General features: G+C 46.9%; 70 protein-coding genes (2 of these 70 running past the window's edge). 55 read left to right on the forward strand and 15 right to left on the reverse strand.

Annotated elements, in window-relative coordinates:
• From prfA to ACWJJX_RS06970, 3 genes are all read left to right on the forward strand, one after another.
• Positions 1-330: the 3' end of a peptide chain release factor 1 gene (prfA, locus tag ACWJJX_RS06960; protein ID WP_003151139.1), read on the forward strand. The gene continues 741 nt to the left of window position 1, outside the view; 330 of the gene's 1071 nt are visible here — the last part of the coding sequence; the start codon falls outside the window, past its left edge; its stop codon occupies positions 328-330.
• Between the two features lies 1 nt (position 331).
• The gene (gene prmC, locus ACWJJX_RS06965; RefSeq protein ID WP_454022846.1) at positions 332-1192 is read left to right on the forward strand and encodes a peptide chain release factor N(5)-glutamine methyltransferase; all 861 of its coding nucleotides are present in this window, start codon (positions 332-334) and stop codon (positions 1190-1192) included.
• A gap of 70 nt (positions 1193-1262) precedes the next feature.
• Positions 1263-1541 (forward strand): DUF5316 family protein, encoded by a 279-nt coding sequence (locus ACWJJX_RS06970; RefSeq protein WP_069449066.1) that lies wholly within the window; start codon positions 1263-1265, stop codon positions 1539-1541.
• On the opposite strand, the gene ACWJJX_RS06975 is transcribed toward ACWJJX_RS06970, so the two are convergent.
• A complete protein-coding gene (locus tag ACWJJX_RS06975) occupies positions 1528-1902 on the reverse strand; it encodes a UPF0715 family protein (protein ID WP_003151143.1) in 375 nt (124 codons plus the stop codon). The genes ACWJJX_RS06970 and ACWJJX_RS06975 overlap by 14 nt on opposite strands.
• A gap of 160 nt (positions 1903-2062) precedes the next feature.
• Here ACWJJX_RS06975 and spoIIR point away from each other — a divergent pair, with 160 nt between their 5' ends.
• The 18 genes from spoIIR to ACWJJX_RS07065 all read left to right on the forward strand — a co-directional run bounded on the left by spoIIR (position 2063) and on the right by ACWJJX_RS07065 (position 16239).
• Complete coding sequence (gene spoIIR, locus ACWJJX_RS06980; protein WP_077722976.1) at positions 2063-2743, forward strand: stage II sporulation protein R; 681 nt, start codon at positions 2063-2065, stop codon at positions 2741-2743.
• 70 nt (positions 2744-2813) lie between these two features.
• A complete protein-coding gene (locus ACWJJX_RS06985; RefSeq protein ID WP_454022847.1) occupies positions 2814-3257 on the forward strand; it encodes a hypothetical protein in 444 nt (147 codons plus the stop codon).
• Positions 3258-3413: 156 nt separating this feature from the next.
• The gene (locus tag ACWJJX_RS06990; protein ID WP_454022848.1) at positions 3414-4454 is read left to right on the forward strand and encodes an L-threonylcarbamoyladenylate synthase; all 1041 of its coding nucleotides are present in this window, start codon (positions 3414-3416) and stop codon (positions 4452-4454) included.
• A 67-nt stretch (positions 4455-4521) separates the two neighbouring features.
• Positions 4522-5079: a manganese efflux pump MntP gene (locus ACWJJX_RS06995; protein WP_003151147.1), complete on the forward strand. Its 558-nt coding sequence runs from the start codon at positions 4522-4524 to the stop codon at positions 5077-5079.
• A 73-nt stretch (positions 5080-5152) separates the two neighbouring features.
• Positions 5153-5608: a low molecular weight protein arginine phosphatase gene (locus ACWJJX_RS07000; protein WP_003151148.1), complete on the forward strand. Its 456-nt coding sequence runs from the start codon at positions 5153-5155 to the stop codon at positions 5606-5608.
• 133 nt (positions 5609-5741) lie between these two features.
• A complete protein-coding gene (gene rpiB / locus ACWJJX_RS07005) occupies positions 5742-6191 on the forward strand; it encodes a ribose 5-phosphate isomerase B (RefSeq protein ID WP_003151149.1) in 450 nt (149 codons plus the stop codon).
• A 13-nt stretch (positions 6192-6204) separates the two neighbouring features.
• Complete coding sequence (locus ACWJJX_RS07010) at positions 6205-6747, forward strand: TIGR01440 family protein (protein ID WP_070082509.1); 543 nt, start codon at positions 6205-6207, stop codon at positions 6745-6747.
• Positions 6748-6894: 147 nt separating this feature from the next.
• A complete protein-coding gene (glyA, locus tag ACWJJX_RS07015) occupies positions 6895-8142 on the forward strand; it encodes a serine hydroxymethyltransferase (protein ID WP_003151153.1) in 1248 nt (415 codons plus the stop codon).
• Positions 8143-8276: 134 nt separating this feature from the next.
• On the forward strand, positions 8277-8906 hold the full coding sequence (gene upp / locus ACWJJX_RS07020) for a uracil phosphoribosyltransferase (protein ID WP_003151154.1): 630 nt from the start codon (positions 8277-8279) through the stop codon (positions 8904-8906).
• Between the two features lie 419 nt (positions 8907-9325).
• Positions 9326-9709 (forward strand): ATP synthase subunit I, encoded by a 384-nt coding sequence (gene atpI / locus ACWJJX_RS07025; RefSeq protein WP_003151155.1) that lies wholly within the window; start codon positions 9326-9328, stop codon positions 9707-9709.
• Positions 9710-9716: 7 nt separating this feature from the next.
• Entirely contained in the window at positions 9717-10451 is a 735-nt protein-coding gene (gene atpB, locus ACWJJX_RS07030; RefSeq protein ID WP_003151158.1) for a F0F1 ATP synthase subunit A, read from the forward strand.
• A 45-nt stretch (positions 10452-10496) separates the two neighbouring features.
• The gene (gene atpE, locus ACWJJX_RS07035; protein ID WP_003151167.1) at positions 10497-10709 is read left to right on the forward strand and encodes a F0F1 ATP synthase subunit C; all 213 of its coding nucleotides are present in this window, start codon (positions 10497-10499) and stop codon (positions 10707-10709) included.
• 142 nt (positions 10710-10851) lie between these two features.
• Positions 10852-11364, forward strand: coding sequence for a F0F1 ATP synthase subunit B (atpF, locus tag ACWJJX_RS07040; protein ID WP_003151168.1), 513 nt, complete (start codon positions 10852-10854; stop codon positions 11362-11364).
• Complete coding sequence (locus ACWJJX_RS07045) at positions 11361-11906, forward strand: F0F1 ATP synthase subunit delta (RefSeq protein WP_003151169.1); 546 nt, start codon at positions 11361-11363, stop codon at positions 11904-11906. The genes atpF and ACWJJX_RS07045 overlap by 4 nt, the downstream gene beginning before the upstream one ends.
• 16 nt (positions 11907-11922) lie before the next feature.
• Positions 11923-13431 carry a F0F1 ATP synthase subunit alpha gene (gene atpA / locus ACWJJX_RS07050; RefSeq protein ID WP_003151170.1) on the forward strand — a complete coding sequence of 503 codons (1509 nt, stop codon included), beginning with the start codon at positions 11923-11925 and terminating at the stop codon, positions 13429-13431.
• A 75-nt stretch (positions 13432-13506) separates the two neighbouring features.
• Positions 13507-14370, forward strand: a complete 864-nt coding sequence (gene atpG, locus ACWJJX_RS07055) for an ATP synthase F1 subunit gamma (protein ID WP_003151172.1) — start codon at positions 13507-13509, stop codon at positions 14368-14370.
• A gap of 25 nt (positions 14371-14395) precedes the next feature.
• Complete coding sequence (gene atpD, locus ACWJJX_RS07060; protein WP_003151173.1) at positions 14396-15817, forward strand: F0F1 ATP synthase subunit beta; 1422 nt, start codon at positions 14396-14398, stop codon at positions 15815-15817.
• A gap of 23 nt (positions 15818-15840) precedes the next feature.
• The gene (locus tag ACWJJX_RS07065) at positions 15841-16239 is read left to right on the forward strand and encodes a F0F1 ATP synthase subunit epsilon (RefSeq protein WP_003151176.1); all 399 of its coding nucleotides are present in this window, start codon (positions 15841-15843) and stop codon (positions 16237-16239) included.
• A 44-nt stretch (positions 16240-16283) separates the two neighbouring features.
• On the opposite strand, the gene ACWJJX_RS07070 is transcribed toward ACWJJX_RS07065, so the two are convergent.
• Positions 16284-16754, reverse strand: coding sequence for a hypothetical protein (locus tag ACWJJX_RS07070; protein WP_003151179.1), 471 nt, complete (start codon positions 16752-16754; stop codon positions 16284-16286).
• Positions 16755-16926: 172 nt separating this feature from the next.
• Here ACWJJX_RS07070 and ACWJJX_RS07075 point away from each other — a divergent pair, with 172 nt between their 5' ends.
• The 17 genes from ACWJJX_RS07075 to ACWJJX_RS07155 all read left to right on the forward strand — a co-directional run bounded on the left by ACWJJX_RS07075 (position 16927) and on the right by ACWJJX_RS07155 (position 30559).
• Entirely contained in the window at positions 16927-17157 is a 231-nt protein-coding gene (locus ACWJJX_RS07075) for a DUF1146 family protein (protein ID WP_003151181.1), read from the forward strand.
• A gap of 141 nt (positions 17158-17298) precedes the next feature.
• Positions 17299-18039 (forward strand): YwmB family TATA-box binding protein, encoded by a 741-nt coding sequence (locus ACWJJX_RS07080; protein ID WP_003151183.1) that lies wholly within the window; start codon positions 17299-17301, stop codon positions 18037-18039.
• A 33-nt stretch (positions 18040-18072) separates the two neighbouring features.
• Entirely contained in the window at positions 18073-19383 is a 1311-nt protein-coding gene (gene murA, locus ACWJJX_RS07085; RefSeq protein ID WP_007407592.1) for a UDP-N-acetylglucosamine 1-carboxyvinyltransferase, read from the forward strand.
• Between the two features lie 198 nt (positions 19384-19581).
• Positions 19582-20613: a stage II sporulation protein D gene (gene spoIID, locus ACWJJX_RS07090; RefSeq protein ID WP_454022849.1), complete on the forward strand. Its 1032-nt coding sequence runs from the start codon at positions 19582-19584 to the stop codon at positions 20611-20613.
• A gap of 264 nt (positions 20614-20877) precedes the next feature.
• Positions 20878-21564: a VWA domain-containing protein gene (locus tag ACWJJX_RS07095; RefSeq protein WP_003151188.1), complete on the forward strand. Its 687-nt coding sequence runs from the start codon at positions 20878-20880 to the stop codon at positions 21562-21564.
• A 310-nt stretch (positions 21565-21874) separates the two neighbouring features.
• Positions 21875-22555, forward strand: a complete 681-nt coding sequence (locus tag ACWJJX_RS07100; protein ID WP_015387578.1) for a VWA domain-containing protein — start codon at positions 21875-21877, stop codon at positions 22553-22555.
• An 86-nt stretch (positions 22556-22641) separates the two neighbouring features.
• Complete coding sequence (locus ACWJJX_RS07105) at positions 22642-22806, forward strand: hypothetical protein (RefSeq protein ID WP_007407587.1); 165 nt, start codon at positions 22642-22644, stop codon at positions 22804-22806.
• A 95-nt stretch (positions 22807-22901) separates the two neighbouring features.
• Complete coding sequence (gene fdhD / locus ACWJJX_RS07110; protein WP_454022850.1) at positions 22902-23690, forward strand: formate dehydrogenase accessory sulfurtransferase FdhD; 789 nt, start codon at positions 22902-22904, stop codon at positions 23688-23690.
• A gap of 17 nt (positions 23691-23707) precedes the next feature.
• Positions 23708-24733, forward strand: coding sequence for a GTP 3',8-cyclase MoaA (gene moaA / locus ACWJJX_RS07115; protein ID WP_454022851.1), 1026 nt, complete (start codon positions 23708-23710; stop codon positions 24731-24733).
• Positions 24734-24923: 190 nt separating this feature from the next.
• A complete protein-coding gene (locus tag ACWJJX_RS07120) occupies positions 24924-26054 on the forward strand; it encodes a response regulator aspartate phosphatase (RefSeq protein WP_053573977.1) in 1131 nt (376 codons plus the stop codon).
• Between the two features lie 121 nt (positions 26055-26175).
• On the forward strand, positions 26176-26655 hold the full coding sequence (locus tag ACWJJX_RS07125) for a hypothetical protein (protein WP_065982538.1): 480 nt from the start codon (positions 26176-26178) through the stop codon (positions 26653-26655).
• A 73-nt stretch (positions 26656-26728) separates the two neighbouring features.
• On the forward strand, positions 26729-26917 hold the full coding sequence (locus ACWJJX_RS07130) for a CsbD family protein (protein WP_326355066.1): 189 nt from the start codon (positions 26729-26731) through the stop codon (positions 26915-26917).
• 353 nt (positions 26918-27270) lie between these two features.
• Positions 27271-27588, forward strand: a complete 318-nt coding sequence (gene ureA, locus ACWJJX_RS07135; protein WP_003151198.1) for an urease subunit gamma — start codon at positions 27271-27273, stop codon at positions 27586-27588.
• Positions 27585-27959 carry an urease subunit beta gene (gene ureB, locus ACWJJX_RS07140; RefSeq protein WP_003151199.1) on the forward strand — a complete coding sequence of 125 codons (375 nt, stop codon included), beginning with the start codon at positions 27585-27587 and terminating at the stop codon, positions 27957-27959. Before ureA ends, ureB begins: the two co-directional genes overlap by 4 nt.
• On the forward strand, positions 27956-29665 hold the full coding sequence (ureC, locus tag ACWJJX_RS07145) for an urease subunit alpha (protein WP_014305996.1): 1710 nt from the start codon (positions 27956-27958) through the stop codon (positions 29663-29665). The genes ureB and ureC overlap by 4 nt, the downstream gene beginning before the upstream one ends.
• Positions 29666-29805: 140 nt before the next feature.
• A complete protein-coding gene (locus ACWJJX_RS07150; protein ID WP_003151203.1) occupies positions 29806-30210 on the forward strand; it encodes an Rrf2 family transcriptional regulator in 405 nt (134 codons plus the stop codon).
• A 37-nt stretch (positions 30211-30247) separates the two neighbouring features.
• Complete coding sequence (locus ACWJJX_RS07155; RefSeq protein ID WP_223609733.1) at positions 30248-30559, forward strand: hypothetical protein; 312 nt, start codon at positions 30248-30250, stop codon at positions 30557-30559.
• A 24-nt stretch (positions 30560-30583) separates the two neighbouring features.
• Here ACWJJX_RS07155 and xynA read toward each other — a convergent pair whose 3' ends face one another.
• The 3 genes from xynA to cls form a co-directional block, all read right to left on the reverse strand.
• Positions 30584-31225, reverse strand: coding sequence for an endo-1,4-beta-xylanase XynA (xynA, locus tag ACWJJX_RS07160; protein ID WP_007407578.1), 642 nt, complete (start codon positions 31223-31225; stop codon positions 30584-30586).
• A 472-nt stretch (positions 31226-31697) separates the two neighbouring features.
• Positions 31698-32084: a DUF5362 family protein gene (locus ACWJJX_RS07165; protein WP_003151208.1), complete on the reverse strand. Its 387-nt coding sequence runs from the start codon at positions 32082-32084 to the stop codon at positions 31698-31700.
• Between the two features lie 135 nt (positions 32085-32219).
• Complete coding sequence (gene cls / locus ACWJJX_RS07170) at positions 32220-33668, reverse strand: cardiolipin synthase (protein ID WP_070082503.1); 1449 nt, start codon at positions 33666-33668, stop codon at positions 32220-32222.
• Between the two features lie 220 nt (positions 33669-33888).
• Here cls and ACWJJX_RS07175 point away from each other — a divergent pair, with 220 nt between their 5' ends.
• Positions 33889-34326: a DUF5392 family protein gene (locus ACWJJX_RS07175; RefSeq protein ID WP_007614328.1), complete on the forward strand. Its 438-nt coding sequence runs from the start codon at positions 33889-33891 to the stop codon at positions 34324-34326.
• A gap of 31 nt (positions 34327-34357) precedes the next feature.
• Here the strand turns inward: ACWJJX_RS07175 and ACWJJX_RS07180 are convergent, their stop codons facing one another.
• Complete coding sequence (locus ACWJJX_RS07180; protein ID WP_003151216.1) at positions 34358-34807, reverse strand: DUF5362 family protein; 450 nt, start codon at positions 34805-34807, stop codon at positions 34358-34360.
• The gene (locus tag ACWJJX_RS07185) at positions 34804-35295 is read right to left on the reverse strand and encodes a GNAT family N-acetyltransferase (RefSeq protein ID WP_101563124.1); all 492 of its coding nucleotides are present in this window, start codon (positions 35293-35295) and stop codon (positions 34804-34806) included. Before ACWJJX_RS07185 ends, ACWJJX_RS07180 begins: the two co-directional genes overlap by 4 nt.
• A gap of 138 nt (positions 35296-35433) precedes the next feature.
• On the opposite strand from ACWJJX_RS07185, the gene ACWJJX_RS07190 reads away from it, so the two are divergent.
• Complete coding sequence (locus tag ACWJJX_RS07190) at positions 35434-36303, forward strand: M23 family metallopeptidase (RefSeq protein WP_017418752.1); 870 nt, start codon at positions 35434-35436, stop codon at positions 36301-36303.
• A 91-nt stretch (positions 36304-36394) separates the two neighbouring features.
• The gene (locus ACWJJX_RS07195) at positions 36395-36817 is read left to right on the forward strand and encodes a VanZ family protein (protein WP_070082500.1); all 423 of its coding nucleotides are present in this window, start codon (positions 36395-36397) and stop codon (positions 36815-36817) included.
• Positions 36818-36834: 17 nt separating this feature from the next.
• Here ACWJJX_RS07195 and ACWJJX_RS07200 read toward each other — a convergent pair whose 3' ends face one another.
• Positions 36835-37410, reverse strand: a complete 576-nt coding sequence (locus ACWJJX_RS07200) for an undecaprenyl-diphosphatase (protein ID WP_128574478.1) — start codon at positions 37408-37410, stop codon at positions 36835-36837.
• A 164-nt stretch (positions 37411-37574) separates the two neighbouring features.
• On the opposite strand from ACWJJX_RS07200, the gene ftsW reads away from it, so the two are divergent.
• Positions 37575-38729 carry a putative lipid II flippase FtsW gene (gene ftsW / locus ACWJJX_RS07205; protein ID WP_003151221.1) on the forward strand — a complete coding sequence of 385 codons (1155 nt, stop codon included), beginning with the start codon at positions 37575-37577 and terminating at the stop codon, positions 38727-38729.
• A gap of 52 nt (positions 38730-38781) precedes the next feature.
• Here the strand turns inward: ftsW and ACWJJX_RS07210 are convergent, their stop codons facing one another.
• Complete coding sequence (locus ACWJJX_RS07210) at positions 38782-39132, reverse strand: P-II family nitrogen regulator (protein ID WP_003151222.1); 351 nt, start codon at positions 39130-39132, stop codon at positions 38782-38784.
• A 17-nt stretch (positions 39133-39149) separates the two neighbouring features.
• Complete coding sequence (locus tag ACWJJX_RS07215; RefSeq protein WP_003151223.1) at positions 39150-40361, reverse strand: ammonium transporter; 1212 nt, start codon at positions 40359-40361, stop codon at positions 39150-39152.
• 252 nt (positions 40362-40613) lie between these two features.
• Between ACWJJX_RS07215 and ACWJJX_RS07220 the strand changes: the two genes are divergently transcribed.
• The 3 genes from ACWJJX_RS07220 to ACWJJX_RS07230 all read left to right on the forward strand — a co-directional run bounded on the left by ACWJJX_RS07220 (position 40614) and on the right by ACWJJX_RS07230 (position 44159).
• Positions 40614-41180, forward strand: coding sequence for an isochorismatase family protein (locus ACWJJX_RS07220; protein ID WP_406528878.1), 567 nt, complete (start codon positions 40614-40616; stop codon positions 41178-41180).
• Positions 41177-42541 (forward strand): MFS transporter, encoded by a 1365-nt coding sequence (locus ACWJJX_RS07225; protein WP_454022852.1) that lies wholly within the window; start codon positions 41177-41179, stop codon positions 42539-42541. The genes ACWJJX_RS07220 and ACWJJX_RS07225 overlap by 4 nt, the downstream gene beginning before the upstream one ends.
• 163 nt (positions 42542-42704) lie before the next feature.
• Positions 42705-44159, forward strand: a complete 1455-nt coding sequence (locus ACWJJX_RS07230; RefSeq protein WP_146275694.1) for an NCS1 family nucleobase:cation symporter-1 — start codon at positions 42705-42707, stop codon at positions 44157-44159.
• A gap of 35 nt (positions 44160-44194) precedes the next feature.
• Here ACWJJX_RS07230 and ACWJJX_RS07235 read toward each other — a convergent pair whose 3' ends face one another.
• Positions 44195-45391 (reverse strand): MFS transporter, encoded by a 1197-nt coding sequence (locus ACWJJX_RS07235; protein ID WP_014305989.1) that lies wholly within the window; start codon positions 45389-45391, stop codon positions 44195-44197.
• 24 nt (positions 45392-45415) lie between these two features.
• A complete protein-coding gene (locus ACWJJX_RS07240) occupies positions 45416-45829 on the reverse strand; it encodes a MarR family winged helix-turn-helix transcriptional regulator (RefSeq protein WP_007407562.1) in 414 nt (137 codons plus the stop codon).
• Positions 45830-46160: 331 nt separating this feature from the next.
• On the opposite strand from ACWJJX_RS07240, the gene spoIIID reads away from it, so the two are divergent.
• The 4 genes from spoIIID (at position 46161) to ACWJJX_RS07260 (ending at position 49426) form a co-directional block, all read left to right on the forward strand.
• Entirely contained in the window at positions 46161-46442 is a 282-nt protein-coding gene (gene spoIIID / locus ACWJJX_RS07245) for a sporulation transcriptional regulator SpoIIID (protein ID WP_003151236.1), read from the forward strand.
• 179 nt (positions 46443-46621) lie between these two features.
• A complete protein-coding gene (mbl, locus tag ACWJJX_RS07250; protein WP_003151237.1) occupies positions 46622-47623 on the forward strand; it encodes a cell shape-determining protein Mbl in 1002 nt (333 codons plus the stop codon).
• A gap of 159 nt (positions 47624-47782) precedes the next feature.
• Positions 47783-48580: a flagellar hook-basal body protein gene (locus tag ACWJJX_RS07255; RefSeq protein WP_007614310.1), complete on the forward strand. Its 798-nt coding sequence runs from the start codon at positions 47783-47785 to the stop codon at positions 48578-48580.
• 24 nt (positions 48581-48604) lie between these two features.
• Positions 48605-49426: a flagellar hook-basal body protein gene (locus tag ACWJJX_RS07260; RefSeq protein ID WP_031379247.1), complete on the forward strand. Its 822-nt coding sequence runs from the start codon at positions 48605-48607 to the stop codon at positions 49424-49426.
• Between the two features lie 17 nt (positions 49427-49443).
• Here ACWJJX_RS07260 and ACWJJX_RS07265 read toward each other — a convergent pair whose 3' ends face one another.
• Positions 49444-50508 carry a response regulator aspartate phosphatase gene (locus ACWJJX_RS07265; protein WP_060673909.1) on the reverse strand — a complete coding sequence of 355 codons (1065 nt, stop codon included), beginning with the start codon at positions 50506-50508 and terminating at the stop codon, positions 49444-49446.
• Positions 50509-50703: 195 nt separating this feature from the next.
• Here ACWJJX_RS07265 and fabZ point away from each other — a divergent pair, with 195 nt between their 5' ends.
• Together fabZ and mscL are read left to right on the forward strand one after the other, a co-directional pair.
• Complete coding sequence (gene fabZ, locus ACWJJX_RS07270) at positions 50704-51129, forward strand: 3-hydroxyacyl-ACP dehydratase FabZ (protein ID WP_003151242.1); 426 nt, start codon at positions 50704-50706, stop codon at positions 51127-51129.
• Positions 51130-51185: 56 nt separating this feature from the next.
• Entirely contained in the window at positions 51186-51581 is a 396-nt protein-coding gene (gene mscL, locus ACWJJX_RS07275; RefSeq protein ID WP_003151243.1) for a large conductance mechanosensitive channel protein MscL, read from the forward strand.
• 45 nt (positions 51582-51626) lie between these two features.
• Here mscL and ACWJJX_RS07280 read toward each other — a convergent pair whose 3' ends face one another.
• Positions 51627-52037 (reverse strand): YwpF-like family protein, encoded by a 411-nt coding sequence (locus ACWJJX_RS07280; protein ID WP_003151245.1) that lies wholly within the window; start codon positions 52035-52037, stop codon positions 51627-51629.
• A gap of 172 nt (positions 52038-52209) precedes the next feature.
• Between ACWJJX_RS07280 and ACWJJX_RS07285 the strand changes: the two genes are divergently transcribed.
• The 4 genes from ACWJJX_RS07285 (at position 52210) to ACWJJX_RS07300 (ending at position 54848) form a co-directional block, all read left to right on the forward strand.
• Entirely contained in the window at positions 52210-52563 is a 354-nt protein-coding gene (locus ACWJJX_RS07285; RefSeq protein WP_003151247.1) for a hypothetical protein, read from the forward strand.
• Between the two features lie 97 nt (positions 52564-52660).
• Positions 52661-53002: a single-stranded DNA-binding protein gene (locus ACWJJX_RS07290; RefSeq protein WP_007614303.1), complete on the forward strand. Its 342-nt coding sequence runs from the start codon at positions 52661-52663 to the stop codon at positions 53000-53002.
• A gap of 209 nt (positions 53003-53211) precedes the next feature.
• A complete protein-coding gene (locus ACWJJX_RS07295) occupies positions 53212-53994 on the forward strand; it encodes a DeoR/GlpR family DNA-binding transcription regulator (RefSeq protein ID WP_003151250.1) in 783 nt (260 codons plus the stop codon).
• A complete protein-coding gene (locus tag ACWJJX_RS07300; protein ID WP_024085903.1) occupies positions 53991-54848 on the forward strand; it encodes a Cof-type HAD-IIB family hydrolase in 858 nt (285 codons plus the stop codon). The genes ACWJJX_RS07295 and ACWJJX_RS07300 overlap by 4 nt, the downstream gene beginning before the upstream one ends.
• A 113-nt stretch (positions 54849-54961) precedes the next feature.
• On the opposite strand, the gene ACWJJX_RS07305 is transcribed toward ACWJJX_RS07300, so the two are convergent.
• Positions 54962-55789, reverse strand: partial view of a DEAD/DEAH box helicase gene (locus ACWJJX_RS07305; protein ID WP_448197491.1) — the final stretch only. Its footprint extends 1947 nt past the window's final position; 828 of the gene's 2775 nt are visible here — the last part of the coding sequence; the start codon falls outside the window, past its right edge; it ends in the stop codon at positions 54962-54964.

Consider the following 55789-nt stretch of genomic DNA (forward strand, 5'->3'; position numbering starts at 1 on the left):
CCGACCGGTGTCGTCGTATCCTGTCAGGATGAAAAATCTCAGATTAAAAATAAAGAAAAAGCGATGAAGGTGCTCCGCGCCAGAATCTATGACAAATTCCAGCAGGAAGCTCAGGCTGAATATGATCAGACCCGTAAATCAGCCGTCGGATCAGGCGACCGTTCCGAGCGTATCCGCACATACAATTTCCCGCAAAACCGTGTGACGGATCACCGCATCGGCCTGACGATTCAAAAGCTGGATCAAATCCTGGAAGGCAAGCTTGATGAAGTGGTTGAAGCGTTAATCGTAGAAGACCAGTCAAGCAAGCTCCAGCAGGCGGAAAATTAAGATGAAGACCGTTTTTGAAGCCCTAAGCTGGGCTTCTTCTTATTTAACCGAAGCGGGAAGAGAAAAAAACGCGGCCGAGCTGCTGCTGTTAAATGATATCGGAATGGATCGGAGCAAGCTTCTCGCAAGTCTGCAGGAGCCCGTCGGCGAGGACGAGCTTTACCGATTCAGACGGCATGTGGAAATGCATAAAGAAGGCGTTCCGATTCAATATATTATCGGGAAAGAACAGTTTTACGGCAGGGAATTTTTTGTGAATGACGATGTTCTCATTCCGCGTCCGGAAACGGAAGAAGTCGTCTTTCATCTGCTGGACAGACAGAAGCGGGTATTTTCCGGGGCGGAACGACTGAACGTCATTGATATCGGTACGGGGAGCGGAGCTATTGCGGTGACGCTCGCGCTTGAATGCGGACATTTTTCAGTATCGGCTTCGGATATTTCAAAAGAAGCGCTGCAGGTGGCGGAAAGAAATGCGCAAAACCTCGGAGCGGACGTGTGCTTTTTGCAGGGAGATCTGTTAACTCCTTTTATTTCATCAGGAAAAAAAGCGGATATTATTGTTTCCAATCCGCCGTATATTTCTGAAGAAGAAATGGCGGATTTGTCGGATATCGTCCGTTTCCATGAGCCGCTTCATGCTCTTACGGACGGCGGTGACGGTTTGAAATTCTACAAGCGGTTTATGGAGGAGCTGCCTCTTGTCATGAAAGATAAAGCGCTTGTCGTCTTTGAAATCGGATATAATCAGGGAAAAGCCGTGAAAGACCTGTTCCGTCATTCCTTTCCGAATGCGGAAGTGGAAGTCGTACAGGACATCAACGGAAAAGACAGAACCGTATCCGCGGTCATCACATCATGAAAAAAGCCCGCCGGTGACGCACACGGCGGGCTTTTGTTACAATGGAAAGAAAATGAAAGGGGCATCCGCCTTGAAAAAAGCGTTCGCCTTCGGATGTATACTCGCCGCCGCAGCTTATGCGGCTGGATTTGTCCTGCCGTTTGGCTTTGACATCATTTTCGGCGCCGTTACGGCTGTTCTTATCGTCGCAGCGGTCATCGTTTCCGGGCTGGCCGTAAGCGGAGCGGAGCAGCGGGCCAATTATCATTCTGAAACAGAAGAAGGACGGCACGCCCGTTTAAAGATGGCCGCCGTTTTCTTTTGCGCCGCTCTCCCTTCAGCCGGCTGTCTGCTGATTACGCTTCTGTAGCCGGATTTTGTCTTTGCAGCAATACGGAATCCCACACCCAATAGACGACGGCTGTTAAAACCGCAAAGATATAAAAGGCTGAATTAGAAAACAGAGATTGGCCTGACGGCTGCAAAAGACCGAAGATGATCCCGTTTGCAATGAACGACACCCCTAAATAATAAAGAAAATACAGCGGATGAAATCTCTTCGGCTTTTTATTCAGAAAGTATTGAAGCGGCAGCGCAAAAATCAAATAAGGAAACAAAAAATAAAACGCCATCGAAATGAAAGCCGCGATAATGAATTGATGAACATACAAAATAGAATAAATGACAGACATACATGCCGCCGACAGCAGCACGGTGTAATTATATTTCATCTGAAAACCTCCTATCAAAATAATATCGTACCATATTTTGAATCTGTCAATGCAGATTATCAGCTTGCTAGATTTTTTTCTTCCCGCCGGTTTAAACCTTTTCCGTCATGTCCATAATGGGACTAGATAAAAAAAGCACGGAGAGGAACGGTGGGGACCGATGAAACAGACAATGATGATCTGCATATATATTTTTCTTTTATTATCAGGAGCGCTTGCGGGTTTGACAAAAGAAGAAACGGCGCGGGCATCAGCCGATGAGCCCGTCGTCATACCGGATGAAGCGATCCGGCTCAGGATTTTGGCCAACAGTGATAACGATGAGGATCAAAAGCTCAAGCGCCAGATCAGAGATGCTGTAAACGAGCAAATCACGGACTGGGTGAAAGATATCACTTCCATTGAAGAAGCGCGGCGGCTCATTCGTTCGAAGCTTCCTGAAATTAAAGAAATCGCCAAACAAACGATGAAAGAAAAGGGTGCGCATCAATCCGTTTCAGTTCAATTCAATAAAATTTCGTTTCCGACAAAGCTGTACGGCAATATGGTCTATCCGGCCGGAAAATATGAAGCCATTTTAATTACACTCGGCAATGGCGAGGGCGCCAACTGGTGGTGCGTCTTGTTTCCGCCGCTGTGCTTCCTTGATTTCTCAAACGGCGAAGCGGTGAAAGATCAGGAAGACGGCGGACAGAAGCAGGAAGAAACGCAGAAACAGACAGAAAAAGTGCTGGATGACGTAAAAGCAAAGGCTGATAAAGCGAAGAAAGAAAATAAAGATGACGATGATACCGAAGTGAAGTTTTTCCTCGTCGATTGGATTTCAGATCTATTTTCCTGAAGCAAAAGGCATAAATCCGGATTCGATTCATAGATTGGAAGAAAGAGTTGATCGAAACGGAGGGAAATATATGTTTTATCAGCTGAGAGTGGCAAGAGATCAAGATACGGAGGCGCTGGAGGCCTTTTTGAAAAAGTCTGATACGGCACATGCGGAAATCGATCAGCAGATCAGCCGGTTTATCGTGCTGGAAGACAGCGAAAAAAAGATTGCCGCCTGTCTCGGGATCGAAAAATTCAGCGGCGGAAAAGGGCTTCTCCGTTCACTCGTCATGTCGGACAGGCTGAATCAAAGCCATATCGTTACACTGTTTCAAAGTATGGATGTGCTGTGCAAAAAACATGAGATTCAAGATGTCTACTTAGTCGCCAATCAGCCCTCATCTGCTGAGTTTCTGAATGTGATGGGATTTGAAGCGTGCGCCGATGCGCCTGATGAACTGTATACGTCCGAACATCTCCGCAACTCGTTATGCACAGAAGGTTCGTTTTTAATGGTGAAAACCTCTGCCTGATCTAACTTATACACAAGGTTATCCACTTATTAAAAAGTGTTGTCCACAGTTTGTGGATAACACTTGTTTTATTAAAGGACATCTTTTATACTTTCAAAAGGAATACACGAGAGAAAATAAAGTTTTACCGCTTTAAAATAAGGAGTTTGGTTATACATGAAAACAAGAAGATGGTTTGTGGATTGTTCCGCAGAATTATCCACAACCGATCCCCAAATTACACAAGCCGCGGAATTGCTCCGGCAGAATGAGGTTGTGGCTTTTCCGACAGAAACCGTTTACGGACTGGGCGCTAACGCTGAAAATACGGAAGCCGTAACGAAAATATATGAGGCGAAAGGAAGGCCGAGCGATAACCCGCTGATTGTGCATATATCCCATATCAGCCAGCTTGATCGTTTTATCAGCCATATTCCTGAGACGGCGAAAAAGCTTATGGAGCTATTCTGGCCGGGGGCGCTGACCCTTGTCCTGCCGTGTAAGCCCGGTGCGCTGTCACCCCGTGTCACCGCGGGACTTGAGACGGTAGCGGTCAGAATGCCTGATCATCCGGCAGCATTAGCCCTCATCAGCTCGGCCGGACTGCCGATCGCCGCGCCGAGCGCCAATTTATCAGGAAAACCGAGCCCGACGAAGGCCGAGCATGTCGCTCATGATTTAAACGGCCGTATTGCCGGTATTGTGGACGGCGGCGCGACGGGAATCGGAGTGGAATCAACCGTTCTGTCCTGTACGGGGAAACAGCCCGTGCTGCTTCGTCCGGGAGGCGTGACAAAAGAGCAGATTGAATCCGCCGCCGGTCCGGTTCTTGTGGATAAAGGGCTGACCGAAGAAGATGAGGTTCCTATTTCTCCCGGTATGAAATATACACATTACGCGCCTTCTGCGCCGATGGCTATTGCCGACGGCGGCGCCCAGAGAATTCAAGAACTGGCAGACGCATATAAAAGCCGGGGAAAACGAATCGGCATTTTGACAACAGAAGAGAACGCCGATAGTTACCAGGCTGATTATATCAAGGTCTGCGGCAGACGCGCCGACCTTGAAACAGTGGCGTCCGCCTTATACGATGCGCTCCGCAGCTTTGATGAAGCGGAAGTGGATATGATTATTTCTGAGTCCTTTCCGGATACCGGAGTGGGGCTCGCCGTTATGAACAGGCTGATGAAAGCCGCAGGCGGCACCGTTATCCATTAACTTGTTCTACCCCTTATCGGACATGCATAAGCTAAACAAGCGGGCACGTCCAAGGGGGTTTTTATTCATGTCGAATCTATTCATCGGGGAACTTGTCTCCTTAAGCATCATGGCATTTGCTTTGGGGACGGATGCCTTTTCCGTCGGGCTCGGAATGGGAATGATTCAGCTGAAGAAAAAACAGATTTTTCATATAGGGGTTGTCATCGGGCTGTTTCATGTCATGATGCCGCTTGTGGGAATGGCGGCCGGGCATCTGCTGTCCGGTTTTCTGGGGATGCTCGCCGTTTACATCGGCGGATCTCTTCTTTTCATTTTAGGGGTGCAGATGATGATCGCCGCGTTTAAACAATCGGACGGGCCGCTCATATCTCCGGCAGGCTCGGGACTGTTGCTGTTTGCGGTCGGTGTCAGTCTGGACAGCTTTTCTGTCGGGCTCAGTCTCGGGATGAACGGCTCCAATCCGTTTCTGGCCGTTACGCTGTTCGGGGTCTTCAGCACCGTTTTAACATGGGCGGGCCTTTTGGCGGGTAGAAAGGTGCAGTCGTGGCTCGGCTCCTACAGCGAAGCGCTTGGCGGAGCCATTTTGATCGGATTCGGGCTGAAACTGCTTTTACCGATATAAGATACGTAAAAAAAGAAACGAAGATGCCGTTTCTTTTTTCTTCATTTATAATAGGCAGTAAGAGGTGACGGACATGAAAATAATCTTTGTTTGTACAGGCAATACGTGCCGCAGTCCCATGGCTGAGGCTCTTTTTAAATCCATAGCAGAAACGAAAGGGCTGGATGTCAGCGTAAGCTCGGCCGGCGTATTCGCGTCTCCGCACGGAAAAGCGTCGGCTCATGCCGTAGAAGCGCTGTTTGAAAAACGGATCGCCCTCAATCACAGTTCATCTCCCTTATCGGAAGAACATATCGAGACGGCCGATCTGGTGCTGGCGATGACCGAACAGCATAAACAGCTGATTGAAGGCCGATATCAAAACAGTCAGGGCAAAGTCTTTACCATTAAAGAATACGTAACGGGGGAAAACGGCGATATCTCTGACCCGTTCGGCGGTCCGCTTGATGTTTATAAACAGACGCGGGACGAACTGGAGGAGCTGCTGACTCTTTTGGCTGATCAATTGCTTGACGGGAAAAGCAAGTAATCTGTCAGAAAATCTGCAAACAGGTCATTTGCAAAACGAATGTGAAAGAGTAGAATGAAATCAACGGATTTCGTAATAAAAAGGACAAGCACACTGGGCTGTCTTCGCCCAGCCACACCTAGGAGGTAAATGAATGAAAGTAGCTATTGCGTCAGATCACGGCGGCGTCCATATCCGCGAAGAAATAAAAAGTCTTTTGGATGAATTGCAGATTGAATACATTGATATGGGCTGTGAATGCGGCGCCGGCTCTGTCGATTATTCAGATTACGCTTTTCCGGTAGCGGAAAAAGTGGTGAACGGCGAAGCTGACAGGGGAATTTTAATTTGCGGCACAGGCATCGGCATGAGCATCTCCGCAAATAAGGTAAAGGGCATACGCTGTGCGCTTGCCCATGACACCTTCAGCGCAAAAGCGACGCGTGAACACAATGACACGAATGTTCTTGCGATGGGCGAACGCGTCATCGGCCCGGGGCTGGCGCGCGAAATCGCAAAAGTCTGGCTGACGACTGAATTTACGGGCGGCCGCCACGAACGGCGGATCGGCAAAATCGCAGATTACGAAGAAAAAAATCTGTAAGAGGTGCTGGACAATGGAAGAGATGAAGCAAAAATGGACGGACATGCTGACTGAGTTTCAAGAGCAGGCAGGACTGACGGACGGCAGTCTGCTGGTGATCGGGTGCAGTACAAGTGAAGCCGCCGGAAGCCGGATCGGCACCGCCGGAAGCGGGGATTGGGCTGAATTGATATACAGCGGACTTAACCGGTTTAAGGAAAAAACGGGTGTGCATCTTGCTTTTCAATGCTGCGAGCATTTAAACAGGGCGCTTGTCATTGAAGCGGAAACGGCCGAGCGGTTCAGGCTCCCCATTGTTTCAGCCGTCCCCGTCCCGAAAGCGGGCGGAGCGATGGCCTCTTATGCATACCGGCAGATGCGTTCTCCAGTGCTCGCTGAATCGATTCAGGCTGACGCCGGGATTGACATCGGTGATACGTTCATCGGCATGCATCTGAAACCCGTTGCCGTCCCTGTCCGGATATCGAGCCGTGAGCTTGGAGAAGCACATGTGACGATGGCCCGGACAAGACCGAAGCTGATAGGCGGAATTCGCGCCGTTTATGAATGCGAATGATGAAAATGCTTTTCCTGTATAATGTTCGTGTTTTCTAATTAAATTTTGTGATTTTTTTAAATAAGCTGTTACATTCACCTGAAAAACCATGTACAATAAGGGTGGTAAAAATAAAGAACAGGAAACGGATAGGAGAGGATCTCGCTGATGAAACATTTACCTGTACAAGATAAACAAGTGTTTAACGCCATCAAAGATGAGCGTAAGCGTCAACAGACTAAGATCGAATTAATTGCTTCTGAAAACTTCGTGACGGAAGCGGTAATGGAAGCGCAAGGCTCTGTTTTAACAAACAAATATGCTGAAGGCTACCCCGGCAAACGCTACTACGGCGGCTGTGAGCATGTTGATGTCGTTGAGGACATCGCCCGCGACCGCGCGAAAGAGATTTTCGGAGCTGAGCATGTAAACGTTCAGCCGCACTCAGGCGCTCAGGCGAACATGGCTGTTTACTTCACGATTTTAGAGCACGGCGACACGGTGCTCGGGATGAACCTCTCCCACGGCGGCCACTTAACACACGGAAGCCCGGTTAATTTCAGCGGCGTTCAATACAACTTTGTAGAATACGGTGTCGATAAAGACACGCAATATATAGATTATGAAGATGTGCGTGAAAAAGCGCTGGCGCATAAGCCGAAACTCATCGTAGCCGGAGCGAGCGCATACCCCCGCACGATCGACTTTAAAAAATTCCGCGAAATCGCTGATGAAGTCGGCGCTTACTTCATGGTAGACATGGCGCATATCGCGGGTCTTGTCGCAGCCGGTCTTCATCCGAATCCGGTTCCTTACGCTGACTTTGTAACGACAACGACTCACAAAACACTTCGCGGACCCCGCGGAGGAATGATCCTTTGCCGTGAAGAGTTTGGCAAAAAGATTGATAAATCCATTTTCCCGGGAATCCAAGGCGGACCGCTTATGCATGTCATCGCGGCCAAAGCCGTTTCTTTCGGAGAAGTGCTTGAAGATGATTTCAAAACATATGCGCAAAACGTCATCTCGAACGCGAAGCGCCTGGCTGAGTCTCTGAACAAAGAGGGCATTCAGCTCGTATCAGGCGGAACGGATAACCACCTTGTACTTGTCGACCTCCGTTCTCTCGGACTGACCGGAAAAGTCGCTGAACACGTTCTTGATGAAATCGGCATTACATCTAATAAAAACGCGATCCCTTACGATCCGGAAAAACCGTTCGTCACAAGCGGAATCCGTCTCGGTACGGCAGCTGTGACAAGCCGCGGCTTTGACGGTGACGCGCTTGAAGAAGTCGGCGCCATCATCGGCCTCGCGCTGAAAAATCATGAAGACGAAGCAAAACTTGAAGAAGCGAAACAGCGCGTATCAGCCTTGACTGAAAAGTTTCCTTTATATAAAGAACTGGACTATTAATAAGGAAGAAACCCGCCGGAACCTTAATCCGGCGGGTTTTTTTATGATTTTCTTGAAACTGTTTGTCTTTTTCTGTAGAATCAATAGAAGTGTGAAAAAGTCACTCGGACAACAAAAAAGGAGCTGAACACAGTATGGGAAAGGTTTACGTATTTGATCATCCTTTAATCCAGCATAAGCTGACATATATTCGGAATGAAAATACAGGCACAAAGGATTTCAGAGACCTTGTGGATGAAGTCGCATCACTGATGGCGTTTGAAATTACACGTGATCTTCCTCTTAAAGAAGTGGAAGTGAAAACACCTGTTCAAACAGCGACATCCAAAGTGATTTCAGGGAAGAAACTCGGTATCGTGCCGATCCTGAGAGCGGGTCTCGGAATGGTTGACGGCATGCTGAAATTAATCCCGGCCGCTAAAGTGGGACATGTCGGATTATACCGTGATCCGGAAACCTTAAAACCGGTGGAATACTATGTCAAGCTTCCTTCTGATGTAGAAGAACGCGAATTTATTGTCGTGGATCCGATGCTTGCTACGGGAGGCTCTGCGGTGGAAGCGATCAACAGCCTGAAAAAGCGCGGCGCGAGAAACATTCGTTTTATGTGTCTTGTAGCGGCTCCGGAAGGCGTGGAAGAGCTGCAGAAACATCATTCTGACGTTGATATTTATATCGCCGCCCTTGATGAAAAACTGAATGAAAAAGGCTATATCGTTCCGGGCCTCGGTGACGCGGGTGACAGACTGTACGGAACCAAATAAATCGGAAAACCTCATTCAGGGGGTTTTCTTTTTTTATCCAGATATTTGCTGAATGGGCAGAGTTCATACATTTATAGGTGAATTTGTGAACATTCTGTGTATGCTTCCGGTATAAAAAGTTTTTTAACTTTAAACAGATTGACACATGTTAGGGGCTATTGTATGCTAAACGAGGGTATTATGAGAAGGTTTTCATTCCTTTCATTTCTAGTATCCATCCTCATTTTAAATCCTCCAAAAAAACCCGTTATATGAGGATTTATCTAAGCGAATGAAACAGCATCCCGTGGCATCAGGAGGATGAGTGGTTTTTTCGAACAGGCCGTTTTGCGGACAAAAAAGGCCTTCTGCAAGGGTTAACCGCATGTTTTGCCGTATCCAGGAATTATATTACATTTTCATCAGGAGACAGATAGTTGATGGACGATCCCAATCTTACATTCAGCAGACAACGGAGATATGTATTTGTAATCTTAGCAATCTATTTGCTGGGATATGGTCTTACGGCGTATAAAACTGTTTTTTTAGGCCTCTTTTTGGGAACTGTTTTCAGTTTGTTTAATTTGTGGCTCTTGACCAGAAGAATGAATGCTTTTGACAAGGCCGTGGCGAAAGGAAAGTCCATACGATCACTCGGGAGCGCAGCGCGTTGGTGCAATGCGATACTTGCGATGGCTGTCGCCTTTAAATATCCCGATAAAGTCAGTGTGGCAAGTGTGATTATTGGATTAATGACAATTTATCCCGTCATTATGATAGATTCCATTATTCAGCTCAAACGTTCATCAATGGAAGAGAGGTGAAAACCCATTGAATCACGATTACAGAACTATTGATTTGTTTGGTCTTACTTTTAATCTGACAAACATTCTGATGATTACTGTGGCAAGTGTGATTGTGCTGCTGATTGCGATTCTTACTACAAGAACGCTGTCCATCCGTCCGGGAAAAGCCCAGAACTTCATGGAATGGATTGTTGATTTTGTCCGCAATATTATAGGCAGTACAATGGATTTAAAAACAGGGGCTAACTTCTTGGCGCTTGGTGTAACCTTGCTGATGTACATATTTGTATCAAATATGCTAGGGCTGCCGTTTTCTGTAACGGTCGGACACGAGCTTTGGTGGAAATCACCGACGGCCGATCCGGCTATTACTCTGACTCTAGCCGTTATGGTTGTGTCGTTAACGCACTATTACGGCGTGAAGATGAAAGGTTTGAAGGAATACTCTAAGGATTACCTCAGACCGGTTCCGCTTATGTTCCCGATGAAGATCATTGAGGAGTTTGCGAATACGCTGACACTCGGACTTCGTCTTTACGGTAACATTTTCGCCGGGGAAATTCTTCTTGGCCTGCTTGCGAATCTGGCGACGAATTTCTACTCAAACAGTTTCTTTCTCGGTTTGGTCGGCACAGTCGGAGCCATTATTCCGATGCTTGCATGGCAGGCATTCAGCTTGTTCATCGGTACCATCCAGGCATTTATCTTTACGATGCTGACGATGGTGTACATGTCACACAAAATCAGTCATGATCATTAAAATCATATATCCATTCGGATAACATTTTAAAGGAGGAACTTTTTCATGAATTTAATAGCAGCTGCAATTGCAATCGGTTTAGGTGCACTTGGTGCAGGTATTGGTAACGGTCTGATCGTTTCACGTACGGTAGAGGGAATCGCCCGTCAGCCGGAAGCAGGAAAAGAACTTAGAACTCTTATGTTCATGGGTATCGCATTGGTTGAGGCCCTTCCGATTATCGCTGTCGTTATCGCGTTCTTAGCGTTCTTTGGCTAAGCAAAAAAGCCTTATATGAACTAAAAATGGCGAAGATCACTCTAAGAGAACCTTCGCCATTGCTTTATGTCTGATAAGCAGGCCGTCCCGAAACGGCTTTTTATCAGCAGAGAAAACCTGCAGAAGGGAGTTGCCGTAGTAGATGTCTCAATTACCTCTTGAATTAGGACTGTCGTTTAACGGCGGAGATATCCTATTCCAATTGTTAGCTATGTTAGTTTTATTAGCGCTTCTCAAGAAATTCGCTCTGGGACCGCTATTAAATATAATGAAACAGCGTGAAGATCATATCGCCGGCGAAATTACGTCCGCTGAAGAAAGAAATAAAGAAGCGCAGAAGCTGATTGAAGAGCAGCGCGTTCTTTTAAAAGAAGCGAAACAGGAATCACAATCACTCATTGAAAATGCGAAAAAACTGGGTGAAAAGCAGAAGGAAGACATTATCCAGGCTGCACGCGCCGAGTCTGAAAGATTGAAAGAAGCGGCGAGAACCGAAATTGTCAAAGAAAAAGAACAAGCGGTTTCCGCACTTCGCGAGCAAGTCGCATCACTTTCTGTCTTAATCGCATCGAAAGTGATTGAAAAAGAGCTTGATGAACAAGCCCAGGAACAACTGATTCAGGACTATCTTAAAGAGGTAGGAGAAAGCCGATGAGTGGATCTGCTGTCTCTAAACGATACGCGTCAGCGCTTTTCGACATTGCCGTTGAGACTTCTCAAATCAATGAAATCGAAGAAGAGCTTACCGTACTAAAAGAAGTGTTCCGGAACGAAGCCGGATTACAGGAAGTGTTAAGCCATCCGAAGGTATCGGCCGCTAAGAAAAAAGAGCTGATTCAGCAATCGTTCGGCGCACTGTCTGAGTCTGTGCTGCATACGATTTTTCTTCTGATTGACCGCCGCCGGTCTTCGATTGTGCCTGATCTCACAGACGAGTTTATCAAACTTGCCAATCAGGCCCGTCAGACAGAGGACGCGGTTGTTTATTCAGTAAAACCGCTGTCAGAAGCGGAAATGTTATCATTGTCTCAAGTGTTTGCAAAAAAAGCCGGAATCGCTTCGCTCAGAATCAGAAATGAAGTGCAGACGGATTTAATAGGCGGCATTAAAGTCCGCATTGGAAACCGGATTTATGACGGAAGCGTAAGCGGAAAGCTTGAGCGCATGGAACGTCAACTTGCCGGAGGAAATCGATAGAAGGGGTGAAACCTAAGTGAGCATCAAAGCTGAAGAGATTAGCACGCTGATAAAGCAGCAAATTCAAAATTACCAATCTGAAATTGAAGTTCATGACGTAGGTACAGTCATCCAAGTCGGAGACGGTATTGCGCGTGTACACGGCCTTGACAATTGTATGGCCGGTGAACTTGTTGAGTTTTCAAACGGCGTTTTGGGTATGGCTCAAAACCTTGAAGAATCCAACGTAGGTATCGTTATCTTAGGACCTTACAGAGATATCCGCGAAGGTGATGAGGTCAAAAGAACGGGCCGCATCATGGAAGTTCCTGTAGGTGAAGAATTAATCGGACGTATCGTCAACCCGCTCGGACAGCCGGTAGACGGACTGGGTCCGATTCTGACAAGCAAAACACGTCCGATCGAAAGCCAGGCTCCAGGCGTAATGGACCGTAAATCGGTACATGAGCCGCTGCAAACGGGTATCAAAGCGATTGACGCGTTAATTCCGATCGGCCGCGGACAGCGTGAGCTGATTATCGGGGACCGTCAGACAGGTAAAACATCTGTTGCGATTGATACAATCTTAAACCAAAAAGATCAAGACATGATCTGTGTGTACGTAGCGATCGGCCAAAAAGAATCTACAGTGCGCGGCGTGGTGGAAACACTTCGTAAGCATGGCGCGCTTGATTACACGATTGTCGTGACGGCGTCCGCTTCACAGCCGGCTCCGCTTCTTTACCTTGCACCGTATGCAGGGGTGACAATGGGTGAAGAATTCATGTACAACGGCAAGCACGTTCTCGTCGTATATGATGATTTATCCAAACAAGCAGCCGCTTACCGTGAGCTGTCATTGCTTCTTCGCCGTCCGCCGGGCCGTGAAGCATTCCCTGGGGATGTATTCTATCTTCACTCCCGTCTGCTTGAGCGCGCAGCCAAGCTGAGTGACGCTAAAGGCGCAGGATCAATTACGGCGCTGCCGTTCGTCGAAACACAAGCAGGAGATATCTCCGCTTATATTCCGACAAACGTCATTTCCATTACTGACGGACAGATTTTCCTTCAATCCGACCTATTCTTCTCAGGCGTGCGTCCTGCGATCAATGCCGGATTATCCGTATCCCGTGTCGGCGGGTCAGCCCAAATCAAAGCGATGAAAAAGGTAGCGGGAACATTGCGTCTTGACCTTGCTTCATACCGTGAACTTGAAGCATTCGCCCAATTCGGATCTGATCTTGACCAGGCGACTCAGGCGAAACTGAACCGCGGTGCGCGTACAGTTGAAGTGCTGAAACAAGACTTGAATAAGCCGCTTCCGGTTGAAAAACAGGTAGCCATTCTTTATGCGCTGACAAAAGGATATCTTGATGATATTCCGGTTGCGGATATCAGACGTTTTGAAGAAGAGTACTACATGTACCTTGATCAAAACCATAAAGATCTGCTTGACGGCATTGCGAAAACAGGAAACCTTCCTGCTGATGAAGACTTCAAAGCTGCAATCGAAGGCTTCAAACGCACATTTGCACCAAGCAACTAACCCTTAGAAGATGAGAGAAAAAGGTTCTCTTTTTCTCTCTTTTTACGCAAATGAAGAATAAAGGTGGTGAAATCTTTGGCCTCATTACGCGATATTAAGTCAAGGATCACGTCAACGAAAAAAACAAGCCAGATTACAAAAGCCATGCAGATGGTATCCGCTGCGAAGCTGAACCGTGCGGAAACCAACGCGAAGTCATTTGCTCCGTATATGGATAAGATCCAGGAGGTTGTGTTTAACGTCGGAAAAGGCGCGAAAAACGCGAAACACCCGATGCTTGTCTCAAGAGAAGTGAAAAAGACGGCGTATCTCGTCATTACGTCTGACCGCGGGCTTGCGGGTGCGTTTAACAGTTCGGTTTTGCGAAACGCTTACCGCACCATTCAAGAACGCCATCAGTCTAAAGATGAATACACGGTGATTGCAATCGGCAGAGTCGGCCGCGATTTCTTCAAAAAACGGGAGATGCCGATTTTGTCTGAGTTAGTGGGGCTTGGCGACGAGGTCACTTTTGCTCAGATTAAAGATTTGACCCGTCAGACGGTTCAAATGTTTATCGACGGCGCATTTGATGAACTGCATTTGGTGTATAACCATTTCGTCAGTGCGATTTCACAGGAAGTGACGGAGAAAAAAGTGCTGCCTTTAACGGATTTCGGAACGAGCGGCGGGAAGCGCACGGCTTCTTACGAGTTCGAACCGGATGAAGAAGAGGTGCTCGAAGTGCTGCTTCCTCAATATGCGGAAAGCTTAATTTACGGCGCGCTTCTTGACAGTAAAGCAAGTGAACACGCTGCGAGAATGACAGCAATGAAAAATGCGACTGATAATGCGAAAGAACTCATTGATTCACTTTCGCTTTCATATAACCGCGCGCGTCAAGCGGCGATTACACAAGAAATTACCGAAATTGTCGGCGGTGCAGCCGCTTTAGAATAGAAAGATTTTGTCAGGAGGGATAGCGATGAAGAAAGGACGCGTAAGTCAGGTGCTTGGACCGGTTGTCGACGTACGTTTCGAGGACGGCCACTTGCCTGCGATTTATAATGCGATTAAAGTTTCACAGCCAGCTACAGGCGAAAATGAAGTAGGCATCGACCTAACGCTAGAGGTTGCTCTTCATTTAGGCGATGATACAGTCCGTACAATTGCCATGGCATCTACGGACGGAATTCAGCGCGGAATGGAAGCCGTTGATACAGGTGCGCCGATTTCCGTTCCTGTCGGTGATGTGACTCTCGGACGCGTATTTAACGTACTGGGAGATAAAATTGATTTAAATGAACCGCTGCCTGCGGATGCTCAAAAGGACCCGATCCACAGATCAGCTCCTTCATTCGATGAGCTTTCAACTGAGGTTGAAATTCTTGAAACTGGAATTAAGGTTGTTGACCTGCTCGCTCCTTACATCAAGGGCGGTAAAATCGGATTGTTCGGCGGCGCCGGCGTAGGTAAAACCGTATTAATCCAGGAATTAATCAACAACATCGCGCAAGAGCACGGCGGTATTTCCGTATTCGCCGGTGTAGGAGAGCGTACTCGTGAAGGGAACGACCTTTTCTACGAAATGAGCGATTCAGGCGTTATCAAGAAAACAGCCATGGTCTTCGGACAAATGAACGAGCCGCCGGGCGCACGTATGCGTGTAGCACTGACGGGTCTTACAATGGCTGAGCATTTCCGTGATAAACAAGGACAGGACGTACTGTTCTTTATCGATAACATTTTCCGTTTCACACAAGCGGGTTCAGAGGTTTCCGCGCTTCTCGGCCGTATGCCTTCTGCGGTTGGTTATCAGCCGACGCTTGCGACAGAAATGGGTCAGCTTCAAGAGCGTATTACGTCTACAAACGTTGGTTCAGTTACATCTATCCAGGCGATCTACGTGCCTGCCGATGACTACACAGACCCGGCTCCGGCGACAACGTTCGCTCACTTGGATGCAACGACTAACCTTGAGCGTAAATTAACTGAAATGGGTATCTACCCTGCGGTTGATCCGCTGGCTTCCACTTCCCGCGCGCTTGCTCCGGAAATTGTCGGAGAAGAGCATTATGCGGTGGCGCGTGAAGTCCAGTCAACGCTTCAGCGTTACAAAGAACTTCAGGATATTATCGCGATTCTCGGTATGGACGAATTAGGTGAAGAAGACAAGCTTGTCGTTCACCGCGCACGCCGTATCCAGTTCTTCCTTTCTCAAAACTTCCACGTAGCTGAGCAGTTTACGGGACAAAAGGGTTCTTACGTGCCTGTTAAAGAAACGGTACGAGGTTTTAAAGAAATCCTTTCCGGTAAATATGACCATCTTCCGGAAGATGCATTCCGTCTTGTGGGACGCATTGAAGAAGTCATTGAGAATGCAAAAGAGATGGGTGTAGAAGTTTAATCTGGTCCTAGGAGGGTAAAAGCATGAAGACCGTTAAAGTCAATATCGTTACTCCCGACGGCCCAGTATATGATGCTGATATTGAAATGGTGAGTGTAAGAGCCGAGAGCGGTGATCTCGGTATCCTGCCTGGCCATATTCCGACCGTGGCTCCGCTTAAAATCGGCGCTGTCCGCCTTAAAAAAGACGGGCAGACCGAATTGGCGGCTGTCAGCGGCGGATTTTTAGAAGTCCGTCCTGATCAGGTCACTATCCTTGCACAAGCCGCTGAAACAGCGGAAAGCATTGATAAAGAGCGCGCCCTTGCTGCGAAAAAGCGGGCGGAAGACCGTTTGAACAAACGATCAGATGATACTGACATTCGTCGGGCTGAGCTTGCGTTACAGCGGGCTGTAAACAGATTGGATGTTGCAGGAAACTAAAAAAGAATCCTTCTCGGCTGTCTGAGAAGGATTCTTTTTCTATATTAACGCATAAGAGATTCATAGACGCCGATAAGCGGATGATCCTCTTCTTTTTGCAGATATAAATGTTCGCAGCAGTTGTCGGTGTGCCACGTTTTGTTTCCTCTCCGCACACCCGTCGTATAAGCGCCGTCCGTATACGGATAAGGTTTGACGACCCATTCGGCATCGTCATGATGTCTGATGGCGCAATCGATGACATACACACTGAGCATTTTCTCAAATTCGTCAATCGGCAGGTTCCAATCCGCCAAAAGCAGCTCTTTTATGCTGCGGAAGTAAAGAGCTTCCACTGCCAGCAGGCTGCCGGGTGAATAATCAAGAGAAATGTTGAAAAACTGACATAATTCTTTCAGTTCCTCTGTTTGAGACTGTCTATAATCATAGTAGAATGCTATCGCTTCCCACTCGTGGTCAAATACGGGAAGTGTTTCTCCATACTGCTTTTCCGGATGAAAAAAGGAATGATTCATATTCCCATCTCCTTTCCAAAAAAGTATATCATACCGGAGAACGGACATTTAAGCGGGGATTGCCCCTAATTTTGGATAAAAATTCTGATGTAAAAATGATCATCTTTCTCTCTTCTTCTTATATAATAAGAGAGGATATGAGGGGCGGAAAAAATGAAAGGAGATGGAATTTGTGAATGTATTGGGGCAGCAGGCCGCAATCAGCATCCTGGTTCACCTGGTATGCATTGCGGTGACATGGTGGGCGCTTCAGGCCGTCAACTTTGATCCGCTGATCCGAAAAGGAAAAATAGTGCAGGCGAGGCTGCTGATCATTCTTCTTACCATTGCGATCGGTACGGCAGTCGCCAACTTCTTTTTAGATTATCTTACCTATTCGAAACAGCTTCCATACTTATTTTAAGATGTTTCGTCTGTTGAAATGAAGGGAATCGCTGGGTGAGAAACCAATTTTTCTTCACCCGCTTGGCGAGTTTTGACGAAGTTTTCCATGTATTGCTTTCCCCGGCTCCGGCAAAAATGGGAGTAAGGGGGAGAGATCGATATGAAGAAAAAAAGAGCAGGCCGCATCATCTTGTTTTTTGTTTTTTTAAGCGCCTTAATAGCGGTATTTCATTCCATTCATGCAAGTGAGCTGTCTCCGCTTGCCCAGATTGCCGAAGGAATGGAGCGGCAGCAGGTCACTGTGGATGAATGGACGCTTCATGCGAAAAAAAATCTGAACCTGTCACTGAGTGAATTTGATGACAAGGTAAAAGAACTGAAGACGCAGTATCCGCAATATCATTGGGAATCCGCGCGGGAAGATAAAATCGTAAAGGCCGTCGGCACGTATTCTGACAAAAAAAATCACACAACTTTTAAACTGCAGCTCGTCACTACCCTCAAAAACCAGAACCCAACTTCGTATTTATTATATGAGCAAATGAGCCCGGAGCAACCGGAAAACTGGAATGATACATATGAACAGTTTGAACGGCAGGCACATGACATATTTCAAAATAAAGTATTTATTTTTACTTGTCTAAAGGGTCATTTAAATGATAATATGAGTATTGTTTTGCAAAAAAAAGCAGAACAGCTCATGAAAGAATTTGAAGCAAGTCCAGTTGAACATGTAGTTGAGCCTCATTTCGTTTCTGTTTCTGCATTTACATATAAGTGGACAGATTACATCATGACATCGAAACATAAGATGAATGTGCAAGTTGCGCTTAGAAGTGCGGGAATGGGCGGAAAACATACCGTTACGGTTGGCACACCAATCGTGACGACTGAATATTAATATAGAGAATATAGGGACGCGGAGGGGAATACCTTGGAAAAAATCATCGTCCGCGGCGGTCAGAAGTTAAACGGCACAGTGAAAGTTGAAGGAGCAAAAAATGCCGTTTTACCAGTTATCGCTGCATCTTTATTAGCAAGTGAAGAAAAAAGCGTAATATGTGATGTACCTACGCTCTCCGATGTATATACAATTAATGAAGTGTTGCGTCATTTAGGAGCAGATGTGCATTTTGAGAATAATGAAGTTACCGTAAACGCTTCTTACGCTTTAGAAACAGAAGCACCTTTTGAATATGTGCGCAAAATGCGCGCGTCAGTGCTTGTTATGGGCCCTCTGTTAGCCCGTACGGGTCATTCAAGAGTAGCGCTTCCGGGCGGCTGCGCAATCGGCTCAAGACCGATTGATCAGCATTTAAAAGGCTTTGAAGCAATGGGTGCAAAAATCAAAGTAGGCAACGGCTTTATTGAAGCAGAAGTGGAAGGCCGTCTGCAGGGCGCAAAAATCTATTTAGATTTCCCAAGTGTGGGTGCGACAGAAAACTTGATTATGGCAGCTGCTTTAGCTGAAGGAACAACAACGCTTGAAAACGTGGCAAAAGAGCCTGAAATCGTTGACTTAGCGAACTATATCAATGCGATGGGCGGAAAAATCCGCGGAGCCGGCACAGGCACCATTAAAATTGAAGGTGTCGAGAAGCTTCACGGCGTAAGACACAACATCATTCCTGACCGTATTGAGGCGGGTACTTTCATGGTGGCTGCGGCTATCACGGAAGGAAATGTATTAGTAAAAGGTGCGGTTCCTGAGCATCTTACGTCTTTAATTGCGAAAATGGAAGAAATGGGAGTCAAAATTACGGATGAAGGAGAAGGCCTTCGTGTCATCGGTCCAGCCCAGCTGAAGCCGATCGACATTAAAACGATGCCTCACCCAGGATTCCCGACTGATATGCAGTCGCAAATGATGGCGCTGCTTCTCCGTGCGAGCGGAACAAGCATGATTACTGAAACTGTGTTTGAAAACCGTTTTATGCATGCTGAAGAATTCCGCCGGATGAATGGCGACATTAAAATTGAAGGACGTTCTGTGATCATTAACGGTCCTGTACAGCTGCAAGGCGCAGAAGTTGCCGCTACGGACCTGCGTGCGGGCGCGGCGCTGATTCTTGCGGGATTAGTGGCTGAAGGTCATACACGCGTCACGGAACTGAAGCACTTGGATCGCGGTTATGTGAATTTCCATAAAAAACTTGCGGCTCTCGGCGCTGACATCGAGCGTGTCGTTGATGAAACGGCCGCTGAACAAGAAAGCAAAGAAGTCGTAACTGACCTAAACGCATAATGGCTGTAAAAACAGTATGTCAATCTGGCATACTGTTTTTTTATGGTTTATCATCATTATTATGCTCTGATTTTCAAAAAAGAATACGTTTTTCGCGTGAAAAATGGAATAAGATTCTGTCCAAAAGGAAGTCATATTAGCTTGTCCCTGCCCATAAGATGAAGTAGAGTCGAATCCCAAGCAGGAGGCAGCTGATATATGAAACCGATTGTATTTCTACTATCCGGGCTGTGTATACTTATTCTTCTTGTTCCCACCATTCTCGTTCTTCCGTTTCAGGCGGAAAAAGGAGCAGCCGTAAACAGAGAGCCCGGACACAAAACAACACACACCACACGAGAAACAAAAGGAGCAGAAACATTGAAAGAATCACCTGTATCCATTCCGGTTTATCGGACATCCAATCATTCTGTAGAGAACATTCCGCTTGAAGAGTACGTGATCGGTGTCGTGGCTTCCGAAATGCCCGCAAACTTTAAACCGGAAGCCTTAAAAGCCCAGGCGCTCGCCGCCCGGACCTTCATCGTCAGGCTGATGGTCGCTGACTCAGCCGTTCAGGCGCCGAAAGGATCACTGGTGGATGATACGCAAATGTTCCAAGTCTATCAAAGCAAAAGCCAGCTGAAAAAAGAATGGGGTTCTAAGTACGCACACAACCTCAAGAAAATCACAAACGCGGTCGCCGGCACGCAAGGAAAGATTTTAACGTACGACAACAAGCCGATTGAGGCATCTTTCTTCTCTACGAGCAACGGGTATACGGAAAATGCGGAAGCCTATTGGACAAGCGCCATTCCTTATTTAAAGAGCGTGAAAAGTCCGTGGGATAAGCAATCGCCGAAATATCTCGCCACCCAGACCTTCAGTGTGCCGGAGTTTCAGCAAAAGCTCGGCGTGCAGCTCTCGGGGCAAAACACGGTAGGGCAGATTACGGCCAGAACGCCGGGCCATCAAGTGGCAACGGCCGTCATAAACGGCAAAAAGCTGAAGGGAAGAGACATCCGGGAAAAACTCGGACTCCGTTCTGCCGACTTTGAATGGAAACGGAACGGCGGCAGCATCACCATTACGACAAAAGGATTCGGCCACGGCGTCGGCATGAGCCAGTACGGGGCCAATTACATGGCGGAGCAGGGGAAATCCGTGGCGGACATCGTCAAGCATTATTATCAGGGAGTGGACATATCCGAAGCAGATTCATTTTTAAACAAATATATGGCGAAAAAATAGACGCTTTCATGAGCGTCTGTTTTTTTGAAAACTATTCCATAAACGGTAAAGCAACCAACAGACTCATATAACGAAAGCCTAAAGGCTGACAAATGCCGTCTGAAGGCTGAGCGCCGGGTGAAAATCACTGATAAAAATGCCGCATCTATGTGAATATACGCAAAAATAATGAGGAACGCCGTCCTATTTATTTCCCTTTTCATCTCATTTACGATAAATATTGTTCGGCGTTGAACGTAAATCTATTGAAAAGGGGAAGAAGCAATGAAAAAAACACTTTCACTCATAATCATGCTCGGATTGATGCTGACTGCTGCATCTCCTGCTTTTGCTGCCGAGAATGCAAACGAGAAGACATTTTTATTTAAAAACAATATCGCCATTTTGCTTGATGCAAGCGGCAGTATGGCGAAACGGATTGACGGCGTTTCCAAATACAATATGGCAAAAGATGAAATCGTCCGTTTTGCAGATCGAATTAAGTCTACATCACAGGTCAGAATGACGGTTTTCGGTTCGGAAGGCAATAATAAAAACTCCGGCAAAGTTCAATCTTGTGAATCCATTCGCGGTGTATACGGATTCCAAAAGTTTGACAGACAGAGCTTCCTCAATTCTCTGAACGGAATCGGGCCTACGGGCTGGACACCGATTGCAAAAGCATTAGAAGATGCGAAGGCTTCTTTTAACGGCGTTCATAAATTCGGCTTTAAATCCGTTTACCTGTTGACAGACGGTGAGGAGACATGCGGCGGAGATCCTATTAAGACAGCGAAAGAACTTCGCAAACATCATATTAAAGTCAACGTGATCGGCTTTGACTTTAAAGAAGGCTTCAACGGACAGCTTCACGCAATTGCCGGTGCGGGCGGAGGAAAATATTACGAAGCTCACAGCCAAAAGGATATGAACCGCATCTTTACGATGGAAGCGAGTTCATTAGCGAAATAAGAAAAGGTGCCGTTTAGCGGCCCTTTTTTTTATGTTCCATTTAACAAAAGTTTCAAGAAAAGATGAAGAGAAAACTGTAAAAAGAATCAGATTCCGGACTTATATTACAAAAAGGGCGAAAAAGGCATTAAATCTGTCATCATTTATCCAATCTTTTTAGGATGATGCGCATAATTCTGTTCATTTTTAACGGCGTACAGCCGCTTATACAAAAGGAATCCCGCCCTATATCTTTTTGCATACTCCTCATCTAGCATAGAGAAGAGCCGGGGGCCCATCGGCCAAAAACAAACGGAGAGGAATGAAGGAAATGAAAAAAATGTTCACTGCGGGGATTGTCGGACTTTTGACGCTTTCACTCGGATCGCCTGTTTTTGCAGCTGAGAAAAAGCACGAAGAAACAAATGTCGCCGTGCTGTTTGACGCAAGCGGGAGCATGATACAAAAAACAGGGGGAGAGCGTAAAATAGATGTTGCGAAAGAGTCTGTCACTTCTTTTGCGGAAGTTCTTCCTGAAGACACGAATCTGATGCTTCGGGTATTCGGGCATAAGGGCAATAATAAAAACTCAGGCAAAGCCGTATCATGTAACGCGACAGAAACGTTATACGGCCTTCAGCCGTACGCCGTGACTCCATTTGAGCAATCACTCAGCAAGATTAAACCGACCGGCTGGACACCGATAGCGAAAGCGCTTTCTGATACACGTGAAGAATTTGAGCGGGCCGGCGCTAAAGGGAAAAACGTCGTATATCTGATCACAGACGGTGAAGAAACATGCGGCGGGAATCCTCAGGCCGAAATTCAAAAACTCCGTAAAGCGAATGTCAACACGGTCGTCAATATCATCGGCTTCAACTTCGGCATGAAAGGAAGCGAAAGCCTTGAAAAAGCGGCGGAAGCGGGAGGCGGCACATACGTCTCAGCTGACAGCGCGGACGAGTTCAAACAGGCTTGGGAAGACGCTGCAAAGGATTTAGCAAAAGAATAGGTTAAAAAAGGGCGCCCGCGCGGCGTCTTTTTTTGTTTAGAAAACGGAACCGCGGGAATGATACGGATAAAAGGAGATGAACGCTGTTGTTAAAAGGAGCAGGCATTATATTAGTGCTGGCGGCAGTCGTTTTTGTTCTGATGGGGATTTTTCTGAAGCTTGCCGCCTTCATATTCGTCAGTATATTGGCCATTATCGCCGCAGTTATTTTATTCACCATTTTGAGCAGACATCATCGCAACGAAACATAGAGTCCGAAGAGGGCTCTTTTTTTAAACCGCAAATTCGACAAAATACAGGGATTGTGGAAGAATAAAAGAGAAGGATACTGCGGAGGGGAAAAAAAGTGGATGAAAAAACAACAGCGGTAAGAGACATATACCGCTATGAAAAAGGGGTATTAACAAAGACGGCAGATCGGATGGTTTCAGAGTATCCGCTGACCGTCATGGTGAACGGGCAGGAATTTGTTACGCTCGTCTGCACGCCTGACCATTTAGAGGAACTCGTCATCGGATTTCTCGCATCAGAAGGCGTCATTCGTTTTGAAAAAGAGATCAAAAGCTTTACTATAGATGAAAGTCTCGGGTTTGCATATGTTGAACTGACGAATCCCGGAGTGCTTGAGCAAAAGGACTATACGAAGAGGGTCATCGGTTCATGCTGCGGGAAAGGCCGCCATTTTTACTTTCAGCAGGATGTGAAAACGGCCAAAACCGCCGTCAGCTGGATTACCATAACTCCTGAGACGTGCCTTCGCCTGATGAAGGAGATGCAAAGCGGAAGCGGCACATTCCGGGAAACGGGCGGCGTCCATAATGCAGCGCTGTGCGATACGGAAAAGCTGCTCTTGATGAGGACGGATATCGGGCGCCACAACGCGCTGGATAAGCTGTACGGCTGCTGTTTGAAAAACGGAATGCCCGTCCGTGACAAGCTGATCGTCTTCAGCGGCCGGATTTCCTCAGAGGTTTTATTAAAAGCCGCAAAAATCGGCGTGTCGATTGTCATTTCAAAATCGGCGCCGACGGAGCTCGCGCTGCAAATGGCGGAAGAGCTGAACATCACCGCGATCGGTTTTGTCAGAAACGGATCATTTAACGTATACACACATCCTGAACGGGTTGAACAATAGAAAGGGGTCTTGGGCTTATGAATACAGAAACGCGCCGGGTGACAGACAAAAGGGAAAGGCCGCTCAGGGATCTTCGTATCTCTGTAACCGACCGCTGCAACTTCAGATGCACGTACTGTATGCCAGCCGAATTATTCGGACCGGATTATCCATTTTTACAAAAGACGGAATTGCTCTCCTTCGAGGAGCTTGAGCGGCTTGCGAAGCTGTTTGTCGGCCGCTTCGGCGTTGAAAAAATCAGGCTGACGGGCGGAGAGCCGCTCATGAGAAAAGATATGCCTGAATTGATCAAAAAACTTGCGCGCATCCCCGGACTTAAAGATATCGCGATGACGACAAACGGCTCTCTGCTTCCCGTGTATGCGGAAAAACTGAAGCAGGCGGGGCTGCATCGAGTGACAGTCAGCCTCGATTCTTTAGAGGATGAGCGGTTTAAGGCCATTAACGGCCGCGGCGTTTCGGTGAACAAGGTGCTTGAGGGCATTGAGGCGGCAAAAGCGGCCGGACTCGGTGTGAAAATCAATATGGTTGTTCAAAAGGGCGTCAATGAAAAAGATATCCTGCCGATGGCCCGCTATTTTAAAGAAAAGGGTCATATTCTCCGGTTTATTGAATTTATGGATGTAGGCAATACGAATCAATGGAATAAAAAAGACGTGATCACGAAGGCCAAGATTATTGATCTGATCAACCAGCACATGCCGACGGAGCCGATAGAAGCGAATTATAAAGGAGAGGTCGCTTCCAGGTTCCGCTATCTTGACGGTTCCGGCGAAATCGGCGTGATTTCCTCCGTCTCGGATGCATTCTGCGCCTCCTGCAACAGAGCACGCCTGTCGGCGAGAGGCGAGCTGTTTACGTGCCTGTTTGCGTCAAGCGGCTATGATGTTCGGAAACTTGTGCGCGGCGGTCTGACCGATGATGAATTGACGGAATCCATCGCTTCTGTCTGGAGAAATCGCACGGATCAGTATTCAATTGACCGCGCGCTTTCTAAAACGGATGGGAAAAAGAAAGTGGAAATGTCTTATATAGGCGGATGAAGAAAAGCTTGCCCGGACAAGGGCAGGCTTTTTTATTCACATTATGAGAGCGGTCTGTTCAAAAAATACCGGTGACAGCCGAAATATATGATAGGAATTTTGATGCAGGACAATCAAGTTATGCAATTCCAAAGCCATACAATATGTTAAAATATAACCAATAGAAATTAGAAAAGGTTGTGAAAGGGGCATGACCGCATACGAGATTCCGTCATCTCAAGTTGGAGTCAAGATCAACAAATGGTACAAGCACATTTTAGCGTTTCAAGCGGCTGATGCCATAAAGCTGAAAGAGGAAATTGATGAGGATATACAACGTATGGAGGAAGACCAGCTGCTGCTGTTATATTATCAGCTGATCAGCTACCGCCATCATATTATGCTTGATTACGTCAAGCCGGAATGCACCGAACAATCACAGATTCAGTACAGCGAGCTGCAAAAGACGATCGAAAGCACGGACAGTATATCAGGACTGTCTGAGTATTATTTCCATTTGTTCAGAGGAATGTATGAATTCGATCACAATAACTATGTTGCGGCTATTTCTTTTTACCGGAAAGCGGAAAAACTCCTTTCATTTGTCGAGGATGATATAGAGAGGGCGGAATTCCATTTCAAGATGTCTGAAGTGTTTTACGTCATGAAGCAGACTCATTTTTCCATGAATCACGGGATTCAGGCGCTGGATACGTATATGAAACACGATTTTTACAGAGTGCGGAGAATTCAATGCCATTTCGTCATCTCAGGAAACTACATCGACTGCAAAAACTACGACAAAGCGCTTGAGCATTTAGACGAAGCCCTCCGCCTTTCTTTGCTTGAAGGACAGCCCCGCCTGATCGGGTCTTCGCTTTACAATCTGGGGAATTGTTATTCTGAAAAGCGGGATCTGGATGAAGCGGCCCGGTACTTTAGAAAAGCGGTTCCCGTTTTTGAAGAGCATCAGCTTGAACAGCTTCCGAAGGCGCTGTTCAGCTTAACGCACACCCTTTTCAGGCTGCATGATGACCAAGCGGCCCTTACCTATTATGAAAGAGGGATCATGATCGCGAAAGAACGCGGCGACCGATTCAGTTTAGAGAAGTATAAGTTTTTACAAGCGCTTTATTTGGAGTCTCTCAATATGGATTTAATTCATGAAGTGTTTGACTATATGAATGAAAAATCGCTGTATGTGTATATTGAAGATTTCGCCTTGGAGGCCGCCGTTTACACAAGCGCACATGAGCAATATAAAGAAGCGGCGTATTTTTATGAAAAAGCGATTCGCATGAGAGAAAACATTCAAAAAGAACAGTGTTTATACGATATATAATTTTCTTAACCATCTGATCAGCAGATGGTTATTTTTTTATGCACATCAAGACGTTTGATCATAGAAAAAATCGGAAAAATCGCAAAAGAGGGAAAAAAGTACGATGGGAAGGAGGGATTTGTTGTTCGGATTTAATGATATGATAAAGTTTTTCGTTTCATTTCTCATCATTCTCCCGATGGTGTCTGTCATCCATGTGTCGGGACACAGCTTTATGGCCATGCTGTTCGGAGGCAAGGCGTCATTGGATATCGGAATGGGGAAACGTCTTTTAAAAGTAGGGCCGATTCAGGTTCGGCGTATCTACTTCATAGATTCTTTCTGCAAGTTCGGCGAATTGCGGATAGATAACCGTCTGACGAGCGCGCTCGTCTATTCCGGAGGCTGCCTGTTTAATCTCGCTTCTATCTTTTTAATAAATCTGCTGATCATAAAAGATGTCCTCGAGCCAAACTTATTTTTTTACCAATTTGTCTATTTTTCAACTTATTATGTTTTCTTTGCTCTTCTGCCCGTGCAATACGGGGATAATAAGCTGTCAGACGGATTGGCTGTTTACAAAGTGATCCGCTACGGGGAACGCTGTGAAATCAATAATTGAGAGTTTACATGTTTGGGTTCGGGCTGAAAGGGAAGAAAACAAGTACACAAAAACAAAAGGAGCTGAAGAGATCATGAGTGAAGATAACGGTTTAAAAGACAAAGTAAAAGGCAGCATGAACAAAATGAAAGGGGAAGCAAAGGACAAAGCAGGCGACATGGCAAACAAGTCCGACTTAAAAGCGGAAGGGAAAAAAGACAAAGCGAAAGGCAGCCTGCAAAAGGGTGTCGGTAAAACGAAAGATAAACTCAGTGATGATTAATTTGATCGTGAAACACAGCAAAAGCCCAAAATATTTTGGGCTTTTTGTTATGAGAAATGACAAAAATTCCAGTTCGTTTGGTTAATATTCACTAAATTTTTAAATATTCTATAAATTCCCCGGCGATTTCTTTATAATATTCACAAAGAATGTAACCTTTCTTCACATTTAATTAAACGTTTGTTGAAGAAAAAAATGAGAAATCGGTCATTTCTGCAAAAGGAATCGGGCCGTTCACCGTCGAATAACTTTTATCACTTAACATTTCATGAGGTGAAGGGGGTGACGGCCGCCTGCATCGTTTCGGTATGACCATGCGGATTGTGTTTGACTATCACTAAGGGGGAATACAGATGAAACTGACACCGGTTGAACAAGAAAAATTACTTATTTTTACGGCGGGAGAGCTCGCTAAGCAACGGAAGGCGCGCGGCGTCCTGCTGAATTATCCCGAAGCCGCCGCATATTTGACCTGTTATCTGATGGAAGGCGCGAGAGACGGAAAAAGCGTTGCGGAGCTGATGGAATCCGGCCGCAATGTATTGACGGAAAAAGACGTTATGGAAGGCGTTGCGGAAATGCTGGACAGCATTCAGGTGGAAGCGACGTTCCCGGACGGGGTTAAGCTTGTCACCGTTCATCAGCCGATCAAAGCGGAGGTGAAGTCATGAAGCCGGGAGCGATTCAAGTCGCAAAGGGGACCATCACCATTAACGAAGGCCGGAAGACGCTGGAGGTGTCAGTCACCAATAACGGAACACGGTCAGTGCAGGTAGGATCGCATTTTCATTTTGCCGAAGCCAACGGCGCCCTTTCCTTCAATCGGGACAAAGCAATCGGCATGCGCCTTGATATCCCGTCAGGCACATCTGTCCGTTTTGAACCGGGAGAAGAGAAAACCGTCACGCTCGTGGAAATCGGAGGGCGAAAAACGGTCAGAGGCCTCAACGGCATGGCCGATACGTATATGGATGAGCGGGGAAAAGAGAAGACGCTGTCAAATCTTAAAAAAGCCGGATGGATGGAGGAGGCGATCCGATGAAAATGTCACGTGAGCAATACGCAGAACTGTTCGGACCGACAACGGGAGACAAAGTCAGACTCGGAGATACGGATTTATGGATTGAAGTCGAAAAAGACTTCACGAATTACGGGGAAGAAATGATTTTCGGCGGAGGGAAAACAATCCGGGACGGCATGGGGCAGAACGGGCGTATCACCGGGAAAGACGGAGCGCTTGATCTGGTCATTACTAACGCCGTCATCCTGGATTATACCGGAATCGTCAAGGCGGATATCGGGGTGAAGGACGGCCGGATTGTCGGCGTCGGGAAAAGCGGCAACCCTGATATGATGGATGGGGTGGACCCGCACATGATTATCGGTGCCGGAACAGAAGTTATTTCCGGCGAAGGGAAAATCGTAACGGCCGGCGGGGTGGATACGCATATCCACTTTATCTGCCCGCAGCAGATGGAAGTCGCGCTTTCTTCAGGCGTGACCACGCTTCTCGGCGGCGGAACAGGTCCTGCGACGGGAAGTAAAGCGACGACTTGTACATCCGGTGCATGGTACATGTCGAGAATGCTGGAAGCGGCCGAGGAGTTTCCGATCAATGTCGGTTTCTTAGGAAAAGGAAATGCATCCGATAAAGCGCCGCTGATCGAGCAGGTGGAAGCAGGCGCGATCGGCCTGAAGCTGCATGAAGATTGGGGATCAACGCCAAGCGCCATTAAAGCTTGCATGGAAGCAGCGGATGAGGCGGACATTCAGGTGGCGATCCACACAGACACGATAAATGAAGCGGGCTTTTTAGAAAATACGCTTGATGCGATCGGCGACCGGGTTATCCATACATATCACATAGAGGGAGCCGGCGGAGGCCATGCACCGGATATTATGAAACTCGCATCTTACGCCAATATCCTGCCGTCCTCTACGACGCCGACGATTCCATATACCGTCAACACGATGGATGAGCATCTTGATATGATGATGGTCTGCCATCATTTAGATTCAAAAGTGCCTGAAGACGTGGCGTTCAGTCATTCACGCATCAGAGCGGCCACCATCGCGGCGGAGGATATTCTGCACGATATCGGCGCGATCAGCATGACGTCATCTGACTCGCAGGCGATGGGCAGGGTGGGAGAAGTGATTATCCGGACATGGCAGGTCGCCGATAAAATGAAAAAACAGCGCGGCGCTCTATCAGGAGAAAACGGCAATGACAATGTGCGCGCCAAACGCTATATCGCCAAATACACGATCAACCCGGCTGTCACTCACGGCCTGAGCCATGAAGTCGGTTCCGTTGAAAAAGGAAAGCTTGCAGACCTTGTACTATGGGACCCGGTTTTCTTCGGTGTCAAACCTGAACTTGTGCTCAAAGGCGGCATGATCGCCCGCGCCCAGATGGGAGATCCGAATGCTTCCATTCCGACGCCTGAGCCCGTGTTTATGCGGCAGATGTACGCATCCTACGGTAAAGCAAACCGAAATACCTCTATTACATTTATGTCCCAGGCCGGTATCGCAAACGGTGTGCCGGAAAAGCTCGGCCTTGAAAAAATGATTTCTCCCGTACGGAATATCCGTAAGCTGAGTAAGCTCGACATGAAGCTGAATGACGCGATGCCGAATATACATGTCGATCCGAAAACCTATCAGGTGTTCGCCGACGGAGAAGAGCTGGCATGCCAGCCCGTCAGTTATGTTCCGTTAGGACAGCGTTATTTCTTATTTTAATCCCTCTCCGGCCGGTTTCCCGCCGGCCTGTTTACCCTCTATTGCCAACTTGATTTCATCCTGCCGCCCGTTTTAGTGTATATTAGTAGTTGACAAACAAATGAAATGTAACCATTGTGGTTACAACGGTGGTGAAAAACATGATTAACAGCCGTCTTGCTGTGGCCATTCACATTTTATCGCTGATCTCAACGGATGAACGGGCGTCATCGGACATGATTGCGGGCAGCGTAAACACCAATCCCGTCGTAGTGCGGAGAACGATCAGCCAGCTGAAAAAAGCGGGTATTCTGACATCCCGGGCGGGTGTTCCGGGAGCCAGCCTGAAAAAAGATCCGTCGGAGATCACCCTCTTAGAGGTTTACAGGGCGGTGCAGAATAAGGAAGAGCTTTTTGCGGTTCACGACAATCCGAACCCCGACTGTCCGGTCGGCAAAAATATTCAGCGCGCGCTCGATGAGACGTTCGGAAGCGTACAGCGGGCAATGGAGAATGAACTTGCGAGCAAGTCCCTTTATGATGTAATGAATCATCTCTTTTGTTAAAAAGAGATGGGTTCATGCCGCTAGAGGTGTAACGGAAATGGTTACAATGGATAATGAGGAAATCACGGTTTTGGCTCTATATTCAGACAAGCCTGGATGCGGGATTGCGATCTGTTTAATGAAGAAATCCTCCGAAACTAAAGGAGGTGGTAACCGGGATATTTTTATTTTGCTTAAGGCTTATGTGAAGGTGTCTGTTGTAAGCGGGTTACCAAAAAAAGACGGAACTCTTATTTTAATACGCGCTAAAAAAACTGATGGAGAATATCCTGCCTCCGGTAATGCCAAAACCGTTCGCCTCTTCACAATCATTATAAAATTTCTCAAGGAACGATCAGCAGCCCGTTAGCTGCCCCTCATTAAAGATGAGCTGTTACCACACTGTTACATTAGAACTTCCGCTGCTTTTATATCCTTCTGTCGCTAAGACTTGATAAGCCCAATTACTGCCCAGATTCATTCCATGGCTCTTCCATGCGTTAACATGATTGCTGAAAGTGATTGCAGCGTTGCTTCCGGTTGGTCTCTTCGACTGGCGGACACTCCAGTACTGCGTAAAAGTAGTGTTATCGCCATCAATGGAAGGTGCATTATAACGTGTCGTTGTATATATGTCATATGTACCTCCATCACTCTTTACAGTACCTTTATACGTTCCGGTAGGTCTGTAAGTACCCCATGAATCCACCACATAATATTCGATGAGAGGTGCTCTCGTCCAGCCATATAAAGTCAAATATCCATTGCCATTCGGCGCCCAAACACCGGCATTATAGTTTATTGTTCTAAATGGCGAGCCTGTAGTCCAGCCTTTACCAACAACGAAATTCCCGGTATTAGACCAATTAACACTGTAATTTCCGCCAGAGCCATTGACTGCGTTTACTGTCCCGCCCCCGTCAGTCCAATTTTGCCAGTAATCTGTGCCAGCTGCAGAGGCGGTTGCCGAAAACATGCTGATACTCATGAAAGCTGCCGTTAATCCCACTAAGAATTTCTTTTTAAACTTAAACATATGTTACCTCCTATACTATTTTTTCTGACTTTGACATGAGGCAGCACTCGTAAATATTTAACAAACGCCAACGCTTTTGATCGTTCCTTTCAATATAATAGCATGAATACATGAGTGAATATTAAGAACAATTGTAATTTAATTACAAAGACCCAAAAAACTGTATGATGAGTGGTCTTGTACCGCCATAGCCTTATTTCGCAGAACTGAGTGATTTCAGTTGAAACTCTGAGGAAAAGTTTTATTTGAAAAAACTTTTTTGCCGAAAGAATATCTGCATACAGCGCTTCAGCAGGCGAGAATTTACAAGACCTTGAGAGCACGGAGTCCATGACCCGAACGGAAAGCGCGCTGGAGCATACAGCGTCAATGCTGTTCGCCGTATTGGCAAATCCAAAGCAGAAAAACTTTACCGTTGTCGAAGAAGCGGAATAAGAAAAAATCCCGGGCGGATGCGCCGGGATTTTCCTTTTTAATATGTATTGGCATCAATATTATTAAACGCGTCGTCCACGATGCCGAGCGTCATGAGGACAATGAAAAGAACGATACCGAGAACGGACAAGCCGACCGTCACGATCAGATAGATCCCCTGCATTTTCACGAACTTTGCATAATTCTCCAGCATATGTTCCTCTGTCAGTTCATTGAACTGCGCCGCCATCTGTCCCGCTTCATTTGCCGAGCGCATCAGAAAAATGCCGGCAATGATCTGCAAAACGCCGGGAATGGCTCCGATTAAAAAGAAAAACGCGCCCGACAGCGCCGCAAACGCGCCTATAATAATAAACAAAATACCTGTCGCTTTTCCCCATTTCGAAATAGAAATAAGCGAACGATTCACTGATTCAGGTTTCAAACTATGGCACTCCTTTACAAAAAAATACTCACTTTTCATTTATACACTATTCGGTCATTCTTTTGAATAAAAAATGTGCTTTTTCATGCCGTGTCCGTTTTTATATCAGAAAATTCCCGAGAAACATCCCGGGAATTACAAAATCGGCGAAAGAAGTCTTGAAATCGATTCTTTAATGCGGATCCGCAGCGAACGCTCCTGATATTCTTCATACGTATATTTTCTGGAGACGAGCAGATCTTCTTTAAATGAGGAAATGAGTTTTTTCGCGATGGTGACGTCATAAATAAAGGCGTTGACTTCAAAATTAAGTCTGAAGCTTCTGACGTCGATATTCGCCGTACCGACTGAAGCCGTCTCATCATCGACGACAATCGTTTTTGCATGAATAAAGCCGTTATCGTAAATGTAGACTGAGGCTCCGGCTTTCAAAAGATCGCCGATGTAAGATAAAGTCGCCCAGTAAACGAAAGCGTGATCCGGTTTGTTCGGGATCATGATTTTGACGTCGATGCCTGACAGACAGGCGATCCTGAGGGCGTCCAAAAGACTTGAGTCTGGAATAAAGTAAGGCGTCTGAATCAGGATCGATCGTTTGGCCGTTGAGATCATCTTGATATAGCCGTTTTTAATTTGTTCCCATTCTGAATCAGGTCCGCTCGTGACAATCTGCATCCCGACATTGCCCTTCGGCTCGCATTCCGGAAAATGATTCGGAACGTAAGTGAGCGTATGGTGATGGGAGGCTTGGTTCCAATCGAGAATAAACCGTGTCTGAATGGCATGTACCGCCGTGCCTTGAAGTCTGAGGTGCGTATCGCGCCAGTAGCCGAATTTCGGATTCAGGCCGAGATATTCATCTCCGACGTTAAAGCCGCCGACATAGCCGGTTTCGCCGTCAATGATGACGAGCTTGCGGTGATTCCGATAATTGAGCCGCAAATTAATCGGACGAAGCCTGGAAGGAAAAAAGACTTCCACATGGCCGCCGGCGTCCCGCAGCGGTTTGAAGAATTTTTTTCTGAGTGATCTTGAACCGAGTTCATCATATAACACTCTGACTTTTACGCCTTCCCGTGCTTTTTTCACTAAGGCATCGCGCAATTTTTTTCCCAGTTCATCACCTTTATAAATATAGTATTGAAGGTGAATGTGATCTTTTGCGTTGGAAATGTCCTTCATTAAGCGTTTGAACTTATCGCGCCCGTCCGTTAAAATCTCCACCGAATTATCCTCTGTAAAGACTGCGTGGTTGTTCATGACAAGCATATAGATGAGGTCTTTATTATCCACAGTCGCCCTGTTGTTAAATTGGAATTGCCTCGACTTCAGATCTTTCAGCTGAAACTTCAGCAGCTTTTCTATTCCGATTTTTTTACGGTCTTCCCATTGAAACAGATGCTTGCGTCTCAGGTTATGGCCGAATAACAGGTATAAAATAAACCCTAAAATGGGAATAAAAAAAAGAACCAAGAGCCAAGCCCATGAAGCGCTGGCATCGCGTCTTTCTTTGAAAATCATGATGATGGCCAAAAGTATATTTAAAACGAAAAAAAATCCGAATAAAATAAATGAAATGCTCACTTTGCAACCCCGCTATATCATATTTATCAAGACTGTGCCCATTAGTATTCCGACAAGTGCAGCAATCTGATTCCCATTTCAAATTATAACATTGACATTTTGAAAGAATAAAGAGCCGGAATCAAAGATGAATGCAGTTTTCTTTCAAAGAAAGTTCCGGGTGCGGTAAAATATGCATATATGAAAAAGAATACAAAAATGACAGCAAAGGGGAGAGGGCATGAAGCTGGAGCATGCGGAACAATTGCCGGGATTCATAAAAAAAGAAATTCAGAAAATACAAATCGCCATCGCGCCGCTGATGAAAAAAAGCATCATTTACCGTTTTCTTGCTTTCCCGCTCGCCGCTTTTAGTCTGTTTCATCTGGCATCGCTTTTGATTCAGGCCCCTTCCGGGAGAGGAGCTCTCGTATCGGCCGGCATTTTTGCCCTCCTTGCGGCTCTGGGTCTTGCGTTTTTTAAGGAAGCCGGCTATCAGCGGAAACAGGTGCAAAAAACGATCCGCCTTTATATGCTGAACAGGATCAGAAAAAGCGATATTCTGTCTGAGGAACGGAAAAGCGCCTATACCCGGCTGATTGCCGAGGAGCCGTCTGCGATGAAGAGCTTTATTGAATTTTTAACGGAAGAAGACCGGAAAAAAGAAATGCTTTATTAAAAAAGAGCTGACGCGCGATCAGCTCTTTTTGTCATTCAAACACAGGGTCGTTCTCATAGTAATATGAATCAGGCGTGTCATACGTATCAGTGCTGTAATAAGCCATAATTCCGATGACAGCGAAGATGACGACTAAAATAAAAGCGAGAATGCCCAGTACCACACTGGATGCCGCGTAAAAAAACTGCATTTTGATAAATGACGCGTAATGTGCAAGCATATTTTCTTCCGCGTTTTCTTCTAGTCCTTCCTGAAGGGCGGCAGCCGCTTTTGCCGAGCGCATCAGCATGACGCCGGAAATGATGAGCAGAACACCCGGAATGGCTCCGAGCAGCGTCACAATGGCTGACAGAGCGGAAAGAGAGCCCGTGATGATCAGAAACACGGCGGTGATCTTTCCCCATTTGGCGATGTCGGCAAGGGAACGGGCTTTTTTATTGAGCGGCTGGTTTTCGTCTTTGTCTTTATCGATGGTGATCATGACAGTTCTCTCCCTAAAATGTTCAAGTCATATCGTTTTCCGTCCATTTCGGCGATACCCGGGAATACGCCCCATTCGGTAAAACCGAATTTTTCAAACAGCTTAATGCTCGGCACGTTATGTCCGAAGATAAAAGCCATCAGGCTGCGGATGCCGATTGTCGGAGCGAGTGCCAGGGCTTCTTTCAGCAGAAAGCTTCCTGCTCCTTTGCCGCGGCAATCCTGATGCAGATAGATGCTGATCTCCGCCGTTTTGTCATAGGCCGGACGGCCGTAAAACGTTTCAAAGCTGATCCAGGCCGCCACTTTGCCGGTCTCATCTTCCGCGACCATCAGCGGGCGCCGGTCCGTGTGCCGCAAAAACCAATCCATCCGGTCTGCGGGCGTCACTTCTTCCGTATCAGCCGTTACCATTCGTGAGGCAATCGTCGAGTTGTATATGGCCACCACCGCATCTAAATCCTCCAATACGGCTTTGCGCAGGGTCAAATTCATATTCCGGGATCTCCCTTCACATTTCATTACATAATCAAGTGCAATCTGCACATACTACTTCCAAAAAAGTTTTTTATGGATGTGTATATATTTTCAGAAAAGTGTTCAGAATGTTGCTGAGGTGATGAACAAATGAGAGAGGAAGAAAAGAAAACTTCTCAAGTCAAAAAACTTCAGCGGTTTTTTCGCAAACGCTGGATATTCCCTGCAATCTACTTAGTCAGTGCGGCCGTCATTTTAACAGCTGTCCTTTGGTATCAATCCGTTTCGAATGATGTGAAGGACAATCTGACGAACAACGGCGGAAACTCCGCGTATGACAGCGGCAAAGACGATGCCGTCGAAGTAGGCAAGTCAATGGAAAACGTCGCAATGCCGGCTGCTCATTCTGAAAATGTTTCTGTTGTGAAAAAGTTTTACGAATCTGATGCCGCAAAAAAAGAGAAAGAAGCAGCACTTGTTAACTATAATAACACGTACAGCCTCAGTAAAGGAATTGACTTAGCTGAGAAAGACGGAAAATCATTTGATGTTTCTGCTTCTCTGAGCGGTACGGTTGTTAAAGCTGCTAAAGACCCGGTACTGGGGTATGTGGTTGAAATTGAACACTCAGACGGCCTGTCTACTGTCTATCAGTCTTTATCTGAAGTCAGCGTCGATCAGGGCGACAAAGTAAAGCAGAACCAGGTCATCGGTAAATCCGGAAAAAATCTTTACAGTGAAGAAAGCGGAAATCACGTGCACTTTGAAATCCGCAAGGACGGCGTAGCGATGAACCCGCTCAATTTTATGGACAAGCCGGTAACATCAATTGAAAAAGCGGCGGCTGAAGAGAAAAACGCTGTAACAGAAGAAACGGAAGGGTCAATTCAGCAGTCTTCCGAGAAAAAAGATGTGACGCCTAAAAAAGAAACCGAAGAAAAACCAGGTGACAAAGAGGACGGCACAAAAGACAAGACAGATGGTAAAGATGACGGCTCAATGAAAGATTCGGGCAAGTAATCTTGATCCCAAAGCGTCTATCAGCTCTGATAGGCGCTTTTCATATTGCCGCATGTGCCTTTATACTGGTAGAAAACGAAGGAGATGCTGAATGAATAAATGTCTGGCGGCCGGGTGGCTCGTCTTTGTTTTCGTTTCTGCTTTGACTGAAAGCTTTCACGATATGATTGTGTCGCAGACGGTGTCCTTCCGTTTCACGTCCCATCCGGATGTGTCCGGTTTCTTTGTGTTCGATATGGCGGAGCTCGCCATACCGGAAGCGGCGATTCAAAAGCTTGGGCACGCGTTTTCATTTTTTGTGCTCGCCTATTTGTTTTTCAGGGAGCGCAGGCGCATGAAGAGGGCGGTGCTGTATGCATTGGCCGCCGCTTTCCTGACAGAAATCGTCCAGCTCTTTTTCGGCAGAAACGGATGCCTCCGCGATGTGATGATTGACAGTCTCGGCATTGCCGCATTCTGTGCTTTACAAAGGAAAAAGCATACAGCCAAACATACAAAAACCGGCAGTCTGTGACAGACGCCGGCTTTTTTTTATATATTATGGTTTGTCGATTTGCTTTTATGAACGATACTTTCATAGATTCGCACGATCAGATCGACAATCGGACGAAGCACATTTGAAAATCTGAACAGCAGGAATCCGACAATGAGGGAAACGACAATGCTTCCGAGCACATCGATCGGATAATGATGGCCGACCCAAATTCTTGAGAAGCCGGTCAAAAGGCCGAAAATCACAAGCGGCCAGCCGAGTTTTTTGTTGCGGAACAGAATCGCAATTGAAATCGCCAAAGCGCCTGTCGTATGGTCACTCGGAAATGAAGCATCCGCGGCATGAGGGATCAGTGTATGAACCGTATGCTCGACAAAGGGGCGCGGCTCGACATAGACTTTCGTGATGAGGTAGTTGATGATAAGCGCCGCAACACCCGTGAAGCCCGCGTACAGGGCGTTTTGTCTGCCTTTTGTGCTTCCGAACAGCCACATGGCAAGCAGGAAAAGGGCGTAGGCGTAAATGGCGTATTCCGTTATAAATACCATGATAGAGTCGAGAATGGCACTATGGTGCGACAAACCATTGATCGCTTTAAATAGTTCGTAATTCACAAATATCACCTTTTATCTTTATTTTATATGAACAGTGTAATGCTTTTTTCTATGAGACACAATTGGTATTAAAAATAATCATAAAAAAGTAAACAGAATGAAACGTGACTGTATTACTGTGCGTCAAGTATGCGGGAAAAGAATAGCCGAAGGAGTTTTGTCCGTTGCTGAAACGTTTGAAAAACGCCGATCTGCCGCTTGTGTTTGTCATTATGCTGCTTTGCGGATTCGGCTTGTTAATGGTGTACAGCGCCAGTGATGTGATGGGGTCTCAGCGGTACGGAGATCCATCCTATTTCTTCCATAAACAAAGTGCCTCTTTACTGATCGGATTATGCTTATTTCTATTTGCCGCCTGTCTGCCGTATAAGCGGTATGCGCGGCTTGTACCGCTGTTTGTGGTCGGTTCGCTGGTATTGCTGCTGCTCGTATTGATACCGGGAATCGGGCTGGAGCGGAATTTTTCCCGCAGGTGGCTGGGAGCGGGCCCGCTTGTCGTACAGCCGTCTGAATTGGCGAAGATCGCCATGATTTTGTATTTCGCTTCGATTTATACGAAAAAGCAGCCGTACATTCATCAATTTGTGAAAGGGGTTCTGCCGCCTTTAGTGATTTTGGGGACCGCTTTTCTGCTGACATTGGCGGAGCCTGATTTAGGGACGGCTTCCTTAATACTGGCGGCGTGCGGGTCGATTTTATTATGTGCCGGCTTGAAAAAGCGCCATCTGTTCGTGCTCGGCGCGACGGCGGTGTCGGGGGTTGTTTATCTCGCATTTTCTGCTTCCTATCGTGTGAAGCGCCTCGTTTCCTTTACCAATCCGTTTGGTGACGCGAACGGGGACGGCTATCAGCTGATTCAATCCTATTTTGCTATTTCCGGAGGCGGGTTTTTCGGAAGAGGGCTTGGAAACAGTGTTGAAAAAATGAACTATCTGCCTGAGGCGCATACCGATTTCATTATGGCCGTGATCAGCGAAGAGCTGGGGATATTCGGTGTTCTGATCGTTTTGGGATTATATTTTGCGTTAATGCTTCTCGGCGTAAAAACGGCCGTGCGGGCTGATGACCCGTTCGGGAAGCTTCTTGCCATCGGAATTACGTTTCAATTGATGTTTCAGGTTGTCTTGAATTTGGGAGCGATGAGCGGACTCCTCCCGGTTACGGGTGTGCCGCTTCCGTTTATCAGTTATGGCGGTTCTTCATTGATTATGACGCTGTTTTTGTGCGGCATACTGGTCAATATCAGTACATATGCGAAAAAACAAACCGTACGGCATAAGCGTCCTGCCCCGCATGAAAAAAAGGCTTCTTCTTTTTAATGAAGCCGGAAAAAACGCCCGGAATATTTCTGTTTCCGGGCGTTCTGTCTGTTTATAAAGCTCCTGGTCCTTCTTCTCCGGTGCGGATATTAATCGTGTTTCCGATTTCATAGACGAATATTTTGCCGTCTCCGGGCTCTCCCGTTTTCAGCACTTTTTTCGCCGTTTCCACGACTTGATCAACGGGGACTTTACTGACAACGATTTCCACTTTCAGCCGTTCATACACATTGCTTTCAATTTTGACTCCGCGGTACAGTTCGGTGTGAGCTTTTTGAAGGCCGCAGCCGTGTACGTTGGAGAAGGTCAGCGATGTGACTCCGATTTTACCGAGTTCCTGTTTTAATGTTTCAAACTTAGCCGGACGCGTAACGATTTCTACCTTGAACATTTGACCGCTCATCTAAGCCACTCCTCACTTTATAAGTCCTGATATGCTTTTTCCCCGTGCATCGTTAAATCAAGCCCAAGTGACTCTTCTTCTTCGCTGGCGCGGAGGGGAATGAACAGACCTACAATTTTAATGATAACGAAAGTGACAATAAATACAAATACATAGGTTGCCGCAATGGCTGCAATCTGCTTCCAGAGCAGTCCCGGATCGCCGTAAAACAGCCCGTTTGCCCCGCCGTCATTGACGGAAGTGGTGGCGAATAAACCGGTCGCGATGCCGCCCCATGTCCCGCCGATTCCATGCAGGCCGAAAGCGTCAAGCGCATCATCGTATCCGAAAGTCTTTTTAAGCCAATACACGCCCCAGAAGCAGACAAGCCCGCCGATGAAGCCGATTACGATGGAAGAGAACGGCGTAACGAACCCGGCAGCCGGCGTAATGGCGACAAGCCCGGCAATAGCGCCTGATACAGCACCCAGCATGGTCGGTTTTTTGTTCAGCATCCATTCGATTAAAATCCAGCCGATAATTCCGGCCGCAGCCGCGGTGTTTGTGTTAATGAAGGCAAACATCGCGATACTGTCAAGCGTGAGGGCGCTGCCGACATTGAAGCCGAACCATCCGAACCAAATGAGCGCCCCGCCCAAGAACGTGTAAATTAAGTTGTGAGGCGAAGCCGCCGTGCCGTCCTTGCGTTTCCCGAGCACAATCGCCAGCACGAGCCCGGCGACCCCGGAAGAAATGTGGACGACGTTTCCGCCTGCGAAGTCAAGAGCGCCCATTTGGCCGATCCAGCCGCCGCCCCATACCCAATGCGCAACGGGCGTATATACGAGGGAAGCCCACAAAAAGGAAAATACAAGAAAAGCACTGAATCTCATGCGTTCAGCAAATGCTCCGGAAATAATGGCCGTCGTCAGTACGGCAAACGTCATTTGGAACATCATGAATAATGAATGCGGGATCGTATCACTGTAACTTCCGGGTTCAAAGCCGACCCCCTTCAGCCCGGCCCATTCAATCCCGCCAAGCCATGTATTCCCGGGGGCAAAAGCAAGTGAATATCCGTACAAAACCCAAACGACGGATACGATGGCGAGGGAAGAAAAACTGTGCATTGCCGTGCTGAGCACGTTTTTGCTTTTTACCATTCCGCCGTAAAACAAAGCCAGCCCGGGGGTCATCAGCCACACGAGTAAAGCGCAAAAGAACATAAATACTGTATCGCCCATCTGCATGTTGTATTCCTCCGTCTCATTCAAAATGTAATCGTGATTAATTCATTATTATAGAGAAAAAAGAACGATAAAACATTTTCGTGTAAGGTTATCTGACATGGTTTTTTGCGTTCATAATGTCGCTTTTTCAAAGAGGTGTCATGCGACTTTATATCCATAAAAAGAGCGCCGGAGCATGGCGGAAGAAATCCTGTCCGGGAAAGAGTAAAATAAACGGGGTGAGAAACACTAACTGCATCAGGAGGAATCATTATGACAACATCATTGAATCTGCAATTTGAAAAAACGGCTTTGGTCATTATTGATTTACAAAAAGGTATTGTGCCGATGGATAAAAGCGGTACCGTTGTGCCGAACGCGAAAAAATTAATTGATGTGTTCCGGGAAAAAGGCGGATTTATCAGCTTTGTGAACGTGGATTTTCATGACGGAGCGGATGCGCTGAAGCCGCTGACGGATGAAGAGGCGGCGGGCCATTCGGCTCCGCCGGCGGATTGGGCTGAATTTGTGCCTGAAATCGGAGTGAAAGAAAATGATTATACGGTAACAAAACGGCAGTGGGGCGCGTTTTTCGGCACGGACCTGGACCTTCAGCTCAGAAGACGGGGAATCGACACGATTGTGTTATGCGGGATTGCGACAAACATCGGTGTGGAAAGCACGGCGCGGGAAGCTTTTCAGCTCGGGTATCAGCAAGTTTTTGTAACTGACGCGATGGCGACATTCAGCGATGAACAGCACGAAGCGACACTCAAGTTTATCTTCCCGAAAATCGGCAGAAGCCGGACGGCGGAAGAATTTATCGCGCAGACAAAATGACAATCTCCAAAAAAAGCCGCGTCCTGTTCTTGACGGCCGTGGCTTCGGGGACGATGCTGAACCCATTGAACTCGTCGATGATTTCTCTTGCGCTTCACAGTATTCAGCATGAATTTCACCTGTCGTTTACAACGGTGTCCTGGCTGATATCGTCCTTTTATCTTGCCAGCGCGGTGGCGCAGCCTGTTACCGGGAAGCTCGGTGATATGCTCGGCAGGAAGAAGCTGTTTTTGATCGGGCTTCTGCTGGTTGCCATCTCGGCGGTCGGCGCGCCGTTTGCGCCGACTTTTATGACATTGCTGATCATGCGGCTTTTTCAATCGATCGGAAGCAGCGCGATATATCCGTCCGGCGTCGGATTGATCCGTTCAAATATACAGGAGAAGCAGGCTTCGGCGCTGGCCGTCCTGTCAATCTTTGCATCAGCCATGACGGCGCTCGGTCCGACTCTCGGCGGTTTTCTGATCGTTTGGGGAGGGTGGCCGGCGATCTTTTTCGTCAATCTGCCGTTTATCATTCTCAGCTTTTTTCTCGGAATGTATATGTTTCCGAAAGATGAAAAACGCGAGATCGGCGGCTTGAAAGGCGTGCTCCGCCAGCTTGATACGATCGGGATACTTCTGTTTGCCGGAGCGATTATCCTTCTCCTGTCGTTTTTATTGTCCTTCAGTACGAAGCCTCACTATACAGAAGGCGTATTCGGGCTTTTGTTCGTCGGGCTGTTTATCTGGCGCGAGCTGAAAACGGAGAAGCCGTTTATAGATATCAGGCTGTTTAAAACGCATCGGAAACTATCGTCGGTGTATATTCAATTTATTTTGCTGAATATATTCTTTTACTGCATCTTTTTCGGGCTTCCGAGCTATTTTCAGGATGAAATGCATTTGTCCGTTCAGACAAGCGGATTGATTATGCTGTTTATGTCGGGGATGAGTATTCTGGTGTCGCCTTTGACCGGAAAATGGATAGATAAGAAAGGGCTTCTTCAGCCGATTGTTGCCGGAACCTGCCTGACCGCGATCGGAGCGGTGCTGTTAACGTTTTTCTTCCTTCAGGCGCCCATGATAGGAAAAGGGCTGATCCTGTCCGTGCTGGGTGTCGGCTACGGCTTCGGAAATGTCACGTTTCAGGCGGCCATGCTGAAAACGAGCCCCGCCGACATGGTCGGAACAACGTCCGGCCTGTTTCAGACCTGCCGGTATCTCGGTTCGATTTTGTCTTCTGTCATTTTGGGCATTCTTTTCGGGAAAGAAATTACCGCCGGCCATTTTCATATGCTTGGGACGATTCTTATCGTTGTCGGCGCCGTAAGCCTTTTGATGGCGTTCCGGTTTTCGGTTCTCCTCAAAAAAGCCTCTTAACAGGCGCAAAAAAAAGAGACGGGCTCTCCCCGTCTCTTTTTTTGTGTAATGTGCTCAAAAAACAAAACGATTATTGTCGACAGCAACCAATGTTATTTACGGAATTTTCAGTTATATTTTTTCACATGTGATGTAAGGAAAACGTACATGCGGGAGGGAGAAAATGAAAAAAACAATGAGTGATCGGCTGAGCAACAAAGATTTACTGCCTTTAGAAGACGGCGAACGGACATGGAAAGCAATGAATTTTGCATCCATCTGGATGGGGTGTATTCATAATATCCCGACCTACGCGACTGTGGGCGGGCTCATTGCGATCGGCCTTTCTCCGTGGCAGGTGCTCGCCATTATCGTGACGGCGTCACTGATTTTGTTCGCCGCTTTGGCCTTGAACGGCCATGCCGGAACGAAATACGGCCTGCCTTTTCCGGTCATTATCAGGGCCTCTTACGGAATATACGGCGCTAACATTCCGGCGCTTCTCAGGGCGTTTACAGCCATCATGTGGCTCGGAATTCAAACATTTGCCGGGAGCACGGCTTTACACATTCTGCTTTTGAACATATGGCCTGGCTGGGGGAGTCTCGGCGGAGATTGGAATATATTCGGGCTTCATCTGCCGGGCTTTCTGTCGTTCATTTTCTTTTGGGGCATTCATCTGCTTGTGCTGCGGCACGGCATGGAATCAATCAAAAAATTTGAAGTGTGGGCGGGCCCGCTTGTTTATCTCGTCTTCGGCGGCATGGTCTGGTGGGCGATAGATATTGCCGGCGGGCTCGGTCCGATTTACTCACAGCCGGGAAAGTTCCATACCTTTTCTGAAACGTTTTGGCCGTTCGCCGCCGGAGTGACGGGAATTATCGGAATATGGGCGACGCTGATCCTGAATATCCCTGACTTCACCCGGTTCGCCGCGTCGCAAAAAGAACAGATTCGCGGCCAGTTTTACGGGCTGCCGGGAACGTTTGCGCTGTTTGCGTTTGCAAGCATCACGGTGACATCCGGATCACAGGTAGCATTCGGAGAACCGATTTGGGATGTGGTGGAGATTTTGGCCCGGTTTGATAATCCTTTCGTCATCGCTCTTTCGGTCATCACACTTTGCATCGCCGCCGTCTCGGTTAACGTGGCGGCAAACATCGTGTCACCGGCCTATGACTTGGCGAATGTCCTGCCGAAGTATGTTACATTCAGAAGGGGAGGGTATTTGACCGCCGTTTTGGCTCTGTTCACAATACCATGGAAGCTGATGGAGAGCGCCACGAATGTATATGCGTTTCTCGGACTCATCGGCGGGATGCTCGGACCGGTGGCCGGGGTGATGATGGCTGATTATTTTATTATCAGAAAAAGGCAGCTCTCAGTTGAAGACCTTTATTCAGAAACCGGACAGTACACTTATTACAAAGGCTATAATTACCGGGCCTTTGCCGCAACCTTTCTCGGCGCGTTTATTTCTTTAATCGGGATGTACGTCCCGGCGTTCGCCGGCATCTATGATATTTCCTGGTTTGCGGGTGTCATTTTGTCATGTCTCGGTTATACGGCGCTTATGTACATTCATCCTCCTTATGCAAAAGCGGAGGGACGAATCGTGCGGGAAAGAGCGGCCGAATAAAAAAAGCCGGGGGCTGTCCCCGGCTTTTTGTCATATCAGTCTGCGATTGAAACGTTTCCGTCCGCTTCAAGCGGCGTTCTTTTTTTCTGGCTCCAGCCATACAGGAGCAAAGCAATCAGGACGAACAGCCCCGCTGCCAGATAAATCGAATGGAATCCGGCCGAAGCGACGAAGAGGCCGAATACATATGACCCGCCGGCAATCCCGCTGTCAAAGAAAGTGAAGAAGGTCGCCGTCGCAAAGCCTGAACGGTGTCCGGGCGAATTCTGAATCGCCAGCGTCTGCATACACGGTACGATAGAGCCGTATCCGAGACCGATTACGGCACCGGACAAGAGAAGCATGAAGGCGCTGTTTGTCATCGCCAGCATGCAAAGCCCCGCGGAGAACACGATAATCGACGGATAGATGACGATTCCCGGCCCCACTCTGTCAAACAGCTTTCCTGTGAAAGGACGGGCGGCCATCATCGTCACGGCGAAACAGACGAAGAAATAGCCGCTGACATCCAACAGGTGGATCGTCTTTGCATAAACGGATAAATATGAAGTCACACTTGAATAACAGAAAGAAATGGACAACCCGACAATCGCGATTTTAAGCGCGCCTTTTTCAAACATGTCGGAGAAAGAAAAACGGAACACAGTCGTTCCGCTGTTGTTTTGATCCGGCACACGAATCATAAAAGCAATCAGCAAGCCTAAAGAAACAAATACAGCAAAAAGCGTAAAGAAAACCGGGAACGATATGATTTTCACAAGGCTCAGTCCGAGAAACGGACCGATCGCCATGGCAAGGTTCATAGACATCGCAAAGTAACCGAGCCCCTCGCCGCGCCGCTTGGCGGGAATAAGGTCAGCGGCAATTGCGCCCGTGACCGTCGTTAAAATGCTGAACCAGATGCCTTGGAAAAAACGCAGTCCGAGCAGCAGATAGAAATTGTGTATCGGCAAATACAGATAAGAAGACAGGGCGAACAGCGCCAGAGATACAATCGTCATTCTTTTCTTGCCGAACCGTTCAATAATCGCCCCTGAAAAAGGACGGGTGATAATAGCAGATAACAGGAACAGGCTGATCAAAAGCCCTCCTTGCGATTCACTGCCGCCAAGCTCCTGAATCATATAGATAGGCAGCACGGCCAAAAATGTATAAAAGAACACAAAGACAAATAAATTCACGAGTACGACCATAATAAAATCTTTGGTCCAGATCGAGTCAGATTTACTCAAAAGTACAGCACTTCCCTTTCTTTATTATTTCGTTAAAAACACATTCAGAAACTCAGAAAAAGCTTCCTTATCTCCATCTTGGAAATCCGCAAGCATGTCTTCCTCGAACTTCAGCATCTCTTGATTGATGCTGTCGTATTTCAATTCAGCTTCCTTCGTTAGGACGACGAGCTTTTCCCGCTTGTCTTCTCCCTGTTCCCGCTGAATCCAGCCGTTTTCTTCAAGGCGTTTGATCGTTCTGGTAACGGTCGGCGCCTCTACGTTCAGATAGGACCAGATTTCTTTTTGGGTCATCGGCCCGATCGTTTTTAAGCAATATAGGATTGACCATTGAGAGGAGTACAGGCCGAATGGTTCCAGCCGTTCATTGGCTTTCTTCGTAATCAGGCGGGCGCATTGATTGATTTGATGAATGAGGCGTCTGTTGACGTGGATCATTTCCGTTCTCCTTTTCAAAAAACTTACCTAAGTAACTAATTGTGCTGTTTCATTCTACAGCAGGATCGCGCGGATGTAAACCCCCCGTTCAAAAAGCAGAAAATTATGACCCGCCCCTTGTCCTTATTGAGTTTTTAGCATATTCCCAATTCATTGCTAATACACTGTTACAAACCTATCAAAGAGAGTGTTTGAGGTGAGGGATCGTGGGCATATTTCTAAAACCTTCTTATATAATCGGACAACGAAGAAGCTGCATCATCAGTGAATCTGTTACAGAATACGGATCTCATTTCACACTTCTCACATCCAACTGGGGAGGTCGAGTGGTGTGCACGATTACATCAAAGAGCGAACAATCAAGATTGGTAAGTATATCGTGGAGACGAAAAAAACCGTTCGTGTCATTGCGAAAGAGTTTGGTGTTTCCAAAAGTACCGTACACAAAGATCTGACAGAACGCCTGCCTGAAATCAATCCTGACTTGGCGAATGAAGTAAAAGAAATACTCGATTATCATAAATCCATCAGACATTTAAGGGGGGGCGAGGCGACGAAATTAAAGTACAAGAAGGATGAAATTCTTGAAGGGGAGCCCGTTCAGCAGCCGTAGCGCCTGACGTCTGCCGGGCCCTTTTTTCTCCTCCAGGCGGTTTCGCGAATATCCGCAAAATTTTGTCAAGAACTTATATCGTTCAGCAGCTTTTTTTTGATAAATTATGATAATATATATAATTAGGGCACAATGTGGATATTTTACTGTGAAACAGATATCAAGGAGGATATAAATAGATGTTTGCAAGGGATATTGGAATTGACCTCGGTACTGCAAATGTACTGATCCATGTAAAAGGAAAAGGAATTGTTCTGAATGAGCCTTCCGTTGTGGCACTTGATAAAAACAGCGGCAAAGTGCTGGCTGTCGGTGAAGAAGCCAGACGAATGGTTGGACGTACACCTGGGAATATTGTTGCGATCCGTCCGCTGAAAGACGGCGTAATCGCAGACTTCGAAGTAACTGAAGCCATGCTGAAACATTTCATTAATAAGCTGAATGTAAAAGGACTTTTCTCAAAACCGCGCATGCTGATCTGCTGCCCGACGAATATTACGTCCGTTGAGCAAAAAGCGATTAAAGAAGCAGCTGAAAAAAGCGGCGGAAAGCATGTGTACCTTGAAGAAGAACCGAAAGTTGCCGCTATCGGCGCGGGTATGGAAATCTTCCAGCCGAGCGGTAACATGGTTGTTGACATCGGAGGCGGTACGACAGATATCGCAGTTATTTCTATGGGCGATATTGTCACCTCCTCTTCTATTAAGATGGCTGGGGACAAGTTTGACATGGAAATCTTAAATTATATCAAACGCGAGTATAAGCTGCTGATCGGTGAACGTACCGCTGAAGATATTAAGGTGAAGGTCGCAACGGTTTTCCCAGACGCACGTCATGAAGAAATCACCATCCGCGGCCGTGACATGGTTTCAGGTCTGCCGAGAACGATTACAGTAAACAGCAAAGAAGTCGAAGAAGCCCTTCGTGAATCAGTTGCCGTCATTGTGCAGGCCGCCAAGCAGGTTCTTGAAAGAACACCGCCTGAATTGTCCGCTGACATCATCGATCGCGGCGTTATCATTACCGGCGGGGGAGCGCTGTTAAACGGGCTTGATCAGCTTCTTGCCGAAGAGCTGAGGGTGCCGGTTCTTGTCGCTGAGAACCCGATGGATTGTGTTGCGGTCGGAACCGGCGTCATGCTGGATAACATGGACAAGCTTCCAAAACGCAAACTGAGCTGATGATAAAACCTCATTCTGAAAAAGAATGGGGTTTTTTTCTGTCAAACCCTTCACGAACGGGAATGTAAATCCGATAATAAGAAAAAATGCTGATTTTCATTATAGAACAAATGTTCCGGTTAGGCAACTGGAAATAATGCTATTTCAGAGGTGGAAGACTTGTTAAAAGGATTATATACCGCAACGTCCGCAATGATTACACAGCAGAGAAGAACGGAAATGCTGTCAAATAACATCGCAAACGCGAATACGTCAGGATACAAAGAGGATCAAGGTTCAATCCGCGCCTTTCCCGAGATGCTTCTGAGCCGAATAGAAGGCGACAAAAAAACGAAAATCGGTTCCGTCAACACAGGCGTATACATGCAGGAGCTGAAACCGTTGTTTACGCAGGGAAGCCTGAAAACGACCGATCAGCCGACCGATATCGCGCTTATGGAGAATCAGGTTCCCAAGAATGCCGAAACGAATGAAAACGCCGAGCTGTTTTATCCCGTGCAGACCGCGGGCGGCGTCCGCTATTCAAAAAGCAGCACTTTCTCATTAAATGAAAACAATCAGCTTACGATAAACGGAAACCTTGTTTTATCAACAAACGGACAGCCGATTACAGTCGACAATGAAAAATTCACGGTATCAGAAAACGGAACGGTCACGACAAACGGCCGGCCGGCGGGGCAGATTGACATCAGAATGGAAGAAGACGTGCGCAATCTGAAACGGGACGGCAATGACCTATACAGCACGGCCGACGGCTCTGAACTGCCGAGCGCGGCGGCGAATCCCCAGGTCTCGTATTCATTAAAGCAAGGCGTCTCGGAGCTTTCGAATGTGGACGTGACGAGCACGTATACAGAAATGACGGAAGCATACAGATCATTTGAAGCCAATCAGAAAGTCATTCAGGCTTACGATAAAAGCATGGATAAAGCCGCAAATGAAATCGGCAAAGTGTAACAAAATGGGGGACGTTCAATTATGATGCTCAGATCAATGCTGACGGCTTCAACAGCCTTAAATCAGCTTCAGCAGCAGATGGATACAGTCAGCAGCAACCTTTCAAACAGTGATACGACAGGCTATAAAGCGAGGGACTCCCGCTTTTCCGAGCTGATCAGACAGCAGTATGACCATATAGATGACAAAAAGGAAAATTCGCCGAACATGCGGAAAACGCCGCCCGGCCTGCGTCTCGGCGCCGGGACGGTCATGACTCCGCAGCTGGACTCAGGGCAGGGAAGCATCAAAAAAACCGACCGTGACCTTGATATCGCGTTCACATCACCTTATCAATATCTTCAGGCAGAAGCGGACGGACGGCGGGTGTATACAAGGGACGGCTCACTTTCCCTCAAGCCGGCCGGCGGAAATGACCGGCTGCTTCAGCTGATGACAGCGGGAGGCAATCCCATTCTCGATGAGAACGGCCAGCCCATACAAATTGACAGTTCGCTGAATCAGCTGAAAATCAGCAAAACCGGAACGCTGACTGCTTCAGACCAGGCAGGAACCCGTTCGCAGACGTTTAATCTCGGCATCGTCAATGTCAATAATCCTCAGGCCCTTCATGCGGAAGGGGATAATCTGTTTTCCGTAAACGGAGCGGGTGCTTCAGCGATTGAAGAGCTTACCGGCGCAAACCGGCAGGCAATCGGCATGGAGCAGGGCGCGCTTGAAAGTTCAAATGTCGATATGTCAAAAGAAATGACCGACCTAATCGTGTCTCAGCGTTCCTATCAGCTGAACAGCCGCACGATTACATTGGGAGACCAAATGCTGGGCTTAATCAACTCAGTCAGATAAAAGAAGGGGCGTTTTGATCAGCCGCGCATGATAAAAAATGCGGCTTTCTCAAAATCGCCCTTTTTTTTGTAGTAATCAGTAATATCCTGAAGCAGCACTTCCAAATCCACCCACGCTTCAATTTTCTGCAGCTCCAGCACGAGCTTCTGCAACCGGTCGTACGGGTCCTCCTGAGCGGTGTACAGTATGTTGAGCGCGGTCAGCTTCAATTTCATAATCTTGTTCTGCACTTTTTCAGATATGTATAAACCTTTCTGCAGCACGGTTTGTCCTTCGGCGGCATATCCGGTTTTAAAAAGTGCTCTGACCGCTTCGTATACACAATGCAGGTAGGAAACGGGAGACTCTTTCTCGAAACGCTGATTGCCCAATACCTTTTTGTAAAAAGGGAGGGCCTCTTTATCTTTTTTCTGGGCGGTCTTTAAAAAACCAAAATTATAATAGGCGTGGCACAGCAGGTTATTGTCATTGATCCGGTCCGTTATCTTTATGGATTCATTAAAGAGCTGTTCTGCGTCTTCATAGCGTGCCTCGTCTATGTAATTCACGGCGAGAAGCAGCCGGCAGCTGAGCGTTTTTTTGATGTAGCCGAATTCACCTTGATAGATTTCCAGCGCTTTGTTGACATATTGAATGGAGAGCGCAGGCGACTTCATCATGTAATATGCACCCGCTGTTTTATAATAAAATTCAGCGGCTTCGAAACGGTCCTGAATGGCCGGCAGGTACTGTTCAGCTTCTTTAAAGCGGCAGACAGCACGGTTCGGAGCGCCATTCACCATATGGAATAACCCTTTGAAAAAATAGAAATAATAAGTTAATTCATGATCCATCTCATCTTTGCGCCGCTTCAGCTCGCAGAACAATTTAGTCAGACCGTCTTTTTTCTCAAACAGCAGCTGAAACCGTGCGAAAAACAGCTGATATCTGAGATTGAGCTTTGCATTCTTTTGTAATTTGGGGAGATGCTGATTGATTTGTTCGTGAAGGGAACGGGCTAGATCGAATTGGCGTTTTCCCATGGCGTCATACCATTCATTCAGCATCACCAGCGTGCGTTTTTCAGTAAACTTAGCAATCATCTTCCAACCTCTTTGCATAGGGTAAAAATCTTTATTTATCATAACACATTAATGGACGAGGCTCATTGCCAGCTGGTTACAGTTTACAGCGCGGTTGAAAAAGAAATTGATTCATAATATACTTCCAAATGTACAGATTGGTTACCACTTATACCTTCTATACATACTATTGTCGATGAAGGAGATGTCAAGAGAATGCTTGATACTCAGCAAATTAAAGAAATTATTCCCCATCGCTATCCGTTTCTTCTGGTAGACAGAATTACGGAAGTCGAAGAAGGAAAACGGGCGGCGGGATATAAAAATGTGACGGCGAATGAAGATTTTTTTAACGGCCATTTTCCTGAATACCCTGTTATGCCGGGCGTATTAATCGTAGAGGCTTTGGCGCAGGTCGGAGCTGTGGCGATGCTGATTAAAGAAGAAAACCGGGGCAGACTCGCGTTTTTTGCGGGGATTGATAACTGCCGTTTCAAAAAGCAGGTAAAACCGGGTGACAAGCTGGAGCTTGAAGTGGACATTACACGTGCACGCGGTACGATCGGACGCGGAAAAGGCGTTGCCAAAGTTGACGGCGAGCTCGTGTGTGAAGCTGAATTAACCTTTGCGCTCGGAGAATAAAAACAAACAGATGGGCTTATAAAAAAGCCCATTTTGTATAGAAAGGGGTGAATGTAATGTGGTCAGAATTTAAAAGCTTTGCGATGCGGGGCAATATCATGGATCTGGCAATCGGTGTCGTCATCGGCGGCGCTTTCGGCAAAATTGTGACGTCGCTCGTTGAAGACATCATCATGCCGCTTGTCGGCCTGCTTCTTGGCGGTCTTGACTTTTCAGGGCTGGCCGTGACATTCGGCGATGCTCATATCAAGTACGGAAGCTTCATTCAAACGATTGTGAACTTCTTCATTATTTCATTTTCTATCTTTATCGTGATCCGCACAATAGGCAAGCTGAGACGTAAAAAAGAAGCAGAAGAAGAGGCTGAAGAAGCAGAAGAAACAGATCAGCAGACAGAACTGCTGACTGAAATCAGAGATCTGCTGAAACAGCGGGCTCCTCACAATGACTAAGGCACAAAAAAAGGCTGGATGATTAACGTCCGGCCTTTTTTATGATTATAATTTTTGTTTAAACGCTTCAATCAGCCGGCTGCCCGAGTACCCTTCTTTCACGAGCGACTCCAGAATGCTTTCTGATCCGGGGTGGTTTCTTGACACCATTTGACCGTAAATTAAAACTTGTATACTCTTTTCCAGCTCCACAATATTTTTGATGCTTCCCGTCAGCTGGGCGGGGCGGTTGCTTTTTTTCGTAATCGTTACAAACACCTTCGCTTCTTTCTGGCTTTTCATCAGCATGTCAAAAAAAGAAAAGTGTTCGGCCGGGACCAGTGCTTCAATTAACCAGTGGTTTTCTCCGTCCTCTTTGTTGATAATCAATCCGTCTAAAAGGGGAAACTGTTCAATCGGCTGATCGTCTTTATCTAAACGTTCCACATTCAGATCAACCAGTTTAAAGGTTTTCATCTCTTATTTTCACCCCTGTTGTCCATGTTTTTCGTTCATTTATTATAACACATATCATTTTTCCCGGGAAAATGCTGTAAGACATGCTTCATCATTTTTGTAGGCGGTCAACATTTAATCATTTCTATTTTTTCATTATAATGTAAAAGAATATGGTCATGGAGAGATGCTTATGAATCAATTGCGCCTGAAGGAAATCTATATAGAAGACGGTTCAAGGCGAAAAGACGATCATTCCTACTTGGTATGCAAAAAGGAAGATTGTGAGGTGCATCTTAACAGAAGGGGAAATGTCGTCTTTTTATATGAAACAAAAGACCGCATGGAACAGTATAAAATTCAGCTTTCACTGACTGATAAAAAGCTGAGTTTTTACTGGTTCGCATGGGACGGCGGAAAGTTTGTCCGCATGTTTGAGAAAGACTGGCTCAAAACGAAACTTTTCTCGCGGCTGCTCAAAAATACATATTACATAAGCGGTCAAAAACAAAAGTTTTTTTTATCAGAAAGAAAAACAAAAACATAAAAGCAGCCTAAACGGATAACGGCTTTTTCCGCTTTTTGCTTTCATGAGCCCTTGTACTACAATGAAGCCAGCCTCGAAAAAGAGAGGAGGATACGGCTTGTTTAACCACGTTATGCTTGTCGGCCGGCTGACGAAAGATCCGGAGCTCCGTTTTACATCAGCGGGCATTCCCGTCGCGCATATTACGTTGGCGGTAAACCGCAATTTTAAAAGCGCGTCGGGTGAAACCGGAACCGACTTCGTCAACTGCACCATCTGGAGAAAAAACGCTGAAAACACGGCATTGTACTGCCAAAAAGGGTCAATGGTCGGTGTAAGCGGCAGAATCCAGACGAGAAGCTATGAAAAGACAGACGGCGTAAAAGTTTATGTGACCGAGGTCATGGCTGATACCGTTCGGTTTATGGATCAAAAACAGAAAGAGCCGCTGGCTGAATAGCATGCTTTTTTACTCGATTTCCCGCCTTTCAGCGGGCCCCGCAATACCTCCTTCCCACTCGCCAGTCGAAAGACTGGTTTTTTTGTGCGGGTGCTGAAAAATGGTTAAAAAGAAGTGATTTTGCTTATAAATACTTAAAAACATTGAATATATTGGGATAAAAACTTATAATTACTTACAGATAAGTGACGAAAAAAGGGAATGAGGACGTGTATCAAGAAGAAAGACTGATTGCGATAATGGAATATTTGAAACAGCATCGGCGGATCACCGCTGAACAGATATGTTCGCTGCTTCATATTTCAAGAGATACCGCAAGAAGGGATCTTGTAAAGCTGAAAGAGCGAGGGGCCATTATCAGAACACGGGGCGGCGCGATTCTGCCGTCGGTGAATCAGGAAGTTCCGGGCTATTCAGGCCGGCTGAAAACCGTTTCTGAAGAGAAAAACAAAATCGGCAAGCTGGCCGCATCCCTGATCCATAAAGGGGACCGGATCATCCTGGACACCTCGACAACCGTGCAGGCCTGCGCGGAGCATTTAAATGTCACCGGCTGCACTGTTATTACAAATTCGATCAATCAGGCCGATATCCTTTCCGCAAAAGAGGGAATTGATATTCACCTGCTCGGCGGAAAGCTCCAGAAGGAACACCGGTTTTTATACGGGGCTTCCGTCGTAGAAAAACTGGGGGATTATCACGCTGATAAGGTGCTGATCGGCGTTGTCGGCATCTCGGAAAACGGCCTGACGATTCCGCATGAAGAAGACGGCATGGTAAAGCGTAAAATGATCCGACAGGCTGAACAGGTGATTGCGCTGAGCGATCACTCGAAGCTTGGCCGTACGAGTTTTTATCAGTATGCAGACCTGCACGAGGTTGACCTGCTGATTACCGATCGGCTGCCTGATCAGGATTTTTGCGATCTGCTCGACCGGCACGGCGTAGAATTGCTTGTAACTGAATCTGAAGAAGAGGATGAGGACATGTGAAACTGATTGCCATAGATCTGGACGGCACACTGCTGAACAGCAGTCATCAAGTAAGCGATGAAAACAAGCGGGCTTTAAGGGAAGCCCGGCAAGCGGGAATTGAAATCGTGGTTTCCACTGGACGCGCGCATTTTGATGTGCACTCCATATTCGAACCGCTCGGCATAAAAACATGGATTATCAGCGCAAACGGAGCCGCCATTCATGCTCCTGACGGCAGCCTGTACCACTGTGAAGCGATTGAAGAATCAAGAGCCCGCGGCATTTTGTCATGGCTTGAAGAGAATCAATATTATTATGAGGTGTTTACAAACAAAGCCATCTATACGCCTGAAACCGGCAGGCAGCTGCTCGATATCGAAATGGACCGGGTGAAAAGCGCCAATCCGGAAACCGATCTTTCTGTTTTGGAACAGGCGGCTTCAGTGCAATACAGCCAGTCCGGCTTTGCTTACATTCATTCATACCGTGAGCTCTTTGAGAAAGAAGAGCATCTGGATTTTTATAATATTCTCGGATTTTCGTTTGATGAGCGGAAGCTGAAAGCGGGCTGGGACCGATTCAGCGGTCAGAAAGATCTCACCCTTGTCAGCTCTGCTGATCACAACTTTGAAGTGGCGTCTCGAAACGCCTCTAAAGGGCAGGCGCTCAAACGGCTGGCGCAAAAGCTCGGCATTCCGATGGCTGAAACCGCCGCGGTCGGTGACAGCTTAAATGACTATTCAATGCTTCAGGCGGCCGGAAAAGGCATAGCGATGGGGAATGCGAGAGAAGATATTAAAGAGATCGCTGATGCCGTTACATTGACAAATGATCAAAACGGCGTTGCGTATATGATCAGGAATTTACTGTGAAAGGTATGGCGATACTGTTCATGACTGGCGTGACGCATTCATGGCAAATGCGGCGTAACAGTAAGGACGACATAAAAGACCGGCTCTTCCCGAGAGAGCCGGTCTTTTTGCGTTTAATGTGATTGCGCCGATGCGCTGAGGGTGAATAATTCTTCAAGCTCATCGGATGACAGCTCGGTAATCCAATTTTCACTTTGGATAATCTGATCGTTCAGCGTTTGTTTCGTTTCGAGCATGGCATCAATTTTTTCTTCAATCGTTCCCGTCGTAATGAGTTTGTGAACGTGGACGAACCGTTCCTGGCCGATTCGGTAGGCGCGGTCGGTCGCCTGGTTTTCCACCGCCGGATTCCACCACCTGTCATAGTGAATGACATGATTGGCAGCCGTCAGATTCAGGCCGGTTCCGCCCGCTTTCAGTGACAAAATCAGCGTCGGGTATTCTTTCTTCTGGAACCGTTCGACGAGAGAATCGCGTTCCTGCTTGGACAGGCTGCCGTTTAAAAACTGAACCGGTTCTCCGAATGTTTTTTCCAGGAGGCGCTTCATCATGTTGCCCATCTGAATGTACTGGGTGAAAATGAGGCAGCTTTCCCCTTGTCCGCGGATCGCCGCCATTAAGTCAAGCAGCTTTTCCAGTTTGACGGATCTCCTGTTTAACAGCTCTGTCTGTTCTTCCTTCAAATAGAGCGCAGGATGGTCGCATATTTGCTTCAAGCGGCCGAGCATGCTCAGAATCAGCGCTTTCCGCTGCATCCCGGTCAGAGAAGCCATATGTTCAAATGTATCTTTGACAAGCTGTTCATAAAGGGATGCCTGTTCGGCTGAGAGCGGGATAAACTCTTTTTGTTCCAGCTTGTCAGGAAGATTAAGCGCCACTTCTTCATCCCGTTTTGTCCGGCGCAGTAAAAACGGCCGGATTAACTGCTGAAGCTGGTTGAT

This window comes from Bacillus sp. YH3-2-B2 (assembly GCF_053663335.1).

Excerpts from the sequence above, each read along its gene's own strand:
- ACWJJX_RS07100 (WP_015387578.1), top strand. The coding sequence starts at position 21,875 with ATGAAAAAAATGTTCACTGCGGGGATTGTCGGACTTTTGACGCTTTCA.
- ACWJJX_RS07240 (WP_007407562.1), bottom strand. The coding sequence starts at position 45,829 with ATGATCCACGTCAACAGACGCCTCATTCATCAAATCAATCAATGCGCC.
- ACWJJX_RS07010 (WP_070082509.1), top strand. The coding sequence starts at position 6,205 with ATGGAAGAGATGAAGCAAAAATGGACGGACATGCTGACTGAGTTTCAA.
- ACWJJX_RS07210 (WP_003151222.1), bottom strand. The coding sequence starts at position 39,132 with ATGAGCGGTCAAATGTTCAAGGTAGAAATCGTTACGCGTCCGGCTAAG.
- atpD (WP_003151173.1), top strand. The coding sequence starts at position 14,396 with ATGAAGAAAGGACGCGTAAGTCAGGTGCTTGGACCGGTTGTCGACGTA.
- ACWJJX_RS07000 (WP_003151148.1), top strand. The coding sequence starts at position 5,153 with ATGAAAATAATCTTTGTTTGTACAGGCAATACGTGCCGCAGTCCCATG.
- ACWJJX_RS07190 (WP_017418752.1), top strand. The coding sequence starts at position 35,434 with ATGAGAGAGGAAGAAAAGAAAACTTCTCAAGTCAAAAAACTTCAGCGG.
- ACWJJX_RS07280 (WP_003151245.1), bottom strand. The coding sequence starts at position 52,037 with ATGAAAACCTTTAAACTGGTTGATCTGAATGTGGAACGTTTAGATAAA.
- rpiB (WP_003151149.1), top strand. The coding sequence starts at position 5,742 with ATGAAAGTAGCTATTGCGTCAGATCACGGCGGCGTCCATATCCGCGAA.
- ACWJJX_RS07265 (WP_060673909.1), bottom strand. The coding sequence starts at position 50,508 with ATGATTGCTAAGTTTACTGAAAAACGCACGCTGGTGATGCTGAATGAA.
- ACWJJX_RS07225 (WP_454022852.1), top strand. The coding sequence starts at position 41,177 with ATGACAATCTCCAAAAAAAGCCGCGTCCTGTTCTTGACGGCCGTGGCT.
- moaA (WP_454022851.1), top strand. The coding sequence starts at position 23,708 with ATGAATACAGAAACGCGCCGGGTGACAGACAAAAGGGAAAGGCCGCTC.
- ureC (WP_014305996.1), top strand. The coding sequence starts at position 27,956 with ATGAAAATGTCACGTGAGCAATACGCAGAACTGTTCGGACCGACAACG.
- glyA (WP_003151153.1), top strand. The coding sequence starts at position 6,895 with ATGAAACATTTACCTGTACAAGATAAACAAGTGTTTAACGCCATCAAA.
- atpF (WP_003151168.1), top strand. The coding sequence starts at position 10,852 with ATGTCTCAATTACCTCTTGAATTAGGACTGTCGTTTAACGGCGGAGAT.
- ACWJJX_RS07045 (WP_003151169.1), top strand. The coding sequence starts at position 11,361 with ATGAGTGGATCTGCTGTCTCTAAACGATACGCGTCAGCGCTTTTCGAC.
- ACWJJX_RS06995 (WP_003151147.1), top strand. The coding sequence starts at position 4,522 with ATGTCGAATCTATTCATCGGGGAACTTGTCTCCTTAAGCATCATGGCA.
- ACWJJX_RS07285 (WP_003151247.1), top strand. The coding sequence starts at position 52,210 with ATGAATCAATTGCGCCTGAAGGAAATCTATATAGAAGACGGTTCAAGG.
- ureB (WP_003151199.1), top strand. The coding sequence starts at position 27,585 with ATGAAGCCGGGAGCGATTCAAGTCGCAAAGGGGACCATCACCATTAAC.
- ACWJJX_RS07195 (WP_070082500.1), top strand. The coding sequence starts at position 36,395 with ATGAATAAATGTCTGGCGGCCGGGTGGCTCGTCTTTGTTTTCGTTTCT.
- atpE (WP_003151167.1), top strand. The coding sequence starts at position 10,497 with ATGAATTTAATAGCAGCTGCAATTGCAATCGGTTTAGGTGCACTTGGT.
- mscL (WP_003151243.1), top strand. The coding sequence starts at position 51,186 with ATGTGGTCAGAATTTAAAAGCTTTGCGATGCGGGGCAATATCATGGAT.
- ACWJJX_RS07080 (WP_003151183.1), top strand. The coding sequence starts at position 17,299 with ATGAAGAAAAAAAGAGCAGGCCGCATCATCTTGTTTTTTGTTTTTTTA.
- ACWJJX_RS07220 (WP_406528878.1), top strand. The coding sequence starts at position 40,614 with ATGACAACATCATTGAATCTGCAATTTGAAAAAACGGCTTTGGTCATT.
- ACWJJX_RS07155 (WP_223609733.1), top strand. The coding sequence starts at position 30,248 with ATGGTTACAATGGATAATGAGGAAATCACGGTTTTGGCTCTATATTCA.
- ACWJJX_RS07175 (WP_007614328.1), top strand. The coding sequence starts at position 33,889 with ATGAAGCTGGAGCATGCGGAACAATTGCCGGGATTCATAAAAAAAGAA.
- ACWJJX_RS07215 (WP_003151223.1), bottom strand. The coding sequence starts at position 40,361 with ATGCAGATGGGCGATACAGTATTTATGTTCTTTTGCGCTTTACTCGTG.
- ACWJJX_RS07095 (WP_003151188.1), top strand. The coding sequence starts at position 20,878 with ATGAAAAAAACACTTTCACTCATAATCATGCTCGGATTGATGCTGACT.
- spoIID (WP_454022849.1), top strand. The coding sequence starts at position 19,582 with ATGAAACCGATTGTATTTCTACTATCCGGGCTGTGTATACTTATTCTT.
- ACWJJX_RS07130 (WP_326355066.1), top strand. The coding sequence starts at position 26,729 with ATGAGTGAAGATAACGGTTTAAAAGACAAAGTAAAAGGCAGCATGAAC.
- ureA (WP_003151198.1), top strand. The coding sequence starts at position 27,271 with ATGAAACTGACACCGGTTGAACAAGAAAAATTACTTATTTTTACGGCG.
- ACWJJX_RS06975 (WP_003151143.1), bottom strand. The coding sequence starts at position 1,902 with ATGAAATATAATTACACCGTGCTGCTGTCGGCGGCATGTATGTCTGTC.
- ACWJJX_RS07150 (WP_003151203.1), top strand. The coding sequence starts at position 29,806 with ATGATTAACAGCCGTCTTGCTGTGGCCATTCACATTTTATCGCTGATC.
- ACWJJX_RS07065 (WP_003151176.1), top strand. The coding sequence starts at position 15,841 with ATGAAGACCGTTAAAGTCAATATCGTTACTCCCGACGGCCCAGTATAT.
- ACWJJX_RS06990 (WP_454022848.1), top strand. The coding sequence starts at position 3,414 with ATGAAAACAAGAAGATGGTTTGTGGATTGTTCCGCAGAATTATCCACA.
- atpI (WP_003151155.1), top strand. The coding sequence starts at position 9,326 with ATGGACGATCCCAATCTTACATTCAGCAGACAACGGAGATATGTATTT.
- ACWJJX_RS07180 (WP_003151216.1), bottom strand. The coding sequence starts at position 34,807 with ATGATCACCATCGATAAAGACAAAGACGAAAACCAGCCGCTCAATAAA.
- xynA (WP_007407578.1), bottom strand. The coding sequence starts at position 31,225 with ATGTTTAAGTTTAAAAAGAAATTCTTAGTGGGATTAACGGCAGCTTTC.
- prmC (WP_454022846.1), top strand. The coding sequence starts at position 332 with ATGAAGACCGTTTTTGAAGCCCTAAGCTGGGCTTCTTCTTATTTAACC.
- ACWJJX_RS07260 (WP_031379247.1), top strand. The coding sequence starts at position 48,605 with ATGCTCAGATCAATGCTGACGGCTTCAACAGCCTTAAATCAGCTTCAG.
- spoIIR (WP_077722976.1), top strand. The coding sequence starts at position 2,063 with ATGAAACAGACAATGATGATCTGCATATATATTTTTCTTTTATTATCA.
- mbl (WP_003151237.1), top strand. The coding sequence starts at position 46,622 with ATGTTTGCAAGGGATATTGGAATTGACCTCGGTACTGCAAATGTACTG.
- ACWJJX_RS07070 (WP_003151179.1), bottom strand. The coding sequence starts at position 16,754 with ATGAATCATTCCTTTTTTCATCCGGAAAAGCAGTATGGAGAAACACTT.
- ACWJJX_RS07120 (WP_053573977.1), top strand. The coding sequence starts at position 24,924 with ATGACCGCATACGAGATTCCGTCATCTCAAGTTGGAGTCAAGATCAAC.
- ACWJJX_RS06985 (WP_454022847.1), top strand. The coding sequence starts at position 2,814 with ATGTTTTATCAGCTGAGAGTGGCAAGAGATCAAGATACGGAGGCGCTG.
- ACWJJX_RS07230 (WP_146275694.1), top strand. The coding sequence starts at position 42,705 with ATGAAAAAAACAATGAGTGATCGGCTGAGCAACAAAGATTTACTGCCT.
- fabZ (WP_003151242.1), top strand. The coding sequence starts at position 50,704 with ATGCTTGATACTCAGCAAATTAAAGAAATTATTCCCCATCGCTATCCG.
- upp (WP_003151154.1), top strand. The coding sequence starts at position 8,277 with ATGGGAAAGGTTTACGTATTTGATCATCCTTTAATCCAGCATAAGCTG.